This window comes from Pseudomonas sp. GW460-LB5, from assembly GCF_059423245.1.
The window spans coordinates 1-52,321 of the sequence record NZ_JBWKXT010000030.1; the positions used below are offsets into that span (position 1 = coordinate 1).

General features: G+C 59.8%; 71 protein-coding genes (1 of these 71 cut by a window edge). 27 read left to right on the plus strand and 44 right to left on the minus strand.

Annotation, left to right across the window (positions count from 1 at the left end; all coding sequences use genetic code 11):
• From gpJ to AC07XM_RS18290, 4 genes are all read right to left on the minus strand, one after another.
• A partial coding sequence (gpJ, locus tag AC07XM_RS18275) for a TipJ family phage tail tip protein (RefSeq protein WP_495045169.1) occupies positions 1–4,368 on the minus strand: 4,368 nt, incomplete at its 3' end.
• A 56-nt stretch (positions 4,369–4,424) separates the two neighbouring features.
• Positions 4,425–5,009, minus strand: a complete 585-nt coding sequence (locus tag AC07XM_RS18280) for a tail assembly protein (RefSeq protein WP_024717333.1) — start codon at positions 5,007–5,009, stop codon at positions 4,425–4,427.
• Positions 5,010–5,049: 40 nt separating this feature from the next.
• Complete coding sequence (locus AC07XM_RS18285) at positions 5,050–5,469, minus strand: hypothetical protein (RefSeq protein WP_016485722.1); 420 nt, start codon at positions 5,467–5,469, stop codon at positions 5,050–5,052.
• A 256-nt stretch (positions 5,470–5,725) separates the two neighbouring features.
• A complete protein-coding gene (locus tag AC07XM_RS18290; protein WP_016485721.1) occupies positions 5,726–6,631 on the minus strand; it encodes a lipopolysaccharide kinase InaA family protein in 906 nt (301 codons plus the stop codon).
• Positions 6,632–6,663: 32 nt separating this feature from the next.
• On the opposite strand from AC07XM_RS18290, the gene AC07XM_RS18295 reads away from it, so the two are divergent.
• Positions 6,664–6,861 carry a hypothetical protein gene (locus AC07XM_RS18295; RefSeq protein ID WP_102689505.1) on the plus strand — a complete coding sequence of 66 codons (198 nt, stop codon included), beginning with the start codon at positions 6,664–6,666 and terminating at the stop codon, positions 6,859–6,861.
• Here AC07XM_RS18295 and AC07XM_RS18300 read toward each other — a convergent pair.
• The 33 genes from AC07XM_RS18300 to AC07XM_RS18460 all read right to left on the minus strand — a co-directional run bounded on the left by AC07XM_RS18300 (position 6,858) and on the right by AC07XM_RS18460 (position 28,590).
• Positions 6,858–7,004 (minus strand): hypothetical protein, encoded by a 147-nt coding sequence (locus tag AC07XM_RS18300; protein WP_016485719.1) that lies wholly within the window; start codon positions 7,002–7,004, stop codon positions 6,858–6,860. The genes AC07XM_RS18295 and AC07XM_RS18300 overlap by 4 nt on opposite strands.
• A gap of 26 nt (positions 7,005–7,030) precedes the next feature.
• Positions 7,031–7,786, minus strand: a complete 756-nt coding sequence (locus AC07XM_RS18305; protein ID WP_102689504.1) for a C40 family peptidase — start codon at positions 7,784–7,786, stop codon at positions 7,031–7,033.
• 2 nt (positions 7,787–7,788) lie between these two features.
• A complete protein-coding gene (locus AC07XM_RS18310) occupies positions 7,789–8,538 on the minus strand; it encodes a phage minor tail protein L (RefSeq protein ID WP_102689503.1) in 750 nt (249 codons plus the stop codon).
• Positions 8,535–8,873: a phage tail protein gene (locus AC07XM_RS18315; protein ID WP_102689502.1), complete on the minus strand. Its 339-nt coding sequence runs from the start codon at positions 8,871–8,873 to the stop codon at positions 8,535–8,537. Before AC07XM_RS18315 ends, AC07XM_RS18310 begins: the two co-directional genes overlap by 4 nt.
• Positions 8,873–12,163: a phage tail tape measure protein gene (locus AC07XM_RS18320; RefSeq protein ID WP_102689501.1), complete on the minus strand. Its 3,291-nt coding sequence runs from the start codon at positions 12,161–12,163 to the stop codon at positions 8,873–8,875. Before AC07XM_RS18320 ends, AC07XM_RS18315 begins: the two co-directional genes overlap by 1 nt.
• A gap of 45 nt (positions 12,164–12,208) precedes the next feature.
• Positions 12,209–12,445, minus strand: coding sequence for a hypothetical protein (locus AC07XM_RS18325; protein ID WP_070086811.1), 237 nt, complete (start codon positions 12,443–12,445; stop codon positions 12,209–12,211).
• Positions 12,442–12,786, minus strand: coding sequence for a hypothetical protein (locus AC07XM_RS18330; RefSeq protein ID WP_020190152.1), 345 nt, complete (start codon positions 12,784–12,786; stop codon positions 12,442–12,444). The genes AC07XM_RS18325 and AC07XM_RS18330 overlap by 4 nt, the downstream gene beginning before the upstream one ends.
• 40 nt (positions 12,787–12,826) lie before the next feature.
• Positions 12,827–13,327 carry a hypothetical protein gene (locus tag AC07XM_RS18335; protein WP_102689500.1) on the minus strand — a complete coding sequence of 167 codons (501 nt, stop codon included), beginning with the start codon at positions 13,325–13,327 and terminating at the stop codon, positions 12,827–12,829.
• Positions 13,328–13,383: 56 nt separating this feature from the next.
• Positions 13,384–13,770, minus strand: coding sequence for a DUF3168 domain-containing protein (locus AC07XM_RS18340; RefSeq protein ID WP_102689499.1), 387 nt, complete (start codon positions 13,768–13,770; stop codon positions 13,384–13,386).
• Positions 13,763–14,263: an HK97 gp10 family phage protein gene (locus tag AC07XM_RS18345; protein WP_016485710.1), complete on the minus strand. Its 501-nt coding sequence runs from the start codon at positions 14,261–14,263 to the stop codon at positions 13,763–13,765. Before AC07XM_RS18345 ends, AC07XM_RS18340 begins: the two co-directional genes overlap by 8 nt.
• 3 nt (positions 14,264–14,266) lie before the next feature.
• Positions 14,267–14,437, minus strand: a complete 171-nt coding sequence (locus AC07XM_RS18350; protein WP_016485709.1) for a DUF7302 family protein — start codon at positions 14,435–14,437, stop codon at positions 14,267–14,269.
• A gap of 8 nt (positions 14,438–14,445) precedes the next feature.
• On the minus strand, positions 14,446–14,772 hold the full coding sequence (locus tag AC07XM_RS18355) for a head-tail adaptor protein (RefSeq protein ID WP_102689498.1): 327 nt from the start codon (positions 14,770–14,772) through the stop codon (positions 14,446–14,448).
• Complete coding sequence (locus AC07XM_RS18360) at positions 14,769–15,110, minus strand: head-tail connector protein (protein WP_016485708.1); 342 nt, start codon at positions 15,108–15,110, stop codon at positions 14,769–14,771. The genes AC07XM_RS18355 and AC07XM_RS18360 overlap by 4 nt, the downstream gene beginning before the upstream one ends.
• A 4-nt stretch (positions 15,111–15,114) precedes the next feature.
• A complete protein-coding gene (locus tag AC07XM_RS18365; protein ID WP_158248161.1) occupies positions 15,115–15,657 on the minus strand; it encodes a hypothetical protein in 543 nt (180 codons plus the stop codon).
• Between the two features lie 48 nt (positions 15,658–15,705).
• Positions 15,706–16,887, minus strand: a complete 1,182-nt coding sequence (locus tag AC07XM_RS18370; protein ID WP_016485706.1) for a phage major capsid protein — start codon at positions 16,885–16,887, stop codon at positions 15,706–15,708.
• Between the two features lie 2 nt (positions 16,888–16,889).
• The gene (locus AC07XM_RS18375) at positions 16,890–17,747 is read right to left on the minus strand and encodes a head maturation protease, ClpP-related (RefSeq protein ID WP_014756111.1); all 858 of its coding nucleotides are present in this window, start codon (positions 17,745–17,747) and stop codon (positions 16,890–16,892) included.
• A 16-nt stretch (positions 17,748–17,763) separates the two neighbouring features.
• Positions 17,764–19,062 carry a phage portal protein gene (locus AC07XM_RS18380; protein WP_019750980.1) on the minus strand — a complete coding sequence of 433 codons (1,299 nt, stop codon included), beginning with the start codon at positions 19,060–19,062 and terminating at the stop codon, positions 17,764–17,766.
• Positions 19,063–19,212: 150 nt separating this feature from the next.
• The gene (locus tag AC07XM_RS18385; protein ID WP_102689497.1) at positions 19,213–20,892 is read right to left on the minus strand and encodes a terminase large subunit; all 1,680 of its coding nucleotides are present in this window, start codon (positions 20,890–20,892) and stop codon (positions 19,213–19,215) included.
• Between the two features lie 3 nt (positions 20,893–20,895).
• Positions 20,896–21,396, minus strand: a complete 501-nt coding sequence (locus AC07XM_RS18390; RefSeq protein ID WP_102689496.1) for a terminase small subunit — start codon at positions 21,394–21,396, stop codon at positions 20,896–20,898.
• A 159-nt stretch (positions 21,397–21,555) separates the two neighbouring features.
• Entirely contained in the window at positions 21,556–21,894 is a 339-nt protein-coding gene (locus tag AC07XM_RS18395) for an HNH endonuclease (protein WP_102689495.1), read from the minus strand.
• Positions 21,894–22,211, minus strand: a complete 318-nt coding sequence (locus tag AC07XM_RS18400; protein WP_102689494.1) for a hypothetical protein — start codon at positions 22,209–22,211, stop codon at positions 21,894–21,896. The genes AC07XM_RS18395 and AC07XM_RS18400 overlap by 1 nt, the downstream gene beginning before the upstream one ends.
• A 1-nt stretch (position 22,212) precedes the next feature.
• A complete protein-coding gene (locus AC07XM_RS18405; RefSeq protein WP_102689493.1) occupies positions 22,213–22,584 on the minus strand; it encodes a chemotaxis protein in 372 nt (123 codons plus the stop codon).
• 44 nt (positions 22,585–22,628) lie between these two features.
• On the minus strand, positions 22,629–23,102 hold the full coding sequence (locus AC07XM_RS18410; protein WP_102689492.1) for a hypothetical protein: 474 nt from the start codon (positions 23,100–23,102) through the stop codon (positions 22,629–22,631).
• 160 nt (positions 23,103–23,262) lie between these two features.
• Positions 23,263–23,841, minus strand: a complete 579-nt coding sequence (locus AC07XM_RS18415; RefSeq protein ID WP_102689491.1) for a hypothetical protein — start codon at positions 23,839–23,841, stop codon at positions 23,263–23,265.
• Positions 23,842–23,852: 11 nt separating this feature from the next.
• The gene (locus AC07XM_RS18420) at positions 23,853–24,170 is read right to left on the minus strand and encodes a hypothetical protein (RefSeq protein WP_102689490.1); all 318 of its coding nucleotides are present in this window, start codon (positions 24,168–24,170) and stop codon (positions 23,853–23,855) included.
• Positions 24,167–24,334 (minus strand): hypothetical protein, encoded by a 168-nt coding sequence (locus AC07XM_RS18425; protein ID WP_172455935.1) that lies wholly within the window; start codon positions 24,332–24,334, stop codon positions 24,167–24,169. The genes AC07XM_RS18420 and AC07XM_RS18425 overlap by 4 nt, the downstream gene beginning before the upstream one ends.
• A complete protein-coding gene (locus tag AC07XM_RS18430) occupies positions 24,331–25,620 on the minus strand; it encodes a tyrosine-type recombinase/integrase (RefSeq protein WP_102689489.1) in 1,290 nt (429 codons plus the stop codon). The genes AC07XM_RS18425 and AC07XM_RS18430 overlap by 4 nt, the downstream gene beginning before the upstream one ends.
• Positions 25,617–26,045 (minus strand): VRR-NUC domain-containing protein, encoded by a 429-nt coding sequence (locus AC07XM_RS18435; protein ID WP_102690328.1) that lies wholly within the window; start codon positions 26,043–26,045, stop codon positions 25,617–25,619. Before AC07XM_RS18435 ends, AC07XM_RS18430 begins: the two co-directional genes overlap by 4 nt.
• Positions 26,042–26,290 (minus strand): hypothetical protein, encoded by a 249-nt coding sequence (locus tag AC07XM_RS18440; RefSeq protein WP_102689487.1) that lies wholly within the window; start codon positions 26,288–26,290, stop codon positions 26,042–26,044. The genes AC07XM_RS18435 and AC07XM_RS18440 overlap by 4 nt, the downstream gene beginning before the upstream one ends.
• Positions 26,287–26,586 (minus strand): DUF1364 domain-containing protein, encoded by a 300-nt coding sequence (locus AC07XM_RS18445; RefSeq protein WP_102689486.1) that lies wholly within the window; start codon positions 26,584–26,586, stop codon positions 26,287–26,289. The genes AC07XM_RS18440 and AC07XM_RS18445 overlap by 4 nt, the downstream gene beginning before the upstream one ends.
• A complete protein-coding gene (locus tag AC07XM_RS18450) occupies positions 26,586–27,380 on the minus strand; it encodes an ATP-binding protein (RefSeq protein ID WP_102689485.1) in 795 nt (264 codons plus the stop codon). Before AC07XM_RS18450 ends, AC07XM_RS18445 begins: the two co-directional genes overlap by 1 nt.
• A complete protein-coding gene (locus tag AC07XM_RS18455) occupies positions 27,370–28,227 on the minus strand; it encodes a phage replication initiator YdaU family protein (protein ID WP_102689484.1) in 858 nt (285 codons plus the stop codon). Before AC07XM_RS18455 ends, AC07XM_RS18450 begins: the two co-directional genes overlap by 11 nt.
• A 138-nt stretch (positions 28,228–28,365) precedes the next feature.
• On the minus strand, positions 28,366–28,590 hold the full coding sequence (locus tag AC07XM_RS18460; RefSeq protein WP_102689483.1) for a helix-turn-helix transcriptional regulator: 225 nt from the start codon (positions 28,588–28,590) through the stop codon (positions 28,366–28,368).
• A 104-nt stretch (positions 28,591–28,694) separates the two neighbouring features.
• Between AC07XM_RS18460 and AC07XM_RS18465 the strand changes: the two genes are divergently transcribed.
• Both AC07XM_RS18465 and AC07XM_RS18470 read left to right on the plus strand, forming a co-directional pair.
• The gene (locus tag AC07XM_RS18465) at positions 28,695–29,501 is read left to right on the plus strand and encodes an XRE family transcriptional regulator (RefSeq protein ID WP_102689482.1); all 807 of its coding nucleotides are present in this window, start codon (positions 28,695–28,697) and stop codon (positions 29,499–29,501) included.
• A gap of 197 nt (positions 29,502–29,698) precedes the next feature.
• Positions 29,699–31,723, plus strand: coding sequence for an ATP-binding protein (locus tag AC07XM_RS18470; RefSeq protein ID WP_102689481.1), 2,025 nt, complete (start codon positions 29,699–29,701; stop codon positions 31,721–31,723).
• 35 nt (positions 31,724–31,758) lie between these two features.
• Here AC07XM_RS18470 and AC07XM_RS18475 read toward each other — a convergent pair whose 3' ends face one another.
• Entirely contained in the window at positions 31,759–32,001 is a 243-nt protein-coding gene (locus AC07XM_RS18475) for a hypothetical protein (RefSeq protein ID WP_146024532.1), read from the minus strand.
• 168 nt (positions 32,002–32,169) lie between these two features.
• Positions 32,170–32,496, minus strand: a complete 327-nt coding sequence (locus tag AC07XM_RS18480) for a DUF1654 domain-containing protein (protein ID WP_102689480.1) — start codon at positions 32,494–32,496, stop codon at positions 32,170–32,172.
• 488 nt (positions 32,497–32,984) lie between these two features.
• Between AC07XM_RS18480 and AC07XM_RS18485 the strand changes: the two genes are divergently transcribed.
• The 7 genes from AC07XM_RS18485 (at position 32,985) to AC07XM_RS18515 (ending at position 36,367) form a co-directional block, all read left to right on the plus strand.
• Positions 32,985–33,257 (plus strand): hypothetical protein, encoded by a 273-nt coding sequence (locus AC07XM_RS18485; RefSeq protein WP_102689479.1) that lies wholly within the window; start codon positions 32,985–32,987, stop codon positions 33,255–33,257.
• A 433-nt stretch (positions 33,258–33,690) separates the two neighbouring features.
• Positions 33,691–34,074: a response regulator transcription factor gene (locus tag AC07XM_RS18490; RefSeq protein WP_102689478.1), complete on the plus strand. Its 384-nt coding sequence runs from the start codon at positions 33,691–33,693 to the stop codon at positions 34,072–34,074.
• 19 nt (positions 34,075–34,093) lie between these two features.
• Positions 34,094–34,432, plus strand: a complete 339-nt coding sequence (locus AC07XM_RS18495; protein ID WP_070086588.1) for a hypothetical protein — start codon at positions 34,094–34,096, stop codon at positions 34,430–34,432.
• Complete coding sequence (locus tag AC07XM_RS18500; protein ID WP_102689477.1) at positions 34,429–34,926, plus strand: single-stranded DNA-binding protein; 498 nt, start codon at positions 34,429–34,431, stop codon at positions 34,924–34,926. Before AC07XM_RS18495 ends, AC07XM_RS18500 begins: the two co-directional genes overlap by 4 nt.
• Before the next feature lie 2 nt (positions 34,927–34,928).
• Positions 34,929–35,090: a hypothetical protein gene (locus AC07XM_RS18505; protein ID WP_012053518.1), complete on the plus strand. Its 162-nt coding sequence runs from the start codon at positions 34,929–34,931 to the stop codon at positions 35,088–35,090.
• Between the two features lie 87 nt (positions 35,091–35,177).
• Positions 35,178–35,525, plus strand: a complete 348-nt coding sequence (locus tag AC07XM_RS18510; RefSeq protein ID WP_102689476.1) for a YfdP family phage-associated protein — start codon at positions 35,178–35,180, stop codon at positions 35,523–35,525.
• A 26-nt stretch (positions 35,526–35,551) separates the two neighbouring features.
• Positions 35,552–36,367: a DUF2303 family protein gene (locus AC07XM_RS18515; RefSeq protein WP_102689475.1), complete on the plus strand. Its 816-nt coding sequence runs from the start codon at positions 35,552–35,554 to the stop codon at positions 36,365–36,367.
• A 112-nt stretch (positions 36,368–36,479) separates the two neighbouring features.
• Here the strand turns inward: AC07XM_RS18515 and AC07XM_RS18520 are convergent, their stop codons facing one another.
• Both AC07XM_RS18520 and AC07XM_RS18525 read right to left on the minus strand, forming a co-directional pair.
• Positions 36,480–37,061: a hypothetical protein gene (locus AC07XM_RS18520; RefSeq protein ID WP_102689508.1), complete on the minus strand. Its 582-nt coding sequence runs from the start codon at positions 37,059–37,061 to the stop codon at positions 36,480–36,482.
• A 94-nt stretch (positions 37,062–37,155) separates the two neighbouring features.
• Positions 37,156–37,740, minus strand: a complete 585-nt coding sequence (locus AC07XM_RS18525; RefSeq protein ID WP_146024531.1) for a hypothetical protein — start codon at positions 37,738–37,740, stop codon at positions 37,156–37,158.
• A 96-nt stretch (positions 37,741–37,836) separates the two neighbouring features.
• Between AC07XM_RS18525 and AC07XM_RS18530 the strand changes: the two genes are divergently transcribed.
• Positions 37,837–39,729, plus strand: a complete 1,893-nt coding sequence (locus AC07XM_RS18530; protein WP_102689473.1) for a DNA cytosine methyltransferase — start codon at positions 37,837–37,839, stop codon at positions 39,727–39,729.
• A gap of 9 nt (positions 39,730–39,738) precedes the next feature.
• On the opposite strand, the gene AC07XM_RS18535 is transcribed toward AC07XM_RS18530, so the two are convergent.
• On the minus strand, positions 39,739–39,993 hold the full coding sequence (locus AC07XM_RS18535; RefSeq protein WP_102689472.1) for a hypothetical protein: 255 nt from the start codon (positions 39,991–39,993) through the stop codon (positions 39,739–39,741).
• An 82-nt stretch (positions 39,994–40,075) separates the two neighbouring features.
• On the opposite strand from AC07XM_RS18535, the gene AC07XM_RS18540 reads away from it, so the two are divergent.
• The 8 genes from AC07XM_RS18540 to AC07XM_RS18575 all read left to right on the plus strand — a co-directional run bounded on the left by AC07XM_RS18540 (position 40,076) and on the right by AC07XM_RS18575 (position 43,485).
• On the plus strand, positions 40,076–40,879 hold the full coding sequence (locus AC07XM_RS18540) for a hypothetical protein (RefSeq protein ID WP_256596953.1): 804 nt from the start codon (positions 40,076–40,078) through the stop codon (positions 40,877–40,879).
• Positions 40,880–40,957: 78 nt separating this feature from the next.
• A complete protein-coding gene (locus AC07XM_RS18545) occupies positions 40,958–41,389 on the plus strand; it encodes a hypothetical protein (protein WP_256596952.1) in 432 nt (143 codons plus the stop codon).
• Positions 41,386–41,826, plus strand: coding sequence for a hypothetical protein (locus tag AC07XM_RS18550; protein ID WP_102689471.1), 441 nt, complete (start codon positions 41,386–41,388; stop codon positions 41,824–41,826). The genes AC07XM_RS18545 and AC07XM_RS18550 overlap by 4 nt, the downstream gene beginning before the upstream one ends.
• Positions 41,823–42,074: a hypothetical protein gene (locus AC07XM_RS18555; RefSeq protein ID WP_102689470.1), complete on the plus strand. Its 252-nt coding sequence runs from the start codon at positions 41,823–41,825 to the stop codon at positions 42,072–42,074. The genes AC07XM_RS18550 and AC07XM_RS18555 overlap by 4 nt, the downstream gene beginning before the upstream one ends.
• Positions 42,071–42,394 carry a peptidoglycan recognition protein family protein gene (locus AC07XM_RS18560; protein WP_102689469.1) on the plus strand — a complete coding sequence of 108 codons (324 nt, stop codon included), beginning with the start codon at positions 42,071–42,073 and terminating at the stop codon, positions 42,392–42,394. The genes AC07XM_RS18555 and AC07XM_RS18560 overlap by 4 nt, the downstream gene beginning before the upstream one ends.
• A complete protein-coding gene (locus tag AC07XM_RS18565) occupies positions 42,391–42,786 on the plus strand; it encodes a phage protein NinX family protein (protein WP_102689468.1) in 396 nt (131 codons plus the stop codon). The genes AC07XM_RS18560 and AC07XM_RS18565 overlap by 4 nt, the downstream gene beginning before the upstream one ends.
• Positions 42,783–43,118 (plus strand): hypothetical protein, encoded by a 336-nt coding sequence (locus AC07XM_RS18570; RefSeq protein WP_102689467.1) that lies wholly within the window; start codon positions 42,783–42,785, stop codon positions 43,116–43,118. The genes AC07XM_RS18565 and AC07XM_RS18570 overlap by 4 nt, the downstream gene beginning before the upstream one ends.
• A 43-nt stretch (positions 43,119–43,161) precedes the next feature.
• Positions 43,162–43,485 carry a hypothetical protein gene (locus tag AC07XM_RS18575; RefSeq protein WP_146024530.1) on the plus strand — a complete coding sequence of 108 codons (324 nt, stop codon included), beginning with the start codon at positions 43,162–43,164 and terminating at the stop codon, positions 43,483–43,485.
• Between the two features lie 16 nt (positions 43,486–43,501).
• Here the strand turns inward: AC07XM_RS18575 and AC07XM_RS18580 are convergent, their stop codons facing one another.
• The gene (locus AC07XM_RS18580) at positions 43,502–43,687 is read right to left on the minus strand and encodes a hypothetical protein (RefSeq protein WP_102689466.1); all 186 of its coding nucleotides are present in this window, start codon (positions 43,685–43,687) and stop codon (positions 43,502–43,504) included.
• A gap of 72 nt (positions 43,688–43,759) precedes the next feature.
• Between AC07XM_RS18580 and AC07XM_RS18585 the strand changes: the two genes are divergently transcribed.
• The 6 genes from AC07XM_RS18585 (at position 43,760) to AC07XM_RS18610 (ending at position 49,711) form a co-directional block, all read left to right on the plus strand.
• On the plus strand, positions 43,760–44,680 hold the full coding sequence (locus AC07XM_RS18585) for a phosphohydrolase (protein ID WP_256596951.1): 921 nt from the start codon (positions 43,760–43,762) through the stop codon (positions 44,678–44,680).
• A gap of 53 nt (positions 44,681–44,733) precedes the next feature.
• Positions 44,734–45,231, plus strand: coding sequence for a hypothetical protein (locus AC07XM_RS18590; RefSeq protein ID WP_102689465.1), 498 nt, complete (start codon positions 44,734–44,736; stop codon positions 45,229–45,231).
• Positions 45,232–45,270: 39 nt separating this feature from the next.
• Positions 45,271–45,603, plus strand: a complete 333-nt coding sequence (locus AC07XM_RS18595) for a hypothetical protein (RefSeq protein ID WP_256596950.1) — start codon at positions 45,271–45,273, stop codon at positions 45,601–45,603.
• Positions 45,504–46,637 (plus strand): tyrosine-type recombinase/integrase, encoded by a 1,134-nt coding sequence (locus tag AC07XM_RS18600; protein ID WP_256596955.1) that lies wholly within the window; start codon positions 45,504–45,506, stop codon positions 46,635–46,637. Before AC07XM_RS18595 ends, AC07XM_RS18600 begins: the two co-directional genes overlap by 100 nt.
• Before the next feature lie 20 nt (positions 46,638–46,657).
• The gene (locus tag AC07XM_RS18605) at positions 46,658–48,244 is read left to right on the plus strand and encodes an ABC-F family ATPase (protein WP_016486587.1); all 1,587 of its coding nucleotides are present in this window, start codon (positions 46,658–46,660) and stop codon (positions 48,242–48,244) included.
• 273 nt (positions 48,245–48,517) lie between these two features.
• Positions 48,518–49,711, plus strand: a complete 1,194-nt coding sequence (locus AC07XM_RS18610; protein WP_070086831.1) for an MFS transporter — start codon at positions 48,518–48,520, stop codon at positions 49,709–49,711.
• Here AC07XM_RS18610 and AC07XM_RS18615 read toward each other — a convergent pair.
• Positions 49,685–50,719 (minus strand): alpha/beta hydrolase family protein, encoded by a 1,035-nt coding sequence (locus AC07XM_RS18615; protein ID WP_016486585.1) that lies wholly within the window; start codon positions 50,717–50,719, stop codon positions 49,685–49,687. The genes AC07XM_RS18610 and AC07XM_RS18615 overlap by 27 nt on opposite strands.
• A gap of 200 nt (positions 50,720–50,919) precedes the next feature.
• Between AC07XM_RS18615 and yghU the strand changes: the two genes are divergently transcribed.
• Both yghU and AC07XM_RS18625 read left to right on the plus strand, forming a co-directional pair.
• On the plus strand, positions 50,920–51,759 hold the full coding sequence (yghU, locus tag AC07XM_RS18620; protein WP_023048169.1) for a glutathione-dependent disulfide-bond oxidoreductase: 840 nt from the start codon (positions 50,920–50,922) through the stop codon (positions 51,757–51,759).
• Between the two features lie 139 nt (positions 51,760–51,898).
• Positions 51,899–52,321, plus strand: the 5' portion of a protein-coding gene (locus AC07XM_RS18625; protein ID WP_016486583.1) for an amidase. The gene runs 1,281 nt beyond the window's last position; only the first 423 of its 1,704 coding nucleotides appear in the window; it begins with the start codon at positions 51,899–51,901; the stop codon falls past the right edge of the window.

Below are 52,321 nucleotides of genomic sequence, written 5' to 3' on the forward strand. Positions count from 1 at the left end.
CTGCGCCGCCGTCACGTTGCCATTGGTGGTGCTCAGGCTGTTTTCCAGACTGGTGGTCTTGCTCGACGTGCTGGCCAGGTCGGCGCCCTGTTGGGTCACCTTGGCGGATATGGTATCAACAGCGACCGCTGTGGCCGCCTGATTATCGGCCTCGACCTGTCCATTATCGCGCCAACCACTTGCTTGGGAGCCTTCCTCCAGCTGGTACTGGTCTACTTCGATAAATCCAGCTGTAACCCCGGCCCCACCATAGACAACCGCCGCTGGCCATACGTCGACGGTCTGTTCGGTGGCGGTGAAGGTCACCGATACCCGCTGCCATGTCTCGACCGCGTCGACTCGGTTACCTGGCCAGGAAACGCTGTTGACCCCGGCCGCATCTCGGCTATACACCTGCGCCAAAATCCGCAGCCCTGCAGTGCCCCGCACGTACACCGAGGCGGTGTAAACGGCGCCCGCTCGGACTTTGATCGCTTTGAGCGATGCGCGCAGATAAACCCGGGCCCAACCGTTGGTGGGAATGTCGGTGACATCAAGGCGTTGCGCGACCCCCGCAGTAAGCTTCGAGGGGACCAGCGACGGCGCGCTGCTTCCAACGTTGCTGGACCGGTCGTGCCACCATCCCTGGGCAACACCATTATTATCGGTTTGCCGCTCGAACGAGGGGTTGTAGACCAGGTTCTCGCCGCCAACCAGCGGCAAGGCCGCATTGATCTTGGTCAGCGACTGTCCCTGCGCGCTGAGGTCCTGACCGTGCTGGTTGACCTCATTGCTCAGGGCCTGAACGGTCGACGCTTCGGCCTTCTTGCTCACGCTGTCGGTGAGCGAGGTCAGGACCTGGCTCTGCGACGTTAGCTGCTGGTCTTGTGCCGCGTCCTTTTGCTCGGTGGCCGTGACGCGGTTACTGACCTGCTGCAACGACTGAGAACTGGCCTTGCCGTCGATGCTGGTCTGCATCCCATCCATGCGGGAAGCCTGAGACGACAGCTTGCCCTCGGCCTCACTGACCCGGGTGGCCACGTTGTTGACCACGGTGGCATCGGCCTTCAAGGCGACCTGAGACAGCGCCGACTGGGCGGCGGCCGCCGCATCGGTAGCCGCCTTGTCCGTGACCGCCACCCAGGTGGTACCGTTCCAGCGCTTCGGGGTGTTGGCGTTGCCCGTGGTATCAATCCACAGGTTCTGCGCCAAACGGTCAGCAACGGCCGGGGCCGCTGCCTGGATGATCACCTTGCCCTTTCCACCCGCCAGCGTGTTTGCCGCATCTGCGGCCTGCTGGGCGGCGGTCACGTTCTGGTTGGCTGCCGTCAACCCTGACTGCAACCCGCCGATCAGGGTGGCCTGTGCCGTGGTTTTGCCATCCAGCGTGGACACGTCGGTTTCGACCTTCGACACACGCGAAGCCGTGCCGGCCGCCGTGACAATGGCCTGGCCAACGTCGGTCCAATAGGTCGTGTTCGGTGGCGGAGTGTTCTTCGGTACCGCTTTCAGCGCCTGGTACAGCTTGCCATCAGCACCCAGCACACCTTGGTTGGCGGTGTAGGTTTTGTCCTTGTTGTACGGCACCGATCCGGCGAGCACGGATACACTGTTTATTTGCTGCTGCAGGTCCGACCTGGCAGCGTCAACCTCCCCATCCACCAAGGCGATTTGCTGCTCGAGGGCAGATTTAGCGTCCACGACATTCTGATTTGTAGCAGTAATCTGCTGTTCCAGGTTGCCCTTGGCGGTGACCAGTGCGTTGTTGACGCCACTGATCTGCTCAGCCAGCTCGGTCTTGGCGGTACCTACTCGCTCGTTTACCGATCCAGGGCCATTGCCATCTATAAGGTCGATCTTCTCGGTGAGCTGCTGACCAAGGTGGCTTTCGAGGATCTCGCCAGCGATCTGCTCAAGGATCGGCCCGGCATCGGCGCTGGCTGCGCCAGTTACGTACGTCCCCTCGACAGGATAAAACGGTCCGATGTTGCCAGACCGATCTACCAGACGCGCCCAGAAGTAGAAGCGCTGCCCGGCACGTAGGCCCTGCATGACATATTCATTCTGCGGGTACGCCAAGTCAGCCAGCTTGGTGGTCAGGCTAAGTTCTGCACCCTCGCTGTACCATAATTCGGTGCGTTGCGTGTCTTCAGCACCCGCTGGAAAGCCCCATTTAATGCCGATGCCGAATAGCAGGCTCTCAGCTTCGAGGTAGGTGACCGATGGCGGCTGGCCTTCCTTTCCGGAGAGCTGAGTGAGAACAGAGCTTTTCCAGACCGAAGTGATGTCGAAAGCGCTCACCGCACGGACGCGCGCCAGGTAGGCACCAGCATAGATACCGACCACGTCGACAGAAGCGGCCCCAGTGCGCTGCATGCTCACCCAGTTGCCATTATCCTTGCGCCACTCTACGTCGTAGGCGACAGCGCCATCCACCGCCGGCCAGACGATGGTCATGGTGCTGACCGCAATGCCTTGGTCGATCATGTGGGTGGACGACAGCGTCACGCTTGCCGGGGGCTGCACGGTGGCCACCGGGATGACGCTGATCGGGCGCTCGTCCAGCTTGGCACCGGTATCAATCGCAGCAAACTTGCTCGGATTGAACTCGAGCGCGGTGATCTCGTACTCACCCTCTTGGGTGCGCGTTGTCTTCAGCACCCGGAACAGCTGGACCGCCAGGTCGTGGTAATCGATTGCCCACTGCAGTTCCGGCTCGGGCTGCACGCCATACGCGGTGGTTACCGTCACAGCGCGGCCGGCGACCGACTGCACCGTGCGTGCCTGGGCGGTGCCGTTCGGCAGGTTCAAGATCAGCCGGTCGCCTGCCTTGATCGGCGTGTCACGGTCCAATGTCACAACGCGGCCGGCAGCCGCCGAAATCCGGCCGCCGTTTGGACGGCCCGCAACCAGCTCGTCTGCGACGGGAATGACGTAGCCAGGCAGCGGAATGCGCCCTTCCATGCCGGTCTTGAAAGTGACGGTGCGGTCCTGGCTGTTACTCAGCAGCGCCCACTTGCCGCGTCGCTGTGCCTCGGATGCACGGGTGCAGCCGATGGCTGAAATCTCCACCGGACGGTCCCGGTACCGGCGCTGGAGAGCGTTGTCGGTGACCGGGATAACATCGGTGTCATAGTTGTTGGCCGGGTTGTCGTAGCTGACCAGAGCCCGGCTGTAGTGCGTGTTACGCTCGGCACCGCCGTAAACGAACTCACCGTCGATGACGTTGGCCCGGGTGAACACGTAGTCGATATCCTGGGCGCGCGGCATGTCTGCCTGCATGAACAGAGAGCCGTGAGCCCAGTACACCATGCCCCGGTAAATCGCGGAGAGGTCGCGCAGCAAGGTCCAGGCTTCGGCGCGGCCCTGAAGGTTCATGTCGCACAGGAAACGCGGCTCCTGACCGCCCTGACCATTCGGCACCTGCTGATCGCAGTACTGGGCGATGCGGTACATCTCCCACTTATCGACCATCCACGACTTGATGCGCTTGCCCAAGCCAAAACGGTCCTCGACGCACAGACCGTAGGTCACAAACGCCGGGTTGTTGGTCCAGGCCTGCTTGAAGGTGCCGTCCCATACGCCGGCATAGGTGCGGGCAACGGGATCGTAGTTGGTCGGCACCGGCCAGCGCTTGGCCTTGCACTTCACGGTTACCGCAGGGATGTTCTGGAACTGCTGGGCGTCGAACTCGATGTACAGCAGCGCGGTGTTCGGGTAGCGCAGCTTCTGGTCGATGATCTCGGTGTAGCCAGCGATGGTCATCGTGTCGGCCACGGTGCCGCTGTTGGCATTCGGAGTGATACGGCGCACGCGCAGCATCCAGCCGGAGGTTGCCTTGGGCAGGTTGACGCGTACCGAGCGCTGGTAGCCGTTGGTGGTCTTACCGTCCACTGCCCCCAGGTGCGCCTCGACGTAGGCGCCACCATCGGTAGCGATATCGATGGCGTACTCAATGCGGTAGCCATTGGTATTGCCACTGCTGTCCTGCTGCGCCAGGCGCGGCCAGACCATTCGCACGCGCACAGCCGAGAGCTGGGTGTTGCTCAGAGCACGGGCAAATGGATTGTCGCTGCGCAGTTCGACATTGACGGTGGTCTCGTTCTCGATCGCAGGGATACCCTGGATGTAGTCCTGCTCGACCGAGCCTGAGCGCCACTCCCACCGCACCCCAGGAAAATTCACGCTGCCGCTGGCATCCATGATCGGGGTGTTATCAAGGTAGATGTCACGATCCGTCGGCTCCTCATCGAACTCCCCCTCCCCAACAGCAATCAGAATTTTGCCGATGTTGGTCGACTGGAGGCTATCCGGAGCCTCAACCGGCGATTTCGGTTTGCTGCTGCCGCCCTTGGCGCCAGTGATATCAACGTGATCTGCTGGGCCCATGCTTTCCTCCGGGCAATAAAAAACCGCCCGGAGGCGGTCTGTTCACTGAGTTGGCGCTAGGCCTTATCTTGCGCCTCGATCGAGGCTGAGATGATCGCCCCGCCCCAGCGGCGTTCGCCGATGCAAATCGGGACGGGGTTACCGCTGGCTGTGGTGTTCTTGGCGCCGCCGAAGGCGTATGACGGTAGGTTCTCGGGCGCTGCGCTCTGCGATAGCCCCTTGGCCTGGGGGCTGAGCATCTGGATGACACCGCCAGCCATCAGTGCAACTCCCAGCGGGGCAGTCGGCGCACCGAAAAAGCTTGCAGCAACCAGAACAGCGCCAACGATAGTTTGCAGCAACCCGGCACGCTTGCTGCCTGCAACAATCGGAACAAACCAGAGCTCACGCGCCCCGCCCATATCAAGGTCGCCTTCTCCGATGTTTTTGCCGTTTTTGAATACTGCGAACCTCAGGCCTCGGCTTTCTGCCTCAATGAGATCTCTGGCAAATCCGGGGTAGTTTGCGTCGAGCGCTTTGGCTGCTTCTTTAGGATCGCCCCGATCCAGAAGAAAACTATGCTTCTTGCCGTATTTTTTACCCAAGAACCCGCCCAACCGAATTCCTGTCATCGAAGCGTTGTGAGCTACTGTTGCTGCCATGTTTCCTCCGGGCAGTAAAAAGCCGCCCGGAGGCGGCTGTTTAGAACGTCGTTGGTTTCACGCTCACGTCCCCATCTGCGGACGTGTAGATTCGGTACTTCTTGGTCTGCCCTGGCTTTACGAGAGCCTCCGCTTCTAGTCGCTCCGCATTCATTCCGCAGAGTGCTTTGCCTTCAAGCGCCGCGCCAACCATCCACTCACCGGCAGGCACGTTGAAATAAGCTTTTTCTTTGGGATTGAGCCGGGCGACGGGCTCACCGTTGATAAATACAGTCGCATAACAGCCTGCTCCTGCGAATCCACTATCACGGGTGACGATGATCCTCCCGCCCTCGCCTACCTCAGACTGATAACCGGTGACCCGACTTTTTGGGGCCTGCTCAGCTTCTGTGAGCGGAACCGGAGATGTTGCGCACCCTGCCAGCAACGCCAATCCCACCACACCGATCAGAATTCGCATGTGACCCCTCCTTGTTGATGGCGGGAATCTACCACAGCACCCCCTTGATCATCGACGCGATTCCTCGCATTCCGCTCTTATCCTCTCCATCGCATCCGGCATCATTGGCGCAGTCATCATGGAGCGGTAGGTAATGCATTCGCGGGGTTCACCACGAACCCTGGAGGCCTAGGACGAAGAGCAGCCTGCAAGCATACAGATTCGCAGGACGAAGATCAGAGTTCGCATTTGATCCTGCAATAACTACAGCAAGCCTTCAAAGCAGCAGCTCAGCACCTTGGCCGAACGAATAGCTATAGCCCAGCCAGAACGCGCTCCACTCTTCGTCACCCCATCCAGACCGACGCTTGACCTGCCTGAGATCATGACGGGCAGCTTGTTTCGCGGTGAAACGCTTCCTAGCCTTCTCAAGATCGAGCAAAGCTACCTTCACGCATGGCTCGCTGAAATCAACAAAGACATGCTTCAGGTACAAGCAACCATGCTGCCACCTTCCATGGTTTAGCTTGGCCAGTACTCGGCCATACGCCTCTAAAATCTCGAGATGCCGATGGCGTCCCACCGTTCTTTCTACCTTCTGGGCGTAGAAATCCTCCAACGACAGATAGCCGTCAAGAGCCGCCGTCAACATCACCGCCTGCCACTCACCGTCGAGTTTATGTATATGGCTGTGCAGGAGTGCCGGGGTAGCGACTCCCAATGATGCGGCCGCACGAAGGGCTTTTGCCTCGCGGGCGACTGTTGGATAGCCTAAAGGGTGGCGCAAACTCCGATAGACATGCCCGACTTGCTGCTTTTTGTAAAAAGTCAGACCGTCTAGCTCTATCCGCAACACACCGCTCTCACCCCCTCTACGTACGTTCGGGGGCTCTACCCAAACTCCTGGAGCGTTGAGAATATCTCCTAGAGGCAGATTGGAAAGCCCCACATTAGTAGAGTTTATAGTCATAGAACACCTGGTAGCTTGGCGGCCGTTTGCCTGCAAGATCCAGAATATAACAGCTAAATCACAAGAAAAACGACGCTTAAGCATGGGGACAGAACTGACACAGTTCCTATCTACTGTGCCAATTTGGATGAAATACCAGTACCGCGCCAGCATTTCGCCATAGTAGTTTTGCACCTCCACCGAACCGCCCCGGTCCGTTGCCGGAAAGCCCATGGACTGGGGCGCCAAACCACAAGGAGAACCCCATGGGGCTCAAGCTACAGAACATCAATTTCAACCGCGCCGCCCAACCAGTAACTGCCCAAGTGATCCTCATGGATGAGCACAACTGCAACGTGAGCGTGAACATCAAGCTGGAAAAGAAGCCCGTCGAAGCATTCAACCTCGAAGAAATCGACAGGCTCGCCCGAGCGGCAGCTAAACATCTGGTAACTAACGCTTAATTTGCCTCGGGCAGTGAGCGCTCTCGCTGCCCTTGATTGGCTTGCTGCAGGATTTCTACCTGCTGCTGAAGGGAGGCAATGACCGATGCCAAGGAATTGATTTGCCCCTGCAGGGACTGAAGTTTCTGATGAGCAGCGTTCATGTAGGTTCCTGTGCGGCCGAGCCGCTTCATTTCGCGTCCCGATGACGCAACACAAGGCGCGCCCGGTCGAGCCATGGCCCGCCGAACACGATGAGTTCTGATGGCCTGCCGTACAGATGGTGCAGCAGGAATGGGCCGGGGCCGAAGACCTGGGCCTGCTCGTCGGGCAACTGGGCGTCGCCGCCCAGGTAGATCCCCGCATGGTTCGGGTGCGCGGTGCGCCCTACGGCCATAACGATCATATCGCCGCGCTGCGGCTGACTGACCTGGTGAAAGCCCGCGGCCTCATAGGCTTGCTCGTAGAGGCTTGGGCCGTCTGCTTGCTCCCACCATCCCTCCTCCCGGGCATAGGTCGGGAATTCCAACCCCCACTCGCGCTTGTACCAGTCCGCGCAGACCTGCCAGCAATCCCAGGCGCCGTGCACAAACGGCCGCCCCAGCAGCGGGGTGTGACCGGTCGGGGTGATCCTTCGCAGGTCACCTTCCGGCCACGACAGGATGTACCAGGGCAGGCCCGTGGCCTCACACATGGCCAGGTCACGCGGCGACGGTCTGCTGGTGGCGTCCGGATGTGAGTGCACGATGCCGATCACCTCGCCCTTGTCCTCGGCCGCCGCGAAGTCCTCCGGCGAGATACGAAACTCCTCGGCGGGATCGGTCGCGGTGTTATCGCATGGGATGTAGCGGTGGGAGCGGCCGACGGCGATGATCAGCCCGCAGCACTCTCGTGGGTATTCTGCCGCAGCGTGCGCCTGCACTGCGGCGAGTATGTGTTTGCGCATGATCAACTCCGTGCGATCAAGGATACAGCCGGGAAGCCGCCAAAACTATTCGGATTACCTTCACCGAACCGCACAACGCAGCCCGAATCCAGGCAGCCATTGCACTGATCCCTGGTAGGGTCGTCGGTGCGATTGCCGTCAAGGTCGAAGTAGGGGCCGGTGTAGCCGCAGTTCGGTCCACGGTATCCAGCGGTCATCGCCCAGTGACACAACTGCGTCATCTGCCGGCCAATCGTCTCCCCGCCGACATCCCCGGGACTGGCAAGCTCCCAAGCCACTGTGGTGCCGTTCTCGGCCACCTTCTGATCGATATACCAAACCTCGATCGCTTCCTCTGTTGGATCGGCCTCCGGGTTACCCGAGGGGAAGTTTGCCGCGTCCAGGTAGCGCGCCATGGTGTGGCGAATGGTCAGCTTGAACTCGAGCAGGTCTTCGAATGCCAGACACAGGGCAGTGATCTTGCCGTTGACGTTGCCAACAGTCAGCTTGGGCCGAACGGCAGTGCCGTCCGAGTTCGCCTCGATGCCGTCGATGTGCATGGGCCAGGCACCATATTCGTTGCCCTGCCACCAGATCGACTTGGCCGGCAGCTGGTCGGCGTTCGCGCCAGCGGCGGCCAGTTCCTGTGCCCTGTGCGGTATTGCATGCCCATGGAACCGCAACATATCGGCGCCAAAATCCGAGCCATCCAGCTCGAACAGCAGGATCTCAGCGCCCGGTTCAAGCTTCTGCAGCTGTGTGATCAAGCTCATGGGTGATACGCCCTTTCAAAGGTTGCGGTGAGCAGGATCACGGCGCCCGGCTTACGCTGCTGACGGAAGGATTCGCACCGGTACAAACCGAGCACGCCTTCGGGATTGGTCCATAAGAATGACTTCGCACCGCGGTGGCGACGAATGAAGGCCAGGATAGGCGCGATCTCGTCAGCCAATCCGCCGAACGACAGCGCCCAGCTGTCCGACTCAGCGTTCAAACCATCGGTGGAGACCTGCACGTAGTTATCGCCAAACTGCGACTTCCGGGTCCGGAGGGTGCTGTCGCCATCGGCTTCATCGTCAGGTGTCCAGGTGAAAGTTTCGATCGCCATCACTGCCTCCCAGTACTGTTTCGATGGCTCAAACCCCCGGCTCGCCAGGAATCGGAAATAGCCCGTTCCGCTACTCCTCTCATTTGCCGTTCCATGTTCTGCTGCAGCGCGGCGCTGTCCAACTCCATGCCATCCCCGCTCCGATCTTCCAAAGTCACGGCAACCGGAATACTGAGTTGAAGCACTGTCGAACCACCGCCGGCGCCGCCGACCATCTGCACACCAAGAGCCCCATCGGGCCCCCGCGCCAGTGGCATGATTGCCTCCGGCCCATCTTCACCAGCGACGCCAAGTCCACCGTTGCCCATGCCGAACATCGTCGGGGTGTTGAGAACGGAATTGGTAGCAAACCCTGCGCCCTTGGCGAAAAGCTGCACACCGCCAGACCAAGCACCGCCCAATGCCTGGGGAAAATACGCACTGCCATAGCCAGCTTGTGACGCACCAAGATTCGACGAGACGGCGCCTGCAGACCCCGGAGCCATGCCGTTACCCCCACCACCGCCGAAGTAGCTCCCCACCGCAGATACGCCCAGCCCGACCAACCCACTTAGCAGCGAGCTAGCTGCCTGCTGGCTCGCAATCCTGGCCATGTCAGAGATCACACTTACGGCGAAGCTCTTGAAGTTGGCCTTACCAGTCATGGCGAACTCGGCCACAGCATCGCGAGCCGAGTTGAAGCCAGTGGTGAGCATGTCGTCGGTTGCCCCCGCCACGTTCGCGGCGTCCGACTGGATGTTCGCCCAGGCTCGTTTGGCGCCGTTGCGATAGTCGCGCTGAGCTTCAAGGCGGGCATCGAAGCCGTCGACCTCCATTTGCAGTTCCCGTGCCTGGTAGTCGGCGAGGTCGGTCAGCCGCTGCTGATAGGCGTCCTGGCTGAGCCGACGCGAGACATCCTCCTGCTGTTCCTCCAACTGGCGGCGTGACTCGGCATACTTTTGCCGGACCGCGTTCAGCCGATCGGCCTCCTCGCGCTGGTCGTCGCCCATGCCGACGCCGAACGCGTCTGCGTCGATGGCGTCTTGCCGGGTCTGCAGCACCACTTCCATAGCCTTGCGATAGGCCTCCGCGCTGTTGCGGCGGATCTCTGCAAGCTTCTTCTCCTCCTCGGCACGCTTCTGCAAAACCGGGTCGGCATAGGCTGTGTTCAGGTTCTTGATGCCAAGTTCCATCTCGGCGGCGGTGATCTTGCCCGCGGCTTGCGCCTTGCGCAGCCCCTGCACACCCTCCGCCAGATCCTCCAGCCGCTTTTTCTCCGGCAACGCGCGGTCGATGATCGCGTCAAGGGCCTTGATCTCATCCTTCAGCGCCTTCGTGCGGTCCTTGCTGCCCTCAGTAGCATCCTTGTTGGCCTTCTTCTGCGACTCGATCGCGCTGGCCGCCGAAAGAATCGCCTGGCGATCTGTTTCGGTGAGGTCAGCGTTTTCCGCGATGTAGCGGTTGGCGATTTTCGTAGCATTGCCGTTGTCCTGGAGGCCGGCTAGCTGCTTCTGCAGCGTCTCCAGGTAGGTCTGCCCCGCCGAGCTCATGCCAACCTTCGCGGCGTTGTTCGCCTGGGTGGCCGAGGTGTTTTCTTGGGTGACGCCGGTGAGCACCCGCAGCGTTTCGGCGATCAGGTTCGAGCGTTGGTCGGCGTCGCTGACCGCACCGGCTTGGGTAATCCACTGCTGCACCGTGCTGGACGGCAGCTGAAGACGGTTGCCGACCTCTTGCAGGATCGGCGAAAGCCCTTGGCCCGCCATGCGCGCTTCGTTGAGCCGATCAACCAGGCCTTGGTACTCAGCCAACTGCCGGTTGTACTGACCACCGGAGTCACGCGCCGGCGCAGTGACCACGGCAGAGCGGATGGACTGGGCCAGGTCGCCATACGCATCCTTGACCTTGTCCGCCGAGGAGATCTGTTCCTGCTGCCACTTGACCAGCGATGCTTCGCGCTGGTCCTTGTTGAGCTTTGCGAATTCCTCCCGAAGCTGTGCGACCGGCTTGCGCAGATCCTCCAGGCTAACGCCTGCCTGATCGGCGTTGTTGCTCAGTAGCAGGAAGCTGGCAGCCGCCGTGCCGGCCAACAGGGCAAGCCCCATCGGACCGCCCAGAACGCTGAGCAGGCCTGCACTGACTGTCCCAAGGCCGGCCTGGGCATTTGCTACCGCGGTGGTAGCAGCTGCTTCGCGCTGCCGCGCCTGCGCCAGTTGGATGGACATTTGGGTCTGTACAGCAGTGCCACGCGCCGCCACTGCTTCGCGAGCTGCCAGGATGGTAGCGGTTTCGGCTTTGCGCTGATCGGCTAAGGCAGCCTGCAACACCGCTTCGGCCTGAGCGATACGCGCGGCGCGGTCGGCCAGCGCCGCTTTTACGGCCAATCCAGACTTAGCGACGTAGTTGGTCAACGCGGCGACGCCAGCTCCCCCCATGGTCACGGCCACCAGGTCGACGTTGTCGGCCAGCGCAATCAGCACATTCGACAGGCCTGCTACGGCGCCGGTCTGCTCTTCCATCCCTCCGAGGAAGGTCTGCACGGCGTTGCCGATGTTCACCAAGGCGTCCTGTACGCTGGTGGACATATCAGCCGCAGCCTTACGGTTGGCCTCAACGGTGCGCAGCAGCCCGGTATTGATGTCGTCAAGCGATAGCTTGCCCTGCACCCCCAGCTTGCGGATCTCTTCAGCGCTCTTGCCGGTGGCGTTGGCGATAGCCGTGACGATCGTCGGCATGGCCTCCTGAATGGACACCCAGCCATCGGCCTCGACTTTGCCGGTTTGCAGCGCTTTAGAGTAGGCATCCAGCGCTGAGCCTGCCTTGTCGGCCGCGGCGGCGTTGGTCACCAGCAGGAAGCTGAAACTGTCGGTGATGTCGAGTGTCTGCTGGGTGTTGAAGCCCAGGCTGCGCATGACATCGGCAGTGCGAATGTACAGCTCTTGGGCCTCGGCCAGGGGGCGGTAGGTTTCCTGGGCCGTGCGCAGCAGGTGTTCCTGCACCATCTGGTATTCGCCAGCACTGCCGGCGGCAGCCTTCATCCGATCCGACATCTGCCCGTAGGCGTCGACCTGCTTGATGATGCTGCCGATGATGCCGGCACCGGCCACGGCGGCAAAGGCGCCGCGGATGAGCACGCCAGCCTGCTGGGCCGCGCCACCTGCGCTATCAAACGCGGAGTCGACTTGGGCCAGATTGCGGTCGATCGAATCCGTGGTGCGGGCCACCACCTGGTCAGCACTGGCCAGCTCCCGGCGAAGCTGAGCGGTTGTGGCCTCGATCTGGACCAGCATCCCTTGGACTTGTTGGTCGGCCATGCAAATCTCCAAGCACAAAAAAACCGCCCGGAGGCGGCACGCTATCTACTGTTTAGGCCTCCCCCGCAGGAAGTTTTTGAGCTTTTCGGCGACGCTCTCCCGCTTCTGGGGCGCAGCTTGGGCTTTTCCTTGGTCAGCCTGCCCGCGCCCTGTCCAATCGAGGTGGGCATCGAGCGCAAGCATGATCTGCGGGATGGGGGTCTGCCACGCGGTGTCAGGCGGCCAGCCAAGCCAGCCGGTGGCCACGCCGAATAGGTAATCGACGTAGCTGCCGTTCTTCACTGCGCTGTGCTGGCCGCCTCGTCCTTTCCCCGGGCGGCAACGCTCGGCGGTACAGGGTTGAGTAGGACAGTGATGAACTCGGTCAGCTGACCGGACACTTTGGCTACACCGGAGTGGAATACTTCACCGGCGATGGCCGGGTGCTGATCGGGCTTTAGGTCGGCGCCGGCGATGACGATGTCTGCGCAAGCAGCAATGCTCATCAGGCGCATGGACTCCAGGGCTGCGCGCAACCCGCCAAAGCGGGCCTCAATGCGCAGTGCCGCATCCAACGTAGGCTTGAGGGTGTAGCTGCGCGCACCGATCACCAGCGTGACGGTGCCATGCAAGGCTTCGCTCATTGGGGTTCTCGCAACGAAGGAAGGGGCTCAGCCCCTTCGGTCAAGGGACTGCCGGGCCGGCAGGGATTTCAATGATGTCGGTGTTGATCGCGAACGTCATATTGCGACGCACCACGTTGTCAGCCGCACCTGGAGCCACGGTGTTGTTCATTACCTTCACACCGAAGTAGAAGGTGGTAGGGAGAATCACCGGGTTCGCATCTGGGTCACCGTCGTTGAGCGTGACCTTGACGTTGTAGTTGCCCTTGGAGCGGTCCTTGTGCGCTACCGACACGGCTTTTTGACCAGCATCGCCACTGTCCAGGCCCACGGTCATGGTCATGTTCCCCGCGTCGGCGGTGCCCTTGTACTTGCGCACGCGGCCATCACTCAGGGAAGTGAAGTTTACGGCACTGAAGGTGTCGCCAAATTCGCCCAGGTCTTCGATCTCGCCCACCTGTACGTACGTGTCGGCCTTGTACTTGGTTTCGCTGTCGGCACCGGTCTTTCCGCCGATGGCAAGGCGGCAGCCGGCGGCTGTGTTGAGGTTGTCGTCGGCCATGGGGGTTCCTCCAAAGGCACATTGGATAAAAAGCCGCGGCGCGGCCGGTGGGTAGTTCAGTGGGTAGTGATCACGCGGACGGTGATCGAGCCCTGGTAAGTAATGCCGTCGGCGTCGCGCTGAGCGTCAGCCTGCTCGACCCGGATGGATACCGCGCGGCCCACCTCCAGCGGGAGACGGCGCTCGTCCAAGGCGGCGATGACTTCACCATTGATGCGCTTAACCTCGGCCTGACCCACGGCATCGGACCAGATGGACAGGTATAACAGGCGCGTTTCGCGCTTGCGGCCAGCGATTGGGCTGCTGTTGACCGATACTTCCCGGTCGATGGATACGTAGGGCATTTCAGCATTCAACGGCGCGCCGTCGTATATCGGGCAACTGACCTCGGCCTGAAGCCTGGCGAATATGGCCTCCTGCAGCGCCAGTGATGGATCAGCCATTCCCTACCCCCTGGCTTGCTTTGAGCAGCGTACGGTTCACGGCGGCCTTGATGTCAGCCATGACATACTCGCGGTTCACCTGGATAGATGGACGCAGCCACGGGTGGGCCGGCCTGCCCGGGATATCCGGGTATTTGCCGAAGAAGTGGGTGCCGTCGCTTTTGTTGGTGACACGCCGGTTGCGATCACCGGCCCGCTTACCGCCGGTATAGCCCTTGGTGCCGTACTCGATGAAGCGCAGGTAAAAAAACCGCCGGTTGTCGCGCTTGCCACGAATGCCGATCTGGGCATCTAAACCGCTGGGCGAAACGTAAACCCTGAGCGCGGCAGCAGCCGCTCCGGTGTCCTTGGGCATCAACTCTCGCTGGGTCTCCAGGATGCGGTTCGCCGCCTCTAGCATCGCGGGCTGCAACTCGTTGTCCATCGTCTTGTGGATGTTGCGCAGCGTCCGGCGTAGACGGATGTCGCCACGAATGCTCGACCGGCGCGCCATTCCCTACTCCTTGGCCGCATCGGCCTTCGCTGGCTTCGCGGCCTTGTCGGTGACCGCCTCGGCGTAGCCCCGGGCAATCAGGCCTTCGCCATAGGCCTTGTCGACCTCGAATTCTTCGCCCTTCTCACGCTCACCAGATGCGCCCGTCAAGGGGCCTAGTGCTCTAATTTTCATCATTCACCTCATGGGTTAGGTACCGATGAGCAGAGAAGCCTCATCAAGGAGTTTTCGTTGTCAGGCAAAACGGCCTCAACCTGGTAGGTGATCCCCCGGCGCGTCAGGCGCGATCCTGCGACGATATCTGGGCGCGGCCTGCCGATGATTTCGGCGGTTACAACAGCACTCAGCTTTTCAGCAACCGCAATGATCCGACCGCTTGGGGTACGAATCTCACCCCACATTTCAGGGCGCGCAGCTGGCAGCCACGTCACTTTGGCGCCCCCGGATTTATTCCTCTCCTCGTGACGATGAGCCACCTGTAGCCGATGACGCAGCGGCCCGGCCCTCATATGCCCCACCCGATACGATGCGGCGTCAGGAGCGCCTTCGAACCTTGCGGCAGTTCGGTGGCGATGGTCCCGATCACGACGTCCTCGCGGTTGGCGTAAAGGTGGCCGAGGATCAGCAAGCAGGCAGCCTTGATCTGCTTATTGCAGACCATGGGGGATTCGCCGGCATCGTCGGCAGCGACAGCTTCGTCCAGCGCTTGCTGATCTGCGTAGAAGCGACGGTTCAGATAGTCCATAGCCTGCCCTTCTGCCGCCTCGATCAGGAGCTCCAGGTATTCGTCATCATCGTCGGGATCTCGGAGATGATGCCGGGCAATGGTCAAGCTGATGACCGACATACCCTTACTCCTTCAGCGGTTCGAGCGATGCCAGATTCCGCTGCACCAGTTCCTCCGCATGCCGGCGCGGGACCGTATAAGCAGGCCCGCCACGACGACGAAGCTCGCCTTCATCCATGTAAGACCGCAGCGGATAAATCTGAAGAGTCGCAGGGTTAGGGTTGGCCTGGCCCTCTTGTGCCAACTGATCAGCGCTGGTGCTGCTATCAGCCAAGGTTGAAGCGGCCTGACTGGTGTCTTCGGATAACGCAGCGTCAGTAGCGGCGATGCCGGAGCTAGCAACCTGATCGCCCGTGACGACATCCGAGCCAGTGCCGGTGACTGCTTGTCCTTCTGCCAGCACAACGCCCGAGCCTTCCGCTGGAGCTGGAGCGGTTGCAGGATCCCCCGTGTCGCCCGAATCGCCCGAGTCACCGCTTGCTGGGAGGGGCGCCGCGGCCGGCGAAAGAAGCGAGTCTCCTTCAGGCGGGCCGTCAGTGGAGTCAACGGCCGAGACCGGATCCTTCGCAGCAGCCGTGGAGGCTGGTGTTTCCTGTTTACGTGCCATTGGATTACTCCATTGCGGCGCCATTTCTGGCGCCGATTTGCGGGATGGTTAAGGCGTGACCAGCGGGCCAGTAACGAACGCTTCGTCGCGATAGATGGCAAAGGCCAGGCGCTCTTCAGCACGAATCGTTGCCATGTTTTTCTCGAAGTCATCACTGTTCTCGGTCGAGATCAACACTTCGATTTCCATGCGGTCGAAGATCTGAGCGCCGAGCTTGAAGGCACCAACCAGGAAGTCGTTCTGGGTCATGGCCTGGGTGGAAACCACCGGACGATTCCACAGCTTCGCGTTAGTGCCCTCTTGCGGTTGACCGATGATGTAGCGGCCTTCCCCGTCCTTGGTCAGCTCAATGGCCGCCCAGTCGATCGGGTTGAGCACGATGCCGTCCGATGGAAACTCGGCCAGTTCGGCCTGCAGCAGAGCCAGGCGCAGGCGGTCAATGCGCTGCTCGCCCACTACTGCAACGCCAGCCGGGGCGGCGTACAGTTGAGCAACGGTCATGAGGCCCTGCAGGTTCACACCGGTACCGTTGCCGTAAAGCAGCTGAGCCTCTTCAGCCATATTCAGGCCGTAGCGTGCACGACCGTCGATGTAGCTCTGCAGGGCCTTGGCATCGTCCAGCATCTGGCGGCTGGCTTTGAACAAATGGGCGATGGTTCGCACATTCGCAGTGGTCAGGCCGAAGGTCAGGTCGGAGTACGGCTTGGCAGTGGTCTCCGCCACGGTGCGCGCGTTGTTGGTGAAGCCAGTCTCACGGACGTACTCGATGGAGTTCGATTCGGTGGTACCCGGCGCGACCAGGTCGCGAACGGTCAGTCGGCGTTGAGCTGGGGCAATAATCCCCGGCAGGCGCTGAGTCTGCACCAGGTCACCGCCGGTTGCGGTGGTGATGGCCGCACGCGGCACGGAGACACGGCGAGAGCCGCGGAAGGATGAGTTCATGTCCTTCATTTCTTCGCTTTCGATCACGAGGGCGCCTACAGATTTCTGCGGCTCCTCCTGATGGTTGCGATCCCGGCTTGCGTTAACGAGCTTTTGCTCGGCCTCGCCCAATCGCGCCTGAAGCTCGCCCTGCTTGGTCAGCAGTTCATCAACCTTGGCGCGGGTTTCGGTATTCATTTCGCCGGAGGCCTTGATCTGCTTCTCGGTCGCCTCGGCCTGGCTTTTGATCTGATCGCCAATGCCCTTGAGGCTGGCGTTGAGTTCCTTGACTTGGGCTTCAAAGTCCATGGTCACTTTCCTTTCAGAGAATTGAGGAGGTTGGTTGCCGCGCTCAGAGAGGCGGAGAGGTCTGGCGCGACAGCGCGAGGCTTATCGGGCGGGGCAGCGTTATGCGTACCCCCGCCGGCAGCGCGAGGCATGCCGGACTTGAAACTGGCGAATAGTTCACGGCGCTCGGAACGAGGCATGCCGCCCTTGGCCAGGGCTACATCCATGGCCTTGAGTGCATTGGCCTGGGCGGCGTCTTCGGTTTCGCGCTCGGTGACCTCTGTCGACGACAACAGCCCGGTGGCCAGGCCCAGCTCCACGGCGCGCTTGCCACGGATGTAGGTCTCGTCGTCCATCAGCTCAGCCATGTCCTCTGCCGACTGCCCACTGGTCTCGGCATAGAGGTCGGCCATCGCGGCGTCGAACTCCTGCATGTCGTCGGCGATATCACGCAGGTAATTGCGATTGCCAGCGAGCCAGGTCCAGCAGTTGTGGATCATGAGGAAGGCGCTACTGGCCACCTCACGCTTCTTGCCAGCCAGGAAGACAATCGAAGCAGCGCTGGCGGCCATGCCGAGCACCTTGGTGGTGACCTCATGGCTGTGCTCTTGCAGACGGTTGTAAATGGCGATGCCTTCGAACATGTCGCCGCCTGGCGAGTTGATGTAAACGGTGACATCTCGCTCGCCGATGGCCCGCAGAGCGGCATCGATTCGCTTCAGCGTGACGCCTTCGCCATACCAGTCTTCGCCGATCACTCCGTAAACAGTGATGGTGTCCGAGGTGTTCTCGACGGCCGCCTGGATCGCGGGATTCCATTTTTCGAGCGCGCGCGGGCTCATCTCGCTGCGCAGGCCGCGAGACTGGATCTTGTGCTTCATGGATTGCTCCCGTGATTTACTTTTCCGGCTGTTGGAGCCAGTTCATCAATGCGGCCCTTGCGGCCTGGCTATCGTTTTGCTTGCCCAGCTGGTCAAGTGGCACCAGGTTGGATTGCACGGTCAGTACATCGCCACCCGGCATGCTGGGAAGGTTTTCTTTCCGCCGGCCCTCGTTTCGGGTCATGTAGCCGTTCTGCCCCATCGTGCTGAGATAGGCCGCGCGACCAGCGCTGTCCGCACGCAAGAACGCTTCAAGTGAGTACTCTGCGTAGAACTTGATCCGGTCAACAGCCGTCATGCACCACTTGTTTACGCACTGCTCGATAGGCGCCGTGAAGGACATGATGCAGTAGGTGAGAAACGCGATCTGCTGCTGTTCCAGGCCAGTGCCCCAGTTGCTGCCCTTGTCGGTCTTCATCACCATCCAGGGTGGGACGCCGAACCAGCGGCAGATTTCCTCGATGCTGTGTCCTCTAGACTCCAGCAACTGCGCATCAGCAGGGTTGATGCCGATCATTTCCGGCTTCACGCCTTGCTCGAGCACAGGGCTCTTGCCGGCATTCAACGCCCCGGAGATCGTCTTCACGTACTCACGAAACTCAACGCGCTGGGCCGGGTTCAGCGTCTTGTCGACCGAAAACGCGACCGTGGGCATCATGCCGTTACGGAAGGTGCTGTTGGCAGCATCATCTGCAGACATCGCAGAACCGAACACATCCGCTCCGTACCGAATAGCAGAAAGGCCGACTCGACCATCCAGGGTAAAGGCTGGGATGTGCAGCATGTCCTGCCGCTGAATCTCTCGACGTGCGCCCTTACGGGGCCTGAAGAAGTATCTGAGTCGTCCGTCATCGTCGAACTCGAGGTCGACTCTCGACGGCATCAGGAAGTCCAGAGCGATGACCCGACCAGCAGATCGGTGGATCTCGCAATAGGCGTTCCCCCAGAGCAGCATCGAAGCGACGACTGCCTGCCAAAAATGGAAGGCAGCCATATCTTCGTTGGGGCTGTTATGCACAACGTCGTACAGCGGGAAGTCCCGGGCGCTCTCTCGACTACCATCGGGCATCCGCCGGTAGATGCTCAACGGCAGGCCGGCTACCGAAGTCGAGATGATACGGACGCATGCCCACACGGTGGACAGGCGCATGGCCTTGTCGACGCTGACTGACTTACCACTACTGGACTGGGCACCGTTGAAAGCGCTCCAGAAACCTCCATCCGACAGCTTGATGGTCTTGCCGAGCCATTCACTCATGCTGGCTGAAGGCTTGGTGACAGCAGCCCCCAATGCCTGGGATAGAGATTTAATCACTGACAAGCCCTCTGCGGATGAAGCCGGCGATGCAGAAAAAGCTCAGCGATCCCGCGAGCAAAGCCCAGCCGGTACCAGCAAGCATCCAGACGCCCCCGCATGCCAAGCAGAAAGCGACCACTGAGCAGGCGATGAAAATATGAAATGCGTTCATGCGATCAGTGGATCCCGAATGCCTGCCATGAAGTTGTCCATTCCCCCGCGGCCTTCAGGATTGAGGCTGATCAGAGAAACGGCGTTGAAAGTAGCCATGAGCGGATCGATCTTGGCCGTGCCCGAGGCCTGCTTGGTGATCAAGAAGGCGTTGGCCGACGGGACGCCTTTGGCGTTCCCGCACGACCAGGCCATGAGCGGCTGGCCGCAGTGCAGCAGCGTGCCCTCGGCAAGCTTGCGCTCTGTCGTCTTGATCGCGCCGGTTAGCTTCCAGCCTTGGGAAATGCCAACAATCTTGTCTTCCTCGACACCGGCATCAGCCAGGGCGTCGAGAACAGAACCGATTCCCGCGGGGTCGAGCCCGACCTTGTCGAGCAGCCCCGTCTCGTTGATGCGCTTGACGATGGCAGCGAATTCCTCGACGTCATCGCCGATCCGCTTGACGATGGTCAAATCGCCAATCGCTTCGAGATCCTTGATCCTGGGAGCTTCGGACTTGCGCCGCTCAAGCACCGAGGGGTGCGCCCAAGCATGCGCCCAGTGGAACCACCGTCTCGTACCAGCCTCTCGGCCTATGACAGCAAGCCCGAGCAAGTCGTCCAGGCCGCCACCGTCACCGCCCACATCAATGACCTCGCACCGCTCAAGGATCTGCTCCAGGTTGAGCCAGGTGGCCGCCTGCGGCTCCCAGAACTCTGCTCCTACCCAGGCGTCCGACATCAGGGCCAGGCCGATCTCGATGTTTAGGTGCTTGGCCAGGAAACCACGCAACTCAGCTTCGCCGTCGATTTCCGCTTGCATGAACAGGCGTTCAAGCGTGGGGCGATCCACCGAGAACCCCATGTTTGGGTTCACCAGGTGGAAATTCTCGGGCTTGCGCGCGGCGCCGCTGTCGATCATCTCTTTCGAGAATTCGTAGATGATCGGCAGGAAGCGATTGTCGTTGATGCGGCCGTCACGCACGCCACGGGCATAATTCAGCTTCGACCGGAACACCCCGGCCGGCGGCTCGTTCGATTGAGTGGTCAGCCAGATGACAAAGCCTTCAGGTCGGGACAGCAGGCCACCGGTGGCCTCCCGAATCATGTCGGCGGCTTTCGGGTTCTTGCCAAACAGCCATGCCTCGTCGATCAACACGCCAACGGCCTTCTTGCCGCCCACCACGTCGCTATCAGCGGCGACGACCTTCAGCGTGGCGCCCGTCTCGCGGTGAGTGATCAACCGAAGGTGTGGCTGCACGTGCAGCAGGTCCTTCAGCTCTTCGTCGGTGTTGACCATGTCCTTGGCTGGGACGAAGGCGTTGTCGGCAATCTCCTTAGTCGGAGCGAGGATGATGAACTCCGCTGACATCCGCCAGTTGCGGACCAGGGCCGTCAGCATGATTGCAGCAGCGATGGTCGACTTGCTGTTCTTCTTCGGGATGCAAAGCATGAACTCCCGAATCAGGCGTTCGCCTGTTTCGCTGTTATAGCTGCCGAAAACAGCCCCTGCGAAACCCAGTACCCATGGGGCACATGCACTTTCAATGGTTGGGCTACCTGGGGCATCGACAATGCGCAGCCCCTTGAAAACCTCCAGACTCTCCTCTGCTTCCTCGGGGAAAAGCGGTTCGGGGATGATTGATTCGCTGGCAGCCAGGCGCCGCCACCAGTCAGGGCAGGCCGTAGTCCAAAGCATGCGTCACCCCTTGACGACAGTAAGCGGCGGCTTGCTTTGGGAATACTTGCCCTTGCCGGCCTCTTTCGCGGCCTCCGCCTTTTGCTCTTTCTTGCCCGCCTCGGCCTTCTTCCCGTGGACATACGGCACGGCGGTCTGCGCAGCGTTGCGCCGGTCGAAGACTTTCGCCCGGGGTTCGTTCATCAGCGCGAGCAGCCAGACCAATGGATCATTGGTTGAAGGCAGGCAGCTAAGGAACTCTCCGTCGGCCTCGTTCATCTCGACGGGGTCTTCATTGGCTTCATCGGCCTTCGCTTTGATGCGCCGCTTTCTCGGCTCAGGGTTAACACTGAGCTCTGCTCTACGAGCCAGAATTGCGGATGCGATCTTCGGATCATTGGCCCAGCGCGAACCAGCTGCGGCAGCCGTAGAGGGCTTACTGCCCGCGGCTTCCGCTGCTTCTTTGTTGGACGCGCCCCGGGCCTTAGCGTCAACAAACTGTCGCTGTTTGTCTGTTAACACCATTAACAAAAACCTTTAGGGGGGAGAAAAATGTCTACGTGGGGTCGGAGGCGGTCTAGCTAGATGAGAATCCCTAGCTTTTGACCCCCCTACCCCCATTCGAAGCACGTCACTGACGTGCTTCGATGCCGCTGGGATGGACTTCGCCGATCTGCGGATGACTCATCCGCACAGGCCAGCTGTCTCCTCGGCCTGCTTGACCGAGTCGTGACAAGGCTTGCAGAGGCTCTGCCAGTTGGCCTGATCCCAGAAGAGAGTCATGTCCCCACGGTGAGCAATGATGTGGTCGACCACCTTTGCGGCCGTCGTACGGCCGTTCCGCTCACAGTAGATGCATAGCGGGTTGTCGCGCAGGTACCGCTCTCGGGCTTGCTGCCACTTGTACCCATAGCCGCGCTGGGAGCTGGTCATGCCGCTTCGCCAGCTGCCGGGCATTATCACCTTGACCCGCGACCCTGCGTTCTCCTGGATCCTTGAGCCCAACGTTTTGAGCCGAGCCATCACTGCGTCACTCGGTTGAGTGCCTCGTCGGCCTTGTCTGCCGCCTGGGTTGCAGTGGTTGCAGCCTTCGAGGCCTTGGTCGCGGCGCTCTCGGTCTTGCTGATCAGTTCGTCCAAGCGCTTGTCACGCTCGGCCATGGCGGCATCGTAGGCCTGGCGGATCTCATCCACTTGGTTGGCCTGAGTGCTAGCCGTCGCCCAGTAGGCAGACTGCCAACCCAGAACTGCACCGCCTGCAAAAAGCAGCATGGCGATGACCCAGACCTCAGCGCGACGCCACCAGCGACGAGCAATGAATTCAATTGCGCATTTGTCCATCTCAGGCTGTGCCTCCAAGCTGGGAGCGAAGCCGGGAGATCTCGGCGCTCTGGGTGGTCACCTTCTCGGTGAGCTGGCCCACCTGGCTGGTGAGGGCTTCGATCTTTCCCTCCATCCGCCCTACTGCTGCTGCAAGTTCGTTGCGCTCCTTGGCGAACTGATCAGCGCGGGTCTCGGCCAGCTTGCGGGCCTCGCGCTCGGAGTCGAGCAGCTCATTCAGTCGGCGAACGGTGCCGATGTCGGCGTTATCCATGGCGCGATCGGCAGCGTCCTTGGACAGAAAGCGGCGCACCCAGAGCAGCGCGCCAGTCACGACGATGCCACTACCGCCCAGCCAGGTGGCTGTGCCTGGGCCGAGGTCGGTCGGGTCCATTTACTTGCTCCATAAAAAAACCCGCCAGCGGGCGGGTTTGTCTGTTACTTACGAGGTTGCAACATTCGTAGGGTCTCTTGCCATAGATGTTCACAAAGAGCCTGGAAAGACGGACCTTTCGTCTCAAAGGCGTCAAAGTCGCTGATCACCCGCACTTCGAAAATATCATCATGCTCGCCTTGTTTAATCGAGAGCCTGTAAACGACCTGGGTCGGCGTTTCCCCAGAGGGGTCATTGCCGAAGGCAAGTTTGAGAGCGAATTGAACCGAATCTTTCGTCCGCGGCCACTCGTCAAATGCTTGGTTCTCGAAAGCACCTAGGCTGTTGAACCCACCGATGCTGAGCACCTTCGTCGAACCCTTCCCCTTGAAGTCAATCTTCTGATCAGCCTCAACTCCAAGGTACTCGCGAAACTCCTTTGCGAACACATGAATAGCCTTACGGACGGCGTCCCAGTACGCCTGACGATCAGAATACGCGGTGTCGTAAGCTTCAAGTAGCTGGTTGAATCTCGTCATATACAACTCCTTATCTTGACTGATGCCAGATTGCCATAAGGAGCGCATAACAAAAAGCCCAGCTCAACGGCCGGGCTTTTATGACAGATTGTTAGCCACTCCTCAGCAACGCGCAGGAATGACAGGATGGGGAAATAATCGGCCATGCGGCCATTTGATGTCAAGCGGCATTTTCCATCGAAAGACCTTCGTAGCTCAAGATGGCGGCCGCAGCCTCCAGCGCTTCTTCGGCCATCTGCTTCAGCACGTCCTCGATGTCCTTCCTCCAGCGGCGGCGGGTGCGCTCAGGCCGGGCGTCCGGGTCCCAGCGGTTGATGTCGTAGAACTGAGCCGGCAACACGATCATGTCGCTCGACCGCTTTCCTTCAGCGCCCTTCATCTTCGGGATCGCCCAAGCCGTCACTGCACTGGTGATGAACAGCTTCGGCGCATGGGAGGCAATCATGGGGATCAGGCGGCTGATCGACTGGACCTTTCGCCCCTTATGCGTGCTGAACCTCGCCACCAGGACATCCCAGTGCCGCGGTTTCAGCTGGCTGTGCAGCCTGGCGAACACCCAGCAGTCAGCATCCATACGGCTGATTTCGCCGCGCTCTACCGACCTGCTAAGGGTTGCCATGTCGTGGCCGTCTTCGCTGCCGGGCTCGTATAGCTTTTGCCAGGCCTGCTTGCTGGTGTTATCGATCGCTTCCGCAGCCAGGGCCGAGACGACCGCCGCGAGTACGCTGCTGTAAATCATGTCCTTCCCCCTCAATCCCCGGTGTAGTTGCTGCCCCCGGCGCCGAGCCGGTTGCCTTCCTGATAATGCGCACCCGGGCCGGTGGCCTGAGGCTTCTTCAACTGCTCGATCTGCTGGAGCGCGGCCCGAAGCCTCATGCTGAGCTGGGTCACCAGTTCATCCAGGGCCAGGGCCTCGCCAGTTGCAGCCGCTACCCAGCCCGAGGCGTTGCAGTGGTCGCATGGCAGTTCGTGAAACAAGCCCTTGGTGACCGCTCTCCCACGGCACAAAGGGCACTTCTCGAGCTCGATCACGGCCTTATTGAAGGCTGGGCCGTGGCTCTTCTTCATGCCTTCGAATCCTCGACTTTCTCGCAGCGGAACGTTTTGCTTCCCACATAAAAGCCGCCCAGGCGCTCGCACTCGGTAGCGACCGTGTAATGAGCGCGAACCCATCCGATGTAGTAGGCCAGCAGCAGGCCCGCAGCCTGGCATGCGAATTCAGCAACGGTCATTTCGAATCCTCGCTTATGGTGGATACCGGAAGTCCGTCGAAACCCGCACGCTCTGCGGCCTTGCAGAGAATCCATGAATCCGTTGATCTATCACCGGTCAAGCCGTGAACCGAGGCGAAACCCTTCTGATCAAGGTGGGCGTGCCACTTCTCCAGCGCCTCACGCTTGCGAGCCATGACGTCGGACTGGATGTACACCTTCACGTTGTGGCCCATGGCATGGTTGATCAGCAGCTCACCCACCAGGTGGTCGACGCCCAGGTCAGCCCAACCGGTGCGGGCCAGCTTGCGCAGGTCGTGGCTGGTCCACTCGCCCTGCCCCATGACGGTGAACACGGCGGATGCCTTGGCCTCGCTCATGGGCTTGCCCTGGCGCCCCGGGAACAGAAACTCGCCGTCGTAGCCTTCGTTGCGCTGGATCTCGCGGTAGGCCATCAGCAGGAAACGCACCTGGTCGGTCAGTGGCAGGCGGTGCTGCACGCTGGTCTTGGTGTGCTCAGCGGGAATAAACCACTCTCGCTCGGCCAGGCTGATATGGCTCCAGCGGGCCAGGCGGGTTTCGCCCAGTCGGGTGCCGTGGCACAGCATCATCAGGGCCAGCACGCCATGCTGCGGCCGGTTGGCCAGGGTGCTCTTCATCCGGGCCATCAGGTCTTCGATGTGCACACCACGCAGTCGCGAAGGCTTGACCTTGACCTTGGCCTTGGAGAAATCACCAAAACGGATGCCGGCCATGGGGTTCGAGCTGATCTTGCCGAGCTTGCGAGCCTGCCGGAAAGACAAGGCCAGCAATTGGAACACCAGTCGCACATAGTCGATCGACAGCGACTCTTGCAGGGGCCACATCAGCTCGCGGTCGAGCAGCGCCTTGTCGATCTGGGCCAGCGGGATCTGGCTGAGGCGCGGCACCAGATGCTGCTTAATCGCCGACGCCGCCGTGCTCTTGCGCTTGGTCGAGAGGTTGCGGTCGCGGGACATGCGCTCAGCGAACCAGGCCAGCAGCTCGCTGGTCAGCACCCAGCTCGATAGGTTGGAACCCTCACCCGCTTCCAAGCGCAGGCGGATATCCGGCAGCGCCGCGGCCACCTTGGCAGCGCTCAACTCAGGGTATGAGCCGATCAGGTTCCACTTGCCCTTGTGGATCAGGTACCACGAGCCGCGCTCGCGGGAACGGTGAAACCGGAAATAAAGGCCGTGATTGCCCAAGGCGCGCAGGTCACGCACCTGGCCGGCGGCCTGCCGGCGAATCTCTGCATCGCTGATTTTCACAGCGGCGGTGTTGGTCATGCTGCAACCTCCGTTTTCGGCAGCAGCAAGTAGGCCCGCAGCTGCTCCATAGCGTCGAAGTGCCCTCGGCACACGATGGCGAGATAGCCCTGATCATTCAGGCGCCGGATACACGCCTGCTGACTGGGCGAGACGGGCGCGGGGTCAACCGTCGCCTTGAATTCGATGTACATGCCGAAGTAGCCGCCCCGGGCCATCGGCAGTACCAGATCAGGGATGCCGGCCTTCACGCCCTGGTCCTTCAACTTTTCAGCAACCTTCTTGTGCCTGTGGCCGCCATTCGGTACGTGGTAGATCAGCTCGAATACATCCGGGTAGCGAAGCGAGATTTCTTCCATCAACGCGGCCTGCTCTGGGCCCTCCCGGTCTACGGGCTTCGCCCGAGTCTTCTTCGCCCGTACAGGCTTCATGATCGCCGGCTTCACTGTTCAGCCCTCCCCAGCTGGACTTGGATCTTGGCTAGGGCTTCAGGGGAGACGAACGCCCGGCCGCCCAGCATGATCATCGGGTCGCAAGGGACTTCCTTCGCACGCTGCCGGTAACGAAGGGCCGGAGCGTTCTTCCAGTGGCACCACTTCCGCTCTGTCTGCCAGCGAACGGTCTTCGTCTTGGGCAGGTACTCGCTGACATAGATCGGAATGCCGCTGAACATCATGGCTGAGCTGATCATGCGGCCACCTTCCCTTCGCTCACGAGGATGTCGAGCGTTCGTACCACGCCTTCCAGGTGCATCAACCGCAGCTCTTCGTGGCTGAACATGGTCTTGCTGCGCGAATCGACAGCGTCATGGCAGGCGCTGCAAGACCAGGCGCCCTGCAGGTCGTTCGGCTTGATGCCCACACCGCAGGTGCCGGCCAGGCGGTAGTGCGCCAGAACGGTGGTTTCCGGGTTGCCGTTACAGACACCCGGTATGCGCACCTGGCACTCACGCCCGCGCGCGGCCTTGGTCAGCTTGGACTGTCGCATCAGATCGCCTCCCGGCCGCGGTGGGACGCCCAGTCGAACGGGAGGACGATACCGCCGCCCTCCCGTAGCCGGTCGGCCGATCGCTCGCCCATAGCCGCTGGCAACTCCTTCGCGCCAAGGTTGGAAATCACGATGGTCGGCAGCATCCGCTCGTAGCGACCGTTGATAATCGAGAACAGCCGGCTCAGCTCGAAATCGCTCGGGGCCTCCTTGCTCGCTCCGACTTCATCGAGAACCAGCATTGACGGGCGAATCAATGCGTCAAGGATGCTCCCCTCGGTCTGGCCGGAACTACCATCGAATGTGGCGCGGATGGCCTGCAGGATTCCGCCGAGGGTTCGATAGGCAGCCGTATGCGTGGAATTGGCCATGACGGCCTGGGCGATCGACACCCCCAGATGGGTTTTGCCGGTGCCGGGGTTGCCCACCAAAATCAGGCAGCGCCCGGCGGCCAGGTTGGCATCAAACTCGGCGGCGTAACGTTCGCAGCGCGCTTTGGCCTTTTGCTGGCCGTCGCAGCTCACCGCGTAGCTGTCGAAGGTCTTGTCCCTGAATCGCTTTGGAATCAGCGAGTCACCCAGCTTGTAGGCTAGGTCAACACGCTGACGCTTGACGTCCTCGGCCTGGCTTTTCGCAACCTGCGCCGCCTTGCAGCCTGGGCATGGTGAGCGAAAGGTGTGGTTGAGGACCTGGTGAGTAGTTGCCTCATACGGGCCATGCTCTTCGCACATGGCCATGGAGGTGACCTGCGGGCCGGCAATGCTGGACAGGTGAACCACTTTTTCAGAACGCATAGGAGCCATCCCCCCGTGGAATAAGGCCATCGTGATAATCGCGGTCGTTGAAGCCGTGGTGACGGCTGTTGGGCTTGACCTGGGCGGGCGATTGGGATGCAAAACGCTTGGTGACCCATTCCACTTCGAAACCCTGCCATCCGCTCTCGATGGCGATCTCCATCGCTTTGCTGGGCTGAACACCGAAGGCCTTGCACTGCTCGAGCTTGGAATTCAGCACCGACCAGATACGTGCAGTCAGCGGCGCACGCTTGGCCTTGCGGATAGCTAGGTAATCAGCGATCAGCGCCTCGCTCAGGTCATGCGGGTTGTCGGCCAGCATCGCTACCTTGCCGAAGGGAGCCTTGCGCTCAGCCTTCACCGGGGACTGCCCAGATTCACTAGGGGGGCATGTAACATCTTCCGAAGGAAGATTTACATAGGGGGTTTCTTTCTTAGAATAAAGAAGGGAGTCGGCGGTTTTGGTCTGTTTCGACTCTTCGCCGATTCGGACCACTTCAGCCGAATCGGCTGTTTTGGTCTGTTTCGGATCATTCACGTAGACCCAGTCTTTCGGGTGATTCACGCCGATGTCGCCCCGGGCACCACCTTCACGGAACAGCACGCGACGGCGCAACAGGCTGGAAACGGCCTTTGACACGGTGTCAGGGTGAGCGTGGATAGCTTTCGCAATGGCGGTGGCCGGGATGCGCTGGGCACCAGCCCTAAAGTTGATGGTGGCCTTGGCCACGTACAGCACAATCTTCATCTCCCGAGCGGGGAGATCGATAGCCAGCAGGCCATCCATGAGCTGGTTGTCCATCCGGGTGAACCCCTTGGACTTGTCAAGTGGGACGATGTTTGTCATGCTTAAACCCGTTATGAAGCTGTAGAGAAAGCCGCCCTGCCAGGCGGTTTTTTTTCGTCTGCGATTCAAGTACTGGATGGATTCGCAGGTGTTTCAGTCATCTACTGCCGCAATGCCCGATCAGCGATGATTTATCTATCAGGCGGCTTCTGGATCTCGAGCCGTTGGCGGAAAGGCATCGTCAAGGCTGCACTCGGCTCCTAACCCGTTCAGCGCAGCAACAATCTTCCGAGCCGCATCAAGGCTGACACACCGTCGACCGGCCTCGTAATTGGCTAGGCGCGACTGGTTCCAGCCGAGCTCCCGGCAAAGGCGGGCTTGGCTTATCCCCGCCGATACCCGGATCTTGCGGACGTTGTTCATTCGGGGCTCCTCAATGACTAGCACTCAGGATAAACACGCATCGTGTTAATATCAATCACAATAAGTGAAAGCCGTGTATTTCATTTCGTGATGAAATCCCGCGCATGAATGAATCACTGAGCCAGCGCATTAAGCGCTTGAGAAAAGCGACGGGAATGTCCCAGGCCCAGCTGGCAGATGCTTGCGGCTGGAAATCGCAGTCACGCGTCGGAAACTATGAAGCCGGTACGCGAGAGCCAACGCTGGCGGATATTGCCGCTATGGCAGCTGCCCTTGGAGTCGACCAATCCGAGCTACTCCTGAGCTCTGCGGCAGTGACGGAGGTTTCGGCGCCAGCCCGAAGTACGACTGATCTTGTCAGGCAGATGCTCGCAAAGAGCGGCAAAGGCATTCCGGAAGAGGCCCGTCAGCGCCTCCTTGCTGCGGCTGAGGAGCCGAGCGCCAGCAGTGTCGTCGCGGCTGACTTCGTTCGCCCCGGCCTCGTGGGCGATGAGGTGTGGATTGCTCACTACGACGTGCGCGGAGCAATGGGCGATGGTGAAGTAGCTCACGACTTCCCTGAAATGCTGCAGGACATCCGGGTCAGCCCTACTCACCTGCGAGAGATGGGTGTCGAGTTCAAAGAGCATTTCCATCTGAAGCTCATAACGGGTGTCGGTCAGTCCATGGCGCCAACCATCAAGAGCCGCGACCCGTTGGTCGTTGACATCAGCATCCGTGAGTTCGTGGGCGACGGGATTTACTACTTTTCCCATCAGGGCCATCAGTACATTAAGCGCCTGCAGAAGAAGGGTCGCGACCATTTCAAGATGATCTCGGACAACACGAATCATCCCCCTGAAGATATTCGGGTTGATGAGACCTACATCCAGGCCAGGGTGCTTTTGGTGTGGAATGCTCATCTAGTATGAAAAGTGCCGAGAGCGGCGATTGGCTGAATCTAAAGGGGGCGTTTGCCATGCCAGCAAAAAGCCACTACCATTCGCGTTTTGTTTTGGCACTATGTAGAACCACCGGCAAGGTCCAAAATTTGTATACGTTGTTTTTTCGTATGATTCATTAGAAAATTTCACACATATTCAGCCTAGTACAAATAAATGGAATTGTGATGAGCGTATTACTTCACACAAATTTAAAGGGAAGACTAAGAAACACATCGCTACCAAAGAGCCACGGACTTCTTCCCGTATTTGAGGCGATTGTTAACTCCATTCATTCAATTGAAGAGAAAGGCAATCTAGAGACTGGCCGCATAGTTCTGGACATTGCCCGTTCCAGCCAATCATCTCTCGATATTGAGGATGGCGTGGAAGCAATAACAGGATTCACGGTATCGGATAATGGTTGCGGATTTAACGATACAAATCTCAATTCATTCCAGACTCTTGATTCAGACCACAAAATCGATAAAGGCTGCCGGGGTGTAGGAAGGCTCATGTGGCTGAAGGCTTTCGATAAAGTCGAAGTCGAAAGCTATTACCAACATGGCGATGGCTTCAAATTTCGCACATTTAGCCTAGATGAATCCAATGGCGTCTTTGATCTTTCGACCGAGGATAAAGCGGAAGTGCGCAGCGGGTCTCGCATCAAGCTTCTCGGCTTCAATCCGGGTTATCGAGACTCCACCCCCAAAACAGCAACAACAATTGCTAACCAGTTGCTTGAGCACTGCCTTTGGTACTTTGTTCGGCCAGATGGCGCACCCCGAATCACAGTCAGAGACGAACACGAAGTTATCGAGATCTATGAACTATATGACAAGAATATGATGTCTGCAGCTACGCATGAGCAGATAGATATTCTAGGCTCAACATTCGAGCTAACCCATATAAAGTTTCGCTATTCAACATCTAGAAAACATCAAATCGCATTGTGCGCTGCCAATCGGCTAGCCAAAGAGGAAGGTATTCAGGGAAAGATACCAGGCCTAACCGGAAAACTAACAGACTCCTCCGGCGACTTCATTTACAACTGCTATGTTTCTTCACCATACCTAGATGAAAACGTCAGAAGCGAGAGAACATCCTTCAACATTGCGGAAGACTTTAATGGGATGTTCTCGCAAACAGAAATAAGCTTACGTATGATCCGTGAAAAAGTATTGGATCGAGCGAAACTTTACCTTGAAAGCTACCTTAGAGATAGTATAGAAGCTGGCAATCGCAGAATAGCATCCTTTATCGACACCCAAGCACCGCGATACAGATTCATAACACGATACGCATCACCAGATGCACTAATCGTAGCACCCGACATCACAGATAAAGATTTAGATCTCCATCTACACGAGATCTGGTACTCAATCGAGCGAGAATTGGTAAGCGAAGGGCACGACATTATGCGCCCAGGAAAGGCTGAGTCAGTAGAGGATTACAAAGCTCGTCTAAGCAACTACATAAACAAAGCTGAAGATATAAAAAAATCTGATCTTGCGAATTACGTATCGCATCGCAAAGCGATTATAGACATACTGGAAGCCTCAATAGTCAGACTTGACGATGGAAAGTATGCTCGAGAAGACACGATTCATGAGCTAATCTTCCCCATGGGCAAAGACTCGGATTCGGTGATGGCTGACGGAAGCAACCTTTGGTTACTGGATGAACGACTTTCATTCCACGCTTACCTCGCTTCTGATAAAACACTAAATTCGATGCCCATTACAGATAGCACCTCAACAAAAGAACCTGACATCTTGAGCTTAAGGATTTTCGACAATCCGATCTTAGTCAACGATGGCAGTTCTTTCCCTATGGCATCCCTTACCATCATTGAAATAAAACGCCCAATGAGAGATGACATGAAGGAAGGAGAGGATAAAGATCCTATAGATCAAGCCCTAGGTTACTTGGACCGTATCAGGGAAGGTGGCGTCCACACTAAAACCGGTAGACCAATCCCCGGAAACAAGAAAATTCCAGGGTATATCTATGTGGTGTGCGACCTGACACCTACAATGACTAAACGCTGCCGCCGAGCAAATCTTAGAGTCACCTCGGATGGTCTAGGATATTTTGGCTATAACGAACCAAGCCATGCTTATATCGAAATCATATCCTTCGACCAATTGGTTAAATCCGCAAAAGAACGGAACCGCTCCTTCTTTGACAAGCTGGGATTCCCTACCAATTGATGGACATCACCGTGCTCTAGGCTTTTAGAGCACGGCTAACTCACAACAATGTAAAGAGGAGTTAGCTTCTCACCGAACTCTATTAGTTCTCCTGCCTTTTCCCTATCCATTGTGACGTGAGCACCCAAATAAAACCAAGACCAGGCCACAGGTCTCAGTCGAACGCAGGAGTCAGCTATCAATAGCCGCTGCGATTGGGCAAGCCGCACTGAGGATTGATTTCCATTCATCTCTTCCTTTATAACAATGACATCTTCAAATACATCGCTTGCATTCATGTCGTTCTCCCTTCAAAACAATTTATTGCTCACCCCTGATTCAGTAAACCGACTAGCTACAAGTTCTAGTGAAATGGTGGAGATCTAGCAACCTTCAAAATAGCACAGACCGCCAGAAGCGACGCAAGTTACCCCACGATTGTGACTAAACCAATACAATGTATGCGTTTAGAATGGCGCCTCCTCCTCTGCCCTCTCCCCCTCCCAATCCCACTCCACGATCAGGTCATCGCGATCATCGGCGCTCAGTGGCTCCCACCGCACCGTCACGCTCTCGTCATCGTTGAAAGTCAGGTCCAACTCTGGCGTTTCTGCAATCAGCCCCATCACCTCCTCCCACTCCATGTCTCCATCCGTGTCCAGGCGATGGATTGTCACCCAGCGCTGAGACTGTGCAATGGGGTGATTGATCATCGACGAAACCCGCAGCCCGAGCCGCTCTACCCCGGTCATCTCTTGGCGTCCTTGTGGTGCCGTCTTCTTCTGCTTGGACATAAGACATCTCCTTTACTGTATATCCATCCAGTTATTGCAATGAGCATACATCACGCCTCGTGAAACGTGAACCCGCCTCCTAGGGAAAATCCTCAACACACCCTCAGGCAAAATAAATCACAAATTGTGTTGACATAAAAAACACGCTGCGTGATATTCGCATCAGCACGCAGTCACTCACCAGGGGCTGCCGAGGCCCTCACCGGCCACCGCTCTTTACACAACCAGACGTGACCACCTCGACGCACCCAGGCCATCACCTGGGTCGGGACAAGCTAAGTCGTCGACCACGCAGCCTCTGGATAGCTGCCGGACTCCCCTCATGGGAGGACGCCAAACCATGCAGCCAGCCGGGAAGAACACCGAACACGAAATGTGTGACCCAGCCAGGTGGGGATAGCCGCGGCAATAAGCATGGAGCGGAAATCAGATTTCACTGGCTGGCCTTGGCGACAGGGCCAGACGGGAAATCAACCGGAGAACGCAGCATGCAGATCAATCAGCAAAAAACGGTTCAGGTCGACGTGACCGAGCTTCGCCTTCACATCAAGGTTCGCGACGGCTTCGCCGCAGGGCTGCAGGACGCACAGGGCGACGAAGTGGGCAGCTACGAGGGCTACGTTCCCGGCTTCTTCCCGGGCGAGCACTACGGCGACTACCTGATCCTGAACATCGACTTGGAAACCGGCCATATCAAGAACTGGAAGAAGCCCGCCGCAGCCGAAATCGAGAAGATGCTGAGCCAGGGCGAGGACGACTGAACAACCAGCGCCACGACAGCCTGTCGTTAACTGCCCGATACCCTGCTCCCCATCGCAGGCTGCATCGGTGATCCACATTGAACGCGAGTTGATCGCAGCGAATTGTGAGCCTGGGTAAGCGTCTCGCCCTTTGGTGAGGCGTCCGGACACCCGGCTTGCCCCGGAATGTGGATTACCGATGCAGTTTTCATCGATTTAAAGCGCATCACCGTAAGCCTTATCCAAGTTAAGGCTCGCCGCAGTAAAGATTAATCGACGTACACGCAGGCGAATCCGGGGCCTACCCGGCCAGACCAGATGCATGTGAGGTAGCGCTCACCGCCTGCACCCCTTCCCTTCACTTCGACCGCATTGGCAGGCGCCAGGCCACCTTTCACGGTGGGTTTGGTCACCCGCGCCTGGCTCCTGACCAATGCGGTTGCTGAGGATAATCATGGAAACGATCACTTGCGGCTCATGGATTGGCCAGCTCGGCAAGGCGCTAGCTCCCCGTGAGCTCGAAGCACTGCTGTGGGTAGCCCAAGGCCTCACCACCAAAGAAATCGCCCGCCAGATGTCGGTCAGCCCTGGCACCGTGGCCAACCGGATCGAGGCAGCGCTGTTCAAGCTGGAAGCCGGCCGGCGCATCGAGGCGGTCACCAAGGCCATGCGCCAACAGATCATCAGCCCGCTCTGCATCGCGCTCGCCTGTCTCATCGCCATGCATGCGGTGATCAACGACAGCGACCCCATGCGCCGAGACCGCCGCGCGCCGGAGCGCCGCACAGCCCAAGTTCGAATCGTTCGCAAGGCCGAGGCCTTCGAGCTCCACGCCTGACCACAATGAGGAATACACCATGCAAACAGCCATCGAACAGAGCAAGGCCGGGCTCGAAACGCTCCGCCAGGAAGTCATCACCGCGACCGAGGCATTCCACGCTAAGTCACGTTTCACCGTAACCAAGGCCGGGAACGGCTGGATGGTGGTCTCATCCCGCGACAATCGGGTCTACGGCCGCAACACCAGCTATCCACAGGCAGTTCGCTATGCGGAAAGTCTGGAGCGCGCCATCGAGGCCAAAGCCCTGCCTGTTGTTGCGCTGGTGAGGGCCCGCCAAGTCGGCGAGAGCGCGACGCGCTGGTGCTCACTCATGGCCCTGCTGTTCATCGTTGCGGCAGCGGTTGCTCAGTCATGAGTCGCGGGGTCAACAAGGTCATCTTGGTCGGAACCTGCGGCCAAGACCCTGAAGTGAGGTACCTGCCCAACGGCAATGCCGTCACAAACCTCAGCCTGGCCACCAGCGAGCAGTGGATGGACAAGCGCTCGGGCGAGAAGGTCGAGCGCACCGAGTGGCACCGTGTGTCGCTGTTCGGGAAGGTCGCCGAGATCGCCGGCGAGTACCTGCGCAAGGGCTCCCAGGTCTACATCGAGGGCAAGCTGCAGACCCGCGAGTGGGAGAAGGACGGCATCAAGCGCTACACCACAGAAATCATCGTCGACATCAACGGCACGATGCAGCTGCTAGGCAACCGGCCGCAGGGTCAGCAGCCAGGCCAGGTGCCAGATCGGCAACCGCAACAACGCCGGCCGTCTCGCCAGCAGCAGAACCAGCAGGCAGCGCCGCCTGACCACGATAGCTTCGATGACGACATACCGTTCGCGCCCCTTCCGTACCTCGCCGGTGCGTAGCGATGAAGCGCCGGCAGCAGGTTCACCCCACCGCCTACTACCTCGGCCGCGCCTGCCGCGACAACAGCCAGTCACGCGATGCCCAGCCATACGGCTGGATGACCGTGGACTGCGGCTGGTGGCTTGCCGGCTGGCATGACCGAGACATGGAGCTTTCCGCTTGAAAGCATTACAGCGCGCGTCCGGCACGGCCGGCGCCAGCAGCACATCACTCTGCCGCCCAGCGGCATAGTCCATCAGGAGACGCAGCAATGTCCAAGCCCACTGACACCACCGAGTTCCTGCAGGAGCTCAACGGCGGCGCCTTCGCCAGCCAAATTGGTCACGCCCTTTCGGAAGTAGCCGCTGGGGTTGTCGACCATGGGAAGGCCGGCAAGATCACCATAACCCTGGACTTCAGCCAGATCGGCGACTCCCACCAGGTAAAGATCAAGCACAAGCTCGACTACAAAGTGCCGACCAAGCGCGGCACGCGCAGCGAGAACACCAGCCTCGACACGCCGATGTACGTCGGCACCGGCGGCAACATTTCCCTCTTCCCCGAAAAGCATGACCAGCTCTTCAACCGGGACGAAGCACCAGTACCCCCACGCTCCTAACTCACAGCACCTACAAGGAATAGCGCATGTCCCTCAGCAAAGAAGCTCTCGAACTGATCCAGGAAAACACCATTGCCGCAGTAGGCCGCGATCTGCCGGCCTTGGGCCCGGTGGTCGTCGTGCCGCAAAACTTCAACGTGGTTGATCTCGAGCGTTATCAGGAAGGCCGCAACCGCTTCCGTGGCACCTACTCCACCCACTCGCTGGCTGACTACAGCGCCTACGTTGTTGAGCGCTCCGCCCCAGCAGCCCGCGGCTTCATCGACCAGGACAATATGAGCTGCATCGTGCTGTTCAACATCGGCACCGCCGAAGAGCCGGGCCATGCCGATGACCGCGCCGTGCTGCGCCTGAAGGCTTCTGCTGCGTTCGCCGCCGTTCAGGCGGTGTGCGGCCAGAGCCTGGTGCAGAAGGCCATGAGCGACTGGATCGAAGACTGGAACCAGCACCTGTCGGCGACCGATGAGGATGGCCAGACCATGACCATCGCCAAAGCGATCGCCGCAGTTCGCACTATCACCGTGAAGGCCTCGTCGGAAAGCGATCACGCAGTCGGCGAGACACGCGCCAGCCGCAGCACCATGGACCAGATTGAGGCCAGCAGCAAAGAGACCCTGCCGGCTTGGCTGGACTTCAAGGTAATTCCGTTTGAAGGCTTGGCCGAGCAAGTGATCCGCCTGCGCGTTTCGGTCATCACCGGCGGCGCGCAACCAGTGCTCAAACTGCGCTGGATCGGCGAAGAGGCCCAGCGCGAAGCCATCGCCCAAGAGTTCAAGGCCGTGCTCGACGCCAAGGTCGGTACCGCCGCGAAGCTGTCCCTGGGTACCTTCGACGCTAAGTGACAAGAGCCAGCGCCACAGCCTGTAAGTGGCATTTGTGGCGCTGGGTTCAACCGGAAGAGCATGCTGATGACTCAGCAGGATCCGGGGGATGAGGTAGTGGCACCGCTCTAATTCAGATAAATGATCTAACTTTATGACTTAACTCCTTGCCGGTGCAGAATTTGAATAGCACTTGCAAATCGAGCTCAGCTGCTTCGAGCACACTCTTTGAATACGCAGCCAAGCCCTTAAGATGCAGCAAATCATTTTTCCCCGAGAACTCACGCAGCTGGTTCAGGCAGTTGGTTACATTTGCAAGATCTTCATATGCGTTTTTACAGTGTGTAAATAGCTCGCTATCGATCACAGCCATGTCCACCACCGTCTTTTCGAAAATCTTTGAATGGACATCTACTATGGGTGATCCACCTCCCGAGCCGGCGTCATGAACACACATCAGGATGTCCCCGTATGAAGTTGACTCCAGCACCACCTTGCATAGATCGGGATCGCTCAGCGAACGCACATGCGAACCTAATGACTTAAGGGTCCATGCATTTTTCATGCATTCTTCTGCAATCAGGCTTTTGTACGCCGTGATCTTTCGCTTCTTTTCACCGCGCCGCTTAAATATCTCGACAATTTCTTTTGTAATAAACAATCCAATTGCACTCAGCACGGTAACAGGAAGATATGACTCGACAACCTTTAGCATTTCAGGCACGGCTAGTCCTCGTAGAAAAATTTTAAAAATCCTTGTAAAGAAACGTACGTCACATCCAATGACAGTCTGCAGTAGAAACCAAAATCTAACCCTCAGCCTCCTTCTGCCATGAGGGCCACAATTTGTAGACTTCCTCCCACATGTCAAATTCTAGCTGTACATAAATTCGCGACCAGACATCCAGGGCGGCAGTATAGACGTCAGTATCCAGATGCTCTTTAGAGCCATCCAGAATCATTACCTGGTACCCGGAGCTACCTTCTTCATCCAAGCGCAACACACGGGTAGTTACTTCGGGACGGTTATAGGCGAGGGATACGTGTTTAACGGCCGTCCCAATTTGACGACAATAGCAAATTGCGGGCGATAGTCGCTGGATGGCCCGTGAGAAATCACCAATGGATTTGAAACTGGGGGCCTTAAGGAAGGCTGCGAGCTCTTCCTTCATTTGTTCGTCGCTGAACTGCCAAATCCAATCATGCATATGCCAAGCAGTAATCGCACAATTCATTGACTTATAAACACGTGCTGCCGGGTTTGGGCTTCTACAGGTCATTGCTTCAGCAATTTCCCATGTGAGCTTTGAGAGCCAGGCTACCGGATGCCCCGAGTGCATCATTTTGGATAAATCAATTTGCCCATGCGATTGCCCCACAGTTGGTTGCTTCATGACTAGTCCGCTTTTCTCAATTTTGCTCACCAATACCGCACTTCAACGAATCACGCCACCCCGGCGAGGGCGGCGCCTGCACGCAAGGACCACAACATGACCTGTATGACCTCCCTCGCCCTGCCCTTCGAAAAGGAGCTGGTTGTCGATCTCTTCGCCGGCGGCGGCGGCGCCAGCAGCGGCATTGCCGAGGCGTACCGCGAACCGGATGTGGCGGTGAACCACAACCCAATCGCCTTGGCTGTGCACCGCGCCAACCACCAGCAGACCGAGCACTACGTTGCAGACGTGTTCGAAGTCGATCCGATCCTGGCAACGAAGGGGCAACCGGTCGGCATCTTGTGGGCTTCGCCCGACTGCCGGCACCACAGCAAGGCCAAGGGCGGGAAACCACGTGACCGCAAGATTCGCGGCCTCGCATGGGTGATCATTCGCTGGGCATACCAGACTCGTCCGCGACTGATTTTCCTTGAAAACGTGGAAGAGTTCGCCGACTGGGGGCCGCTCGACGATGAAGGTCGCCCGATCAAGGCAGAGAAAGGCCGCACTTTCCAGGCGTTCGTGAACGTGCTGGGCAACGGCATTCCAGAGGACCACCCGGACCTACCGGAAATCCTCGCCGAGATCGGCGACCACGTGCCCAAGGAAGCACTGCTGCGCGGCCTTCGCTACAACTTCGAGCACCAGGTGCGCGTCGCAGCCGACCAAGGCGCGCCTACGATTCGCAAGCGCTTGTACGGCATCGCCCGGTGCGACGGCAAGCCAATCGTCTGGCCCGCGCCGACGCATCACAAGACCCCCGGCAAGGGTCAGCAGGCCTGGCGATCCGCCGCCGAGTGCATTGACTGGGAGCTGCAGGGCCGCACGATCTTCCGCGACGATGCTCTGGTGGAGAACACCATGAACCGGATCGCCAAAGGCCTGTGGCGGCACACCCTGGCCTGCAACGATCCGTTCATAGTCCCGCTACGCGGAACCTCGAAGTCGCACACCAGCACGCACAGCGTCTCTGAGCCGGCCTCGACCATAAGCGGTGGCGGCACCCATCACGCCCTAGTTCAGCCGACGATGGCGATGGCTGGATGCCTTACTGAGCATGCGAATGGGTCGAACCAGCGCACCTTTGACACTCTTGAGCCACTGCGAACCCAAGTCGCACAAGTCAAGGGAGGGCACTTTGCGTTGGTCGGCGCGCATCTGACGCACCTGACGCACCACGGAAATCGATCAGGCTACCCTGCCACGGACCCGGCCATGACGGTGACAGGCGCGAATCGCGGCGAGCAGGCGCTGGTTTCTGCCTCCCTAGTGACGTTACGCAAGGGCTGCGTGGGTAGTGCCACAAGCGGCCCTCTCAGTTGCATAACGCAGAACAGCGGTCACCACGCTATTGCTTCCGCCCACCTGGAGCAGGCCAATGGTGGCTTCTATAAGGGCGACGGCCGCGCAGCTGACGATCCGTTTTCGACCGTCCTGGGCAAAGGCTCAAATCAGCGCCTGGTCACTGCCTACATGGTGAAGTACTACGGTGCCGAGAAGGACGGGATCTCACTTCGTGAGCCGGTCCACACGATCCCGTCGAAGGATCGCATGGCTGTGGTCGAAGTCGTCCAGTTGCACAGCCACACGCTGACAGATGAGCAACTGGCCGGTGCCCGCAAGTGCGCGGCGTTCCTCCGAAAATACATGCCGCAGCACTTCACCGAGCACGCCGATATCGTCATGGTCGGTGACTACGTGCTGATCGACATTACCCTGCGCATGCTGCAGCCGCACGAACTGAAACGCGCCCAGGGCTTCCGACCGGACTACATCATCGACCGAGGCCTGTTCCTCGATGAAGTGACCGGTCAGCTGTACTGGAAAGCCATCAGCAAGACTGACCAGGTGAAGCTGTTGGGCAACAGCGTCTGCAAGGACGAAGCACGGGCGCTGGTTGCGGCCAACGCCTCCGAGCTCATCGAACTTTATCAACGCCTGGTGGCATAGCTTCGACCATTACGCGTTACAAACAGAACAGTCAAAAAAAGCATCATCGACCACCTTATCAATCAAATCGGTCACGTCCTTCTGATTTTTGAAAAGTTGAAGGTCTCCACTAGCAAAACGGGAACTGGCAAGAGCGTACGCCTTTGTACGGTAGCTAACTTGCTGATCAATAGGGTATCCGCACTCACACCGCCCCAACAGCCCAGCTTCTAGGGCGATTTGCTCGGCTACGTCCCACTTTTCCTCATTCAGATCAGAACTCATGCTCAACTTCCTGCCATCAATAGGTGGAGGTGGATCATGCCATTTATAAATAACACGTCAAGATATGCTCAACGGTATCCCCATGACCACAGAAAACCGATCCAGCAACACCGAGATGGTCAGCGTGCCCTTTCAGCGCGAAGACCGGTACATCGTCGTCAAGCGCAGCGACCTGGCGCTACTGTCACCTGTCGACTCAGATCTCGCGCACTCCTATCTCGAAGGCGTGATGTCACTGATGGCCGAGTGGAACTGCCCGGCGCGGGAGTGCCTGGTGATTGAAAGCGATTGGCCAGAGTTCGCGCCAGCCTGGGCATCCATCGAAGAGCGCGTTACAGGCGGGAAAGCCCCGCAGCCCCACCCCGAGCCGATAGCCTGGATGGTTGGTACTGCCATCTGGTGGACCAAAGAAGAGGCGGAGCGGGATGCGGCGGCGACTGGGCTGCCGATTGTTGGCCTGGGACCGATGACCGGTGCCGGCGAGGCTGAGCAGATTCGCGAGGTCATCAAGCATTCGGATGATCAGATCATGCGGCAAAGCCTGCGGATCTCGAATCAGCGCGCCCTATTGGCCGAGCGGGATGCGCTGCTGCGCGAACTGCTGGCCGATGATGTTCCGCTGCGGTTGGCTGCCAAGATCGAGACAGCCCTATCTGCCAGCACAGAGCCGAGCGCGCCAGGCAAACAAGGTGCGCCACTTGGAGCAGTACGGGCGCCTGAGATCCAAGACTTGCTGGATCGAGCAGCCACCGCCATTGGGCAATACGGCGATTCATTGCTTGGCCGCGGCCAACGTGAAGATAGCGTCGACCTCCTTGATCTAGAGCGCGAGGTCCGAGACCTGGAGCAACAATTCAAAGGCGCCTTCGCTCAGCCCAGCACTTAGAGCACATTTGTACTCCTCCCAGCTGTAACCCCTCTCCCCTCTATTCACTGCCGCGATATGGCGGCCAAGGACGAAGTCATGCCTGAAGAAAACCGGATCGCCTTCGTGAACTACAAAGCCAGCTGCGGCTGCAAGATGGACTATCGCAGCGGCGATGGCATGTATTCCGAGGTCCACTACATCGACCCATGCCCGAAACACGGCGGCGTGGCTTTCGGCCCCGTTGAGGTCAAGCGCGATAAGGACGGCTGGTGGTGCCACCCAGGTATTCCTGACTTTGGCGGCACTGAAGACCCAGCTCCATTCAAGGCCTGGGTAACTGAGCAATGCCTTCAATTGAAAACCTGGGATATGGATTCGGACTTGGCCGAACATCCGTACTTCGACGGCGCAGCCCACTGCAACGGCTGGGACCCGCAATCGCCAGGCCCTGAATGGTTCCTGATGGGTATCTTCGACACGGAAGACGGCCCGCATGTGCAGTGGGCGCGCCGCGAGGTGAAGCCATGAGCCGCAGCGGATACAGCGACGATTGCGATAACTGGAGCCTCATCTGCTGGCGAGGCGCAGTTGCATCGGCCATCAGGGGCAAGCGCGGCCAGGCCTTCCTGGTCGAGTTGCGCGACGCTCTGGACGCCATGCCCGACAAGCGCCTAGTAACCGACACGCTGGAGGCCGACGGCCAGTTCTGCACGCTCGGTGCGCTTGGCTCCAGGCGCGGCATAGACATGAGCACGATTGACGCTCATGACCGTGAGAGCGTGGCCCAGGCCTTCGGGATCGCTGAGGCACTGGCTGCCGAGATCGTCTACGAGAACGACGAGAGCCCAGGCAAGTTCGTGCAGGACGACGCGGGTCGGTGGGAGCTGATTCGAGATACGCCCGAAAGCCGATGGCAGCGGATGCGCGATTGGGTTGAATCCAACATTCAACAGGTGCAGCCATGATCCGCCTCGCCCTCTGCCTCCTGCTGCTGGCCACCTGCGCCAGCGCAACCGAGAACGTCATCGACGCGCAACACGACAGCCAGCGCGGCGTCACCTGCTACCTGCTCAACGGGGTCGGCATCAGCTGCATCCCCGACAGCCAGCTGCAGGCCGGCAACCAGCGCCAGCTCTCCCCGCACGAACCACAACCCGAACCTACACCCGCACTGGCGCCTGGGCGCTGGATTGATGAGAGGTATCAGCTGTGAGCAAGAAGAAAACTCACTTCACCATCGTCTCCAGCGCCGAGCTGGACGAGCTGCGCCAAGACCGGGCTCGCCTCAACGCGCTGGAATCCTGCTGCTGGGATGTCAGCTTCGAAAGCCATTCGAATGGCATGGACGGCGACTACAGCATTGGCATCGAGATCATTGGCCAGTACATGGGCAAGCCAAACCGGCGCGTGCTCGGCGAGAACTACAACGAGAACCTGCGCGCGGCCATCGACCAGGCGCTGACGGCAGAGGCATACCCGCCAGAGCGCCCGGAATACGACATCTATGGCAACCCAGAGAGGCGCCGGGCATGACCGTCTTGATCGAAGTGAGGGTATCCAACCTCATCGGCGCGCCGCTGGACTGGGCGGTGGCCATGGCCGAGGGCTTCGGCACAGATCCCGAGTGCAGGACCACAATCTGGCGCATCCGGACCGATCCTACCAGCATCAGCATCCGCGGCGCTGCCGAGGGCTTCGGCTATCGCCCTTCCAGCAACTGGGAGCACGGCGGCCAGCTGATCGACCAGCACAGCGGCACAGCGCAGCACATACCCGGCCTGCCCGAGGATGCGTGCTACGCCGGAGGGCCTGCCGGCGCCGGGGTCTGGTGCTACGGTCCAACCGCGCTGATCGCATTCTGCCGAGGGCTCGTCAACCACAAGCTGGGCGATACCGTCCAGGTGCCCAAGGAGCTGATGCCATGACCGAACAAAGCACAAGGGAATTCTACTCTGTCGATCAAGCCTCTCAGCATGCTGCTGAATGGTGCAAACGCAATCCCGCATGGCGCCGGATCTGCGATATCCCGGATATCTCCGTGTTCGAAAAAACCTACGATGAGATTCCAAAGCGCGAGCGCGCCTACTGGGAAAAGAACGGCGGCGAAGAATGCTGGCGTGAATTCGGCGCCGGAGGAACCAAGGTGCCTACCGGGTTCATCTCTGGAAAGGGCGAGTTCTTCGAACACGTCCTGAAAGTGCCACTCCATCACAACATGATGATGGTGTACCGCGTCGGCAAGAGGTGGAAGCCATGATCGCCCTCGCCTACATGGCATACCTGATCTACAGGGCGCCGCGATGAGGAAGGTTACTCGCACAGTTGATGACCCGACCGCCAAGTGGGGCTTCCGCATAATCCCAGCCACATATGAGGAAGCCGAGAAGATCACCGTTTTCCGCCTGGACCGACGCCACAACTACTCCATCAACCGGGAAGGCGAAGTCGAGGTACTGGGCGTGTGTTCCGTGGAGTGTTCAGGTTGCAGCTGCGATTGCTCAAGCTGCAGCTATGGCTACAACGCCCACCCGGCAGCTGGCTGCCGAGAATGCGGCTACACCGGACGCAGCCGCATGTACTTCGGTTATCCGCCGAGCCCGCCCAGGCTCAAGAAAGCAGCATAACCCCTCCCCCAACAACTCAAGCCCTTCGACGGATCGTCCAGAAGTGCGTCGCACCTAGCAACACACCAGGAATAGCCATGCCCAGTCCGCTGTAGATGAACGCCGGCTGATCTGACAGCAGCCCGCCCATAACGAACCCGATGCCCGTGGGTATGAGCGTGACCGCTACGTAGCCAAACGGCTTCCTGACTTCCTTTGCCATTTCAATGCTCCTTGTTTTGGGGGCACTATTTAAACATGCATGCCCGCCGCAGTGCGCGGGCGAGGATCCCCTATGTCTGAACGCAAAACGATGTGCATCTACCATGGCAACTGCGCTGACGGCTTCGGCGGCGCCTGGGTCGTCCGCAAGGCCTTAGGCGAGCAGGTTGAGTTCGTTGCCGGCGTGCATGGTCAGGAGCCACCTGATGTCACCGACAAAGACGTGATCATCGTCGACTTCAGTTACAAGTACGAAGTCATGGCCAGGCTGAGCTGGAAGGCCAACAGCATCATCATCCTGGACCACCACAAATCGGCGGCCGAGGACCTTGGCAAGTTCCCGCCGTTCCACGCCGGCGTTCGGGTCGATGGTCGGCACCCCGACGGGTCGGTCGCACTGGGCTGGGAAAGCGCACACATCTTCATGAGTTCGCAGAACTCCCCCGCTATCGCCTGCTGCTTCGACATGAACCGCAGCGGCGCCATGCTCGCCTGGGACCACTTCTTCCCCGGGCAAGAACCCCCAATGCTGCTGCGCCACATCGAGGACCGAGACCTGTGGCTCTTCCAGCTGGATGGCACCCGCGAGATTCAGGCCAACCTCTTCAGCTACCCGTACGACTTCGAAGTCTGGGACACGCTCATGGCGACTGATGTCCAGACCCTCCGCTCGGACGGTGCCGCGATTGAGCGAAAGCATCAGAAGGACGTTGCAGAGCTGGTGGCTGTGACCAAGCGCCGCCTGGTCATCGCCGGTCACGATGTGCCGGTGGCCAGCCTGCCATACACGGTGACGAGCGATGCGGGTCACCTCATGGCCCAGGGCGAACCATTCGCCGCCTGCTACTGGGACACCCCTGATGGCCGCGTATTCAGCCTGCGCAGCACCGACGAGGGCATGGATGTGTCGGAGATCGCCAAGCAGTACGGCGGTGGTGGCCACCGCAACGCTTCCGGCTTCCGCGTGCCGTTCGGCCACGAACTGACCAAGTAACTACCCTCTTCCACTCAAGGCCGGCGGCGATGGCTGCCGGTCGAGGATCACCTATGCCCGCAGTAAACCGTTTCCACGAAGTAGCCAACGATGCCCTGGTGCAGATCAGCGACCATCTGGTGCCAGGAGCCAAACTCACCTTGGCGATCTACGTACCAGGCGAACCTGAGCAAGACATCGTCCTAATGGGCCCCGGTGCCGATGCTGATGAGGTCGTGAACACCCTGCGCCGCCGTGTCGCCCTGAGCCTTGATGGCGACAACGCCTACAAGCGCGGGGTATGCGATGTAGCCGTAGGGGCAATGGCGGCCGGGAAACAGAACAATAACCAGCCGCCCGAAGGGCACTGGGGCCAGCGATTCTGGGATATCGGCCGGGCCGAGGGCGCACTGCAGGAAGAACTGATTCAGGCACTCCGCCTCGCCCGCCAAGAGCTGGACGCCTGCCAGCGGGTGATCCACTACGCCGGCGGATTCGACCCTGCCTACGTCAATGATGCCCAGGCGGCGCTCAAGGTCGCCGACGCGGTGCTCGAGAAAATACCCGCCTGACCACCAACCTGCCGCCACCGGCGGCGTGGAGACCATCCCATGGATATCGAAACCACCGGTGACGTCGACAAAGTCACCGAGCAACGACTAGCCGAACTGATCGGCTGCACTAAACGCTCCCTGGAGCATCGGCGCCTGGATGGGAAGATCCCCGAGGGCGTCTGGATGAAGCATGGCGGCCGGATCATCTACAGCAAAAAGAGGTATGACGAATGGCTGGAAAGCCAATGGGTTTACCCCGTGGGGTCGAAATCTTCCGCAACTCCCTCCGTATTCGTTTCACATGGGACGGTATCCGTCGATGCGAAACGCTCCCCTATCCCCCGACACAAAAAGGGATCAAGGCTGCATCCAACCTTCGCGATCAGGTGACTAGCCTCAACAAGCTCGGCCTCCTTGACCAGGACAAGTACGCAGAGCTGTTCCCCAGCTCACAGGCTGCAGTGGGCGGTAAGCCGACGTTCGGCGAGTATGCCCAGCTCTGGCTCGACGGCCGGGAAATCACCCAGGGCACGCACAACAACTACAAGAGCGCCCTGAACCTCTACTGGGTACCGCGGCTGGCCATGGTCCGTGTCGACCTGATCACGACCAATCTTTTGCGTCGCGTCATCGCCGAAACCGAATGGACCTCCCCAAACGTGAAGCGCAATGCGATCACCAGGCTGTCCACCATCCTTAGTGCAGCCACCCGGGAAGGCCTGCTTGCGAAGAATCCCGCCGAGCTGATTGACCTGCCGAAGCGCTCGAAGAAAGAGATCGATCCTTTCACCCTGGCAGAAGCCAACACCATCCTCGACAAGCTGTACCAGCACAAGCACTGGCCGAGCCTCATCTACGCCGCTCTGTTTGAATTCATGTTCTTCACCGGCCTCCGCCTGTCGGAGGCTTTGGCCGTGCGTTGGGATGTGATAGACATGGAGAGGAGAACAGTACACGTCAAACGGACCGTCGCCTTGGGCGAGGTTGAGGAAAGGACAAAAACCGGGCGGGATCGCTTCGTGCTGCTGAACGATCGGGCGTTGCGGGCAATCCAGTTCGCCAGGCAGTACGCGGATCGCCGCAGGGATGGCAAGGGAGCGGTGACCGGAACGCCGTTCCTGTTCCCGCCGTCAAAGAACGCCGAGTACGTGAAACAGACCTCCGATCTGCATAAGCAGTGGGTGCCGGTACTGAATGAATTGGGGATCAGACGTCGCCCCCCATACAACTGCCGCCACACCTATGCGACAATATGCTTAATGTCCGGTCTCAACCCCGCATTTATCGCCCAACAGCTGGGTCACAGCGTGCAGATGCTGCTGTCGACTTATGCCCGTTGGCTTAACTCAAGCTCCGATTGGAGCGAGCTGGAAAAACTCAAGATTGGTATCAAATCGGTATCAGCTGAAAGCCCAGCGTCGTAAGTTACTGATAGGTAAGCCCTTTGATCTCCACCGCTAACATCACCATGCAGTTCGGCTCCAAGCCGCTGTTTGAAAACGTTTCCGTAAAATTCAACAACGGCAACCGCTACGGTCTGATCGGCGCCAACGGTTGCGGCAAGTCGACCTTCATGAAGATCCTCGGCGGTGACCTGGAGCCTTCCGGTGGCCAGGTGATGCTGGAACCGAACACCCGCCTGGGCAAGCTGCGCCAGGACCAGTTCGCCTATGAAGAATTCACCGTGATCGACACCGTGATCATGGGCCACAGCCAGCTGTGGAAGGTCAAGGCCGAGCGCGACCGTATCTACTCGCTGCCGGAAATGACCGAAGAAGACGGCATGGCCGTCGCCGAGCTGGAAACCGAATTCGCCGAAATGGACGGCTACACTGCCGAATCGCGCGCCGGTGAACTGCTGCTGGGCCTGGGTATCCCCCTGGAACAGCACTTCGGCCCGATGAGCGAAGTGGCGCCAGGCTGGAAGCTGCGTGTCCTGCTGGCCCAGGCATTGTTCTCGGACCCGGACGTGCTGTTGCTCGACGAACCAACCAACCACCTGGATATCAACACCATCCGCTGGCTGGAAACGATCCTCACGGCGCGTAACAGCACCATGATCATCATTTCCCACGACCGCCACTTCCTCAACAGCGTCTGCACCCACATGGCCGACCTGGATTACGGCGAGCTGCGCCTGTTCCCAGGCAACTATGACGAGTACATGACGGCGGCCACCCAGTCGCGTGAGCAGTTGCTGTCGGACAACGCCAAGAAAAAGGCGCAGATCGCCGAACTGCAGACGTTCGTCAGCCGCTTCTCGGCCAACGCCTCCAAGGCCAAGCAGGCGACTTCGCGTGCCAAGCAGATCGACAAGATCCAGCTGGCCGAAGTCAAACCTTCCAGCCGTGTCAGCCCGTTCATTCGCTTTGAGCAGACCAAAAAACTGCACCGCCAGGCGGTGGTGGTCGAGAAGATGGCGAAAGCCTTCGACGACAAGGTGCTGTTCAAGAACTTCGACATTACCGTCGAGGCGGGTGAGCGCGTTGCGATCATCGGCCCCAACGGTATTGGCAAGACTACCCTGCTGCGCACTCTGGTCGGCGAAATGACCCCGGATGCAGGTTCGGTGAAATGGACCGACAGCGCAGAAGTGGGCTACTACGCCCAGGACCACGCTCACGACTTTGAAGACGATCTGAGCCTGTTCGACTGGATGGGCCAGTGGACCTCCGGCGAACAGGTGATTCGCGGCACCCTGGGGCGCATGCTGTTCTCCAACGACGAGATCCTCAAGTCGGTGAAGGTGATTTCCGGTGGTGAGCAAGGCCGCATGCTGTTCGGCAAGCTGATCCTGCAAAAGCCGAACGTGCTGGTGATGGATGAGCCAACCAACCACCTGGACATGGAGTCGATCGAGGCGCTGAACCTGGCGCTGGAAAACTACCCGGGCACCTTGCTGTTCGTCAGCCACGACCGCGAGTTCGTCTCGTCGTTGGCCACGCGCATCATCGAGCTGTCGCCCGATGGTGTGGTGGACTTCAGCGGTACCTACGACGATTACCTGCGCAGCCAAGGCGTACTGGTCTGATCGAAGTGTAAGGCCTGGCCACGTTGCATGGCTGGGCCGGCCTTTTCGCGGGCACGCCCGCTCCCAAGAGCCCAGTCAAGCAGGGGACGTGTGGGAGCGGGCTTGTCCCGCGAACACCGGCGAAGCCGGTGCCAGGCACCGCGTACTCCCATTCAGGGGACAAGTCCGCTGCCACAGCCACACCCTGGCGAATAATTCGTTAGCCTGCTTTCTTTTCCTTCGCACAACGGCCATGATGGGACCACGCCCAACCGCCCGCCCGCGAAAGAGCCCATGACCGCGCAACAACCTGCCCCCGCCAGCCATACGCTGCACATCACCCTGCAGATCCTGTCGATCGTTTTCTACACCTTCATTGCCTTCCTCTGCATCGGCCTGCCCATTGCGGTGTTACCCGGCTACGTGCACGACCAGCTGGGCTTTGGTGCGGTGATCGCCGGGGTGACCATCGGCTTGCAATATCTGGCCACCCTGCTGAGCCGCCCGTTTGCCGGGCGCGTTGCAGACACCCTCGGGGGCAAGCGAGCCATCCGCTTCGGCCTGCTGGGGATTGCCGGCTGCGGGGTATTGACGCTGTTATCGGCCTGGACCCTGACGCTGCCACTGCTGAGCCTCGCGTTGTTGCTTGGCGGCCGTTTGCTGCTCGGCATCGCCCAGGGGCTGATCGGCGTGGCTACCTTGAGTTGGGGCATCAGCCAGGTCGGCCCCGAACACACCGCCAGGGTGATCTCATGGAACGGTATCGCCTCCTACGGCGCCATCGCTATTGGCGCGCCACTGGGCGTATTGGCCGTGGATGGGCTGGACTTCAGCGTGCTGGGGCCTGCTTTGCTGGTGCTGGCAACCCTTGCCCTGCTGGTGTTGCGAAAGCGCCCCGATGTGGTGGTGGCGCGGGGCGAGCGCCTGCCATTCTGGTCGGCGTTTGCCCGGGTCGCACCGTGCGGTCTTGGCCTGACCCTGGCTTCGATCGGCTATGGCACCCTGACCACCTTCGTCACCTTGTACTACCTGGAGCGAGGTTGGGTGGGCGCAGCCTGGTGCCTCAGTGCGTTTGGGGTGTGCTTCATCATTTCGCGGCTTTTATTCGTCAATGCCGTCAACCGGTTTGGTGGCTACAACGTGGCGGTCGCCTGCATGGCCACCGAAGTGCTGGGCCTGAGCCTGCTGTGGCTGGCGCCTGCGCCGGCCTGGGCACTGGTCGGCGCGGGGCTTACCGGTTTCGGGCTGTCGCTGGTGTACCCGGCGCTGGGCGTCGAGGCAATCAGGCAGGTCCCCAGCAACAGCCGCGGCGCGGGGCTGGGGGCCTATGCGGTGTTCTTCGATATGGCCTTGGCTATCGCCGGCCCGCTGATGGGCGCAGTAGCCGTGCACCTGGGCTATGCCTCGATCTTCTGCGTGGCTGCCCTGCTCGCCCTGGCCGGGGTGGGCCTAACGCTGTTGCTATCGCGGCGCGCTCGCCGCGGCTGATCGCTCGGCCAGTTGCGGCGCGCCCAGCGCCTGGCTGAAGAACGCCGCCGTTTCACGCGCCAGCGAATGATGGATATGGCGGCGATCCACACCCTCGGCATCCTTGCACAGCGCCGGCATCCGCGCGTACTGCTCGGCGTCGCAGTGGGCCATGAACACAAAGTGGCCGGCGCCGGCCAACAGGCGATAATCGGGAGTGACCGGCAGCTTGCGGGCCAGAGCTTCGGCGTTGCGGTCCACCGCCACCAGCTGGTCGCTATCACCGCTGTAGATCAGCGCTGGCACCTGAACCCCCGCCAAGGCATGGCGCCCGAACAGCAGGCTCAACGGCGCCATCAGCATCACCGCCCCTACCCGCTGGTCGGCCTGCGGCGCCAGTTCGCTGCGGTCGGCAATCAAGATGCCGTGGGTCTTGCAGGCGTCGGCGTCGGTCGGACGCTCCAGGCAGTACTGGCGCAGGCGGTCCAGGTCCGGGCGCGCACCGGAAAGGATCAACGCGGTTTCGCCACCGGCTGAATAACCGATCACGCCCACCTTGCCTTCATCCAGGTAAGCCCCGACCAAAGCATCATCGCGGGCTGCGGTGATGGCGGCGCTGACTTGCAGCGGCCGGCCATACAGATTGCTCAGAGTACCCAGACGACTGTGGTCGTGGGCATTGTCCCCAGGGTGCACGACTGCCACCACCACAAAGCCTCGCCGCGCCAACGAAGTTGCCAGGTAATGCAGCGCCAATGGGCTGCCGGTATTGCCGTGGGACAATACCAGTAACGGGAACCGGCCCGTGGCGACGGGTGCCTCTTCAGCCACCTCGACTGGATAGCCGTCTATACGGCTGCTACGGGGTTTACCGATAGCGGGGTAGAACGCCAATGCTTGCATCGGCCGGCTATCGACCGGGTCGACCAAGGTCATGTGGTGCAGGCCGACAACCCGGGGCCCAGCCTCGGCATGGGCCAGCAGGCCGCCGATCAGGACCAGCGCCAACACGCAGCGGGGAATAGTCATCGGCCGGCGGTTCCTTGCAGGGCGAAGCGATAGCCCAGCATAAAGCCGGCCTGGCGTGCGCCGGATGAAAACTGGATGAAACCCTCGTCATGCACGTTGCGCGCGCACCCTATGCATTTGCGCATGGCGTCGAACCCGTGGCATAGATACAGGTCCACGTCTTTACGTGACCGTTTCGCGCCAATGAAGGAGATTCATGCATGAGCAAGCCCGCCTACGTGCCACCCAAGGTCTGGCGCAATGAAGCAGCGTCCGGCGGCCAGTTCGCCAGCATCAACCGCCCTGTTGCCGGCCCGACACACGACAGGGACCTGCCGCTAGGCAACCACCCTCTGCAGCTTTACTCCCTGGCCACCCCCAATGGCGTCAAGGTCACCATTGCCCTTGAAGAGCTGCTTGCCTTGGGCCATACCGCAGCCGAGTACGATGCCTGGTTGATCCGCATTGGTGAGGGCGACCAGTTTTCCAGCGGCTTCGTCCAGGTCAACCCCAATTCCAAAATCCCTGCCCTGCTCGACCGCAGCGTCGAACCGCCTGTGCGGGTATTCGAATCGGGTTCGATCCTGCTGTACCTGGCAGACAAGTTCGGCGCACTGCTGCCAAAATCGCCCGCTACACGCGCCGAGAGCCTGAACTGGCTGTTCTGGCAGATGGGCGCGGCGCCTTACCTGGGCGGTGGCTTCGGTCACTTCTACGTGTATGCCCCGGAAAAAATCGAATACGCGATCAACCGCTTTACCATGGAGGCCAAGCGTCAACTGGACGTGCTCGACCGCCGCCTGGCCGAGAGCCGCTACCTGGGCGGTGATGAGTACAGCATTGCCGATATTGCCGTGTGGCCGTGGTATGGCCAGCTGGTGCGCGGCAACCTGTATGACGCGGCAGAATTCCTGGCGGTGGATGAGTATCCCAACGTGCAGCGCTGGGCCGAGGAAATTGCCCTGCGCCCGGCGGTGCAGCGCGGAACGCGGGTAAACCGCACATGGGGTGATGAGGCCAGCCAAGTGCCCGAGCGGCATGCGGCGCAGGACCTGGATTGAGGGTTAGCCGGGGTCGCTGTGCGACCCCGACAATGCCCGCTTGCATAAAACCATTTGCCCCCGCGCAAACCTGCGTCCGCCAAGCCCTTCTTGTACACTCCTCGCATTAGCCCCCACCTGCACATTTTTTGGTGAACGCATGATCGAGGTAACCGAGGTTTCCATTGCCGAGCTGCGCGACGCGCTCGAGTCGGGCCGCACGACGGCGGTCGAGCTGGTCAAGGCCTACCTGGCGCGCATCGACGCCTACGATGGCGCCGACACCGCCACCGCCCTGAACGCTGTCGTGGTACGCAACCCCGAGGCGCTGAAAGAAGCCGAGGCCTCCGACGCCCGCCGCGCTCAAGGCCAGGTCCTGAGCCCGCTGGATGGCATTCCCTACACCGCCAAGGACAGCTACCTGGTCAAAGGTCTGACCGCCGCTTCCGGCAGCCCTGCCTTCAAGGATCTGGTCGCCCAGCGCGACGCTTTCACCATCGAGCGCCTGCGCGCCGCGGGTGCTGTGTGCCTGGGCAAAACCAACATGCCGCCCATGGCCAACGGTGGCATGCAGCGCGGCGTG

What these genes read in the sequence shown, in the direction of transcription:
- AC07XM_RS18390 (WP_102689496.1), bottom strand. Translation starts at nt 21,396, where the DNA reads ATGGTGTTAACAGACAAACAGCGACAGTTTGTTGACGCTAAGGCCCGG.
- AC07XM_RS18465 (WP_102689482.1), top strand. Translation starts at nt 28,695, where the DNA reads ATGAATGAATCACTGAGCCAGCGCATTAAGCGCTTGAGAAAAGCGACG.
- AC07XM_RS18470 (WP_102689481.1), top strand. Translation starts at nt 29,699, where the DNA reads ATGAGCGTATTACTTCACACAAATTTAAAGGGAAGACTAAGAAACACA.
- AC07XM_RS18335 (WP_102689500.1), bottom strand. Translation starts at nt 13,327, where the DNA reads ATGGCCGACGACAACCTCAACACAGCCGCCGGCTGCCGCCTTGCCATC.
- AC07XM_RS18330 (WP_020190152.1), bottom strand. Translation starts at nt 12,786, where the DNA reads ATGAGCGAAGCCTTGCATGGCACCGTCACGCTGGTGATCGGTGCGCGC.
- AC07XM_RS18585 (WP_256596951.1), top strand. Translation starts at nt 43,760, where the DNA reads ATGTCTGAACGCAAAACGATGTGCATCTACCATGGCAACTGCGCTGAC.
- AC07XM_RS18555 (WP_102689470.1), top strand. Translation starts at nt 41,823, where the DNA reads ATGATCCGCCTCGCCCTCTGCCTCCTGCTGCTGGCCACCTGCGCCAGC.
- AC07XM_RS18595 (WP_256596950.1), top strand. Translation starts at nt 45,271, where the DNA reads ATGGATATCGAAACCACCGGTGACGTCGACAAAGTCACCGAGCAACGA.
- AC07XM_RS18300 (WP_016485719.1), bottom strand. Translation starts at nt 7,004, where the DNA reads ATGAACGCTGCTCATCAGAAACTTCAGTCCCTGCAGGGGCAAATCAAT.
- AC07XM_RS18460 (WP_102689483.1), bottom strand. Translation starts at nt 28,590, where the DNA reads ATGAACAACGTCCGCAAGATCCGGGTATCGGCGGGGATAAGCCAAGCC.
- AC07XM_RS18415 (WP_102689491.1), bottom strand. Translation starts at nt 23,841, where the DNA reads ATGATTTACAGCAGCGTACTCGCGGCGGTCGTCTCGGCCCTGGCTGCG.
- AC07XM_RS18405 (WP_102689493.1), bottom strand. Translation starts at nt 22,584, where the DNA reads ATGGACCCGACCGACCTCGGCCCAGGCACAGCCACCTGGCTGGGCGGT.
- AC07XM_RS18440 (WP_102689487.1), bottom strand. Translation starts at nt 26,290, where the DNA reads ATGATCAGCTCAGCCATGATGTTCAGCGGCATTCCGATCTATGTCAGC.
- AC07XM_RS18570 (WP_102689467.1), top strand. Translation starts at nt 42,783, where the DNA reads ATGACCGAACAAAGCACAAGGGAATTCTACTCTGTCGATCAAGCCTCT.
- AC07XM_RS18375 (WP_014756111.1), bottom strand. Translation starts at nt 17,747, where the DNA reads ATGAAGCACAAGATCCAGTCTCGCGGCCTGCGCAGCGAGATGAGCCCG.
- AC07XM_RS18285 (WP_016485722.1), bottom strand. Translation starts at nt 5,469, where the DNA reads ATGCGAATTCTGATCGGTGTGGTGGGATTGGCGTTGCTGGCAGGGTGC.
- AC07XM_RS18540 (WP_256596953.1), top strand. Translation starts at nt 40,076, where the DNA reads ATGACCACAGAAAACCGATCCAGCAACACCGAGATGGTCAGCGTGCCC.
- AC07XM_RS18475 (WP_146024532.1), bottom strand. Translation starts at nt 32,001, where the DNA reads ATGAATGCAAGCGATGTATTTGAAGATGTCATTGTTATAAAGGAAGAG.
- AC07XM_RS18525 (WP_146024531.1), bottom strand. Translation starts at nt 37,740, where the DNA reads ATGAAGCAACCAACTGTGGGGCAATCGCATGGGCAAATTGATTTATCC.
- AC07XM_RS18425 (WP_172455935.1), bottom strand. Translation starts at nt 24,334, where the DNA reads ATGACCGTTGCTGAATTCGCATGCCAGGCTGCGGGCCTGCTGCTGGCC.
- AC07XM_RS18365 (WP_158248161.1), bottom strand. Translation starts at nt 15,657, where the DNA reads ATGGCACGTAAACAGGAAACACCAGCCTCCACGGCTGCTGCGAAGGAT.
- AC07XM_RS18430 (WP_102689489.1), bottom strand. Translation starts at nt 25,620, where the DNA reads ATGACCAACACCGCCGCTGTGAAAATCAGCGATGCAGAGATTCGCCGG.
- AC07XM_RS18615 (WP_016486585.1), bottom strand. Translation starts at nt 50,719, where the DNA reads ATGACTATTCCCCGCTGCGTGTTGGCGCTGGTCCTGATCGGCGGCCTG.
- AC07XM_RS18450 (WP_102689485.1), bottom strand. Translation starts at nt 27,380, where the DNA reads ATGCGTTCTGAAAAAGTGGTTCACCTGTCCAGCATTGCCGGCCCGCAG.
- AC07XM_RS18590 (WP_102689465.1), top strand. Translation starts at nt 44,734, where the DNA reads ATGCCCGCAGTAAACCGTTTCCACGAAGTAGCCAACGATGCCCTGGTG.
- AC07XM_RS18360 (WP_016485708.1), bottom strand. Translation starts at nt 15,110, where the DNA reads ATGTCGGTCATCAGCTTGACCATTGCCCGGCATCATCTCCGAGATCCC.
- AC07XM_RS18305 (WP_102689504.1), bottom strand. Translation starts at nt 7,786, where the DNA reads ATGCGCAAACACATACTCGCCGCAGTGCAGGCGCACGCTGCGGCAGAA.
- AC07XM_RS18385 (WP_102689497.1), bottom strand. Translation starts at nt 20,892, where the DNA reads ATGCTTTGGACTACGGCCTGCCCTGACTGGTGGCGGCGCCTGGCTGCC.
- AC07XM_RS18410 (WP_102689492.1), bottom strand. Translation starts at nt 23,102, where the DNA reads ATGACGAGATTCAACCAGCTACTTGAAGCTTACGACACCGCGTATTCT.
- AC07XM_RS18400 (WP_102689494.1), bottom strand. Translation starts at nt 22,211, where the DNA reads ATGGACAAATGCGCAATTGAATTCATTGCTCGTCGCTGGTGGCGTCGC.
- AC07XM_RS18495 (WP_070086588.1), top strand. Translation starts at nt 34,094, where the DNA reads ATGCAAACAGCCATCGAACAGAGCAAGGCCGGGCTCGAAACGCTCCGC.
- AC07XM_RS18290 (WP_016485721.1), bottom strand. Translation starts at nt 6,631, where the DNA reads ATGGGCTTTCCGGCAACGGACCGGGGCGGTTCGGTGGAGGTGCAAAAC.
- AC07XM_RS18280 (WP_024717333.1), bottom strand. Translation starts at nt 5,009, where the DNA reads ATGGCAGCAACAGTAGCTCACAACGCTTCGATGACAGGAATTCGGTTG.
- AC07XM_RS18310 (WP_102689503.1), bottom strand. Translation starts at nt 8,538, where the DNA reads ATGAGCTTGATCACACAGCTGCAGAAGCTTGAACCGGGCGCTGAGATC.
- AC07XM_RS18535 (WP_102689472.1), bottom strand. Translation starts at nt 39,993, where the DNA reads ATGAGTTCTGATCTGAATGAGGAAAAGTGGGACGTAGCCGAGCAAATC.
- AC07XM_RS18395 (WP_102689495.1), bottom strand. Translation starts at nt 21,894, where the DNA reads ATGGCTCGGCTCAAAACGTTGGGCTCAAGGATCCAGGAGAACGCAGGG.
- AC07XM_RS18455 (WP_102689484.1), bottom strand. Translation starts at nt 28,227, where the DNA reads ATGACAAACATCGTCCCACTTGACAAGTCCAAGGGGTTCACCCGGATG.
- AC07XM_RS18500 (WP_102689477.1), top strand. Translation starts at nt 34,429, where the DNA reads ATGAGTCGCGGGGTCAACAAGGTCATCTTGGTCGGAACCTGCGGCCAA.
- AC07XM_RS18505 (WP_012053518.1), top strand. Translation starts at nt 34,929, where the DNA reads ATGAAGCGCCGGCAGCAGGTTCACCCCACCGCCTACTACCTCGGCCGC.
- AC07XM_RS18515 (WP_102689475.1), top strand. Translation starts at nt 35,552, where the DNA reads ATGTCCCTCAGCAAAGAAGCTCTCGAACTGATCCAGGAAAACACCATT.
- AC07XM_RS18485 (WP_102689479.1), top strand. Translation starts at nt 32,985, where the DNA reads ATGCAGATCAATCAGCAAAAAACGGTTCAGGTCGACGTGACCGAGCTT.
- AC07XM_RS18575 (WP_146024530.1), top strand. Translation starts at nt 43,162, where the DNA reads ATGAGGAAGGTTACTCGCACAGTTGATGACCCGACCGCCAAGTGGGGC.
- AC07XM_RS18355 (WP_102689498.1), bottom strand. Translation starts at nt 14,772, where the DNA reads ATGAGGGCCGGGCCGCTGCGTCATCGGCTACAGGTGGCTCATCGTCAC.
- AC07XM_RS18610 (WP_070086831.1), top strand. Translation starts at nt 48,518, where the DNA reads ATGACCGCGCAACAACCTGCCCCCGCCAGCCATACGCTGCACATCACC.
- AC07XM_RS18315 (WP_102689502.1), bottom strand. Translation starts at nt 8,873, where the DNA reads ATGGCGATCGAAACTTTCACCTGGACACCTGACGATGAAGCCGATGGC.
- yghU (WP_023048169.1), top strand. Translation starts at nt 50,920, where the DNA reads ATGAGCAAGCCCGCCTACGTGCCACCCAAGGTCTGGCGCAATGAAGCA.
- AC07XM_RS18480 (WP_102689480.1), bottom strand. Translation starts at nt 32,496, where the DNA reads ATGTCCAAGCAGAAGAAGACGGCACCACAAGGACGCCAAGAGATGACC.
- AC07XM_RS18350 (WP_016485709.1), bottom strand. Translation starts at nt 14,437, where the DNA reads ATGAAAATTAGAGCACTAGGCCCCTTGACGGGCGCATCTGGTGAGCGT.
- AC07XM_RS18520 (WP_102689508.1), bottom strand. Translation starts at nt 37,061, where the DNA reads ATGCTAAAGGTTGTCGAGTCATATCTTCCTGTTACCGTGCTGAGTGCA.
- AC07XM_RS18340 (WP_102689499.1), bottom strand. Translation starts at nt 13,770, where the DNA reads ATGGCTGATCCATCACTGGCGCTGCAGGAGGCCATATTCGCCAGGCTT.
- AC07XM_RS18490 (WP_102689478.1), top strand. Translation starts at nt 33,691, where the DNA reads ATGGAAACGATCACTTGCGGCTCATGGATTGGCCAGCTCGGCAAGGCG.
- AC07XM_RS18550 (WP_102689471.1), top strand. Translation starts at nt 41,386, where the DNA reads ATGAGCCGCAGCGGATACAGCGACGATTGCGATAACTGGAGCCTCATC.
- AC07XM_RS18420 (WP_102689490.1), bottom strand. Translation starts at nt 24,170, where the DNA reads ATGAAGAAGAGCCACGGCCCAGCCTTCAATAAGGCCGTGATCGAGCTC.
- AC07XM_RS18545 (WP_256596952.1), top strand. Translation starts at nt 40,958, where the DNA reads ATGCCTGAAGAAAACCGGATCGCCTTCGTGAACTACAAAGCCAGCTGC.
- AC07XM_RS18295 (WP_102689505.1), top strand. Translation starts at nt 6,664, where the DNA reads ATGGGGCTCAAGCTACAGAACATCAATTTCAACCGCGCCGCCCAACCA.
- AC07XM_RS18565 (WP_102689468.1), top strand. Translation starts at nt 42,391, where the DNA reads ATGACCGTCTTGATCGAAGTGAGGGTATCCAACCTCATCGGCGCGCCG.
- AC07XM_RS18530 (WP_102689473.1), top strand. Translation starts at nt 37,837, where the DNA reads ATGACCTGTATGACCTCCCTCGCCCTGCCCTTCGAAAAGGAGCTGGTT.
- AC07XM_RS18345 (WP_016485710.1), bottom strand. Translation starts at nt 14,263, where the DNA reads ATGGCGCGCCGGTCGAGCATTCGTGGCGACATCCGTCTACGCCGGACG.
- AC07XM_RS18580 (WP_102689466.1), bottom strand. Translation starts at nt 43,687, where the DNA reads ATGGCAAAGGAAGTCAGGAAGCCGTTTGGCTACGTAGCGGTCACGCTC.
- AC07XM_RS18320 (WP_102689501.1), bottom strand. Translation starts at nt 12,163, where the DNA reads ATGGCCGACCAACAAGTCCAAGGGATGCTGGTCCAGATCGAGGCCACA.
- AC07XM_RS18445 (WP_102689486.1), bottom strand. Translation starts at nt 26,586, where the DNA reads ATGCGACAGTCCAAGCTGACCAAGGCCGCGCGCGGGCGTGAGTGCCAG.
- AC07XM_RS18370 (WP_016485706.1), bottom strand. Translation starts at nt 16,887, where the DNA reads ATGGACTTTGAAGCCCAAGTCAAGGAACTCAACGCCAGCCTCAAGGGC.
- AC07XM_RS18510 (WP_102689476.1), top strand. Translation starts at nt 35,178, where the DNA reads ATGTCCAAGCCCACTGACACCACCGAGTTCCTGCAGGAGCTCAACGGC.